This window comes from Serinicoccus shuyuelongi (genome assembly GCF_045032955.1).
In the GTDB taxonomy this organism is placed as follows: Bacteria; Actinomycetota; Actinomycetes; order Actinomycetales; family Dermatophilaceae; genus Ornithinicoccus.
This window is the reverse complement of the sequence record NZ_JBJFZU010000003.1, coordinates 114,781-170,488: the sequence shown is the minus strand read 5'-3', so window position 1 is coordinate 170,488 and position 55,708 is coordinate 114,781. Positions and strand designations below refer to the sequence as shown.

Genomic DNA, 55,708 nt, shown 5'->3' with positions numbered 1-55,708 from the left:
GCCTGCACCGCTGGGGGCCGGTCGGTTGAGCTGGCTGGCCAGGCGTGGGTCCTCGGCATGGAGCGCCTGCTCCATCTGCTCGAGAACACGCTGCTCGTGCTCGGAGAGCGGCACGTTCACCTCCGGGGGGTGCGGTCATGGCTCCGGCGACGCGGCGCCGGTGCCAGAGAGATCAGTGTCCAGGATATGGGGTGAACGTGCAGAGCACTAGCCGGAGTTCCCGCAGGGGTCCCGTCCCAGGTCAGGGCCCGCCCCGCCCCAGCAGGCTGGCCGGGCGGACGGCACGGTGGCCGAAGCGGGCGGTGGCCCGGTCGGCCGCCCGCTCGACCTCCCGCCAGCCGCGCTCCGGCTCGTCCAGGCGCCCCTGCACCAGGGTGCGATCCGCCTCGGTGACACCCTCCACCCGCACCCCCAGCATCCTGATCCGGGCGCGCTGCAGGCCGAGCCCGGCATACAGCGCGCACGCGGTGGCGTGCACGTCGCGGGTGACGTCCGTGGCCACCGCCTGGGTGCGTGACCGGGTGAGGGTGGTGAAGTCGGAGAACCGGACGGTGAGCACCACGGTGCGCCCGAGCACACCCGCGTGCCGCATCCGGCTGGCGGTCCGCTCGGCGAGGTGGAGCAGCTGACGTCGGATCACGTCGGGGTCGTCGACGTCATGGCTGAACGTCTCCGAGGAACCGACGCTGCGTTCCCGGCGGGCGGGGACGACCGGGTCGGTGTCGGCACCCCACGCCAGGTCGTGCAGGCGCACCGCCGACTGCTCGCCGAGCGCCCGCACCAGGGTGGCGCGCGGCACGTGCGCCAGCTGGGCGACGGTGTGCAGGCCGAGCCGGTGCAGCTCGGCCTCGGTGGACCCGCCCACCCCCCAGAGCGCCCCCACCGGAAGCGGGTGCAGGAAGGGCACGACCTCGTCCTGGCCGAGCAGACGCATACCGTCCGGCTTGGCGGCGCGCGAGGCCATCTTGGCCACCGCCTTGGAGGGCGCCCCACCCACCGAGCAGGTGATCCCCTGCTCGTCGACCACGGTGTTGCGGATCCAGCGCCCGATCCGTTCCGGGCTCCCCCACTGCCGGCCGGCGGTGGTGACGTCCAGGAAGGCCTCCTCCATCGAGACCGGCTCCACCCGGGGCGTGACCTCGGCGAAGATGGCCATCACCCCTTCCGAGGCCCTGGCGTAGCGGTCGAAGTCCGGGCGCACCACCACCGCCGGAGGGCACAGCCGCCTGGCCGTGGCCATCGGCATACCGGAGCGCACCCCGTAGGCCCGCGCCTCGTAGCTGGCCGACAGCACCACGCTGCGCCACCCGCCGCCGACCACGACGGGCTGCCCGCGCAGACCCGGCTGCTCGAGCAACGAGACCGCGACGTAGAAGGCGTCCATGTCGACGTGCAGCACGTTCACCACCCGGAGCTCCCCGGGCTGGAGTGCCACAGCTTGCCACCGGGCTGCCGGGTGGCCTCCCCCGCCGGCTTGATGTCGGCGTAGGGCGACTGGGTGAAGCCGGAGGCGTGGACCAGCACCCGTCGTCCGGGCCGGGGGCCCGCGTCCTCGGCCGCGAGCAGGCGCGCGGTCTCCTCCGCCCTCGCCATCTGCTCCCGGACCGCGACCACCCCTCCGTGCTCCCAGGCCTGGGCCAGCGAGCCCAGCTCCCAGGCGCCGGTCGCCCGGATCGACACCCCCCGGGGGCCGGTGCGGCGCAGGACCCCGCGCACCACCAGCAGCCAGGAGTGGAAGACGGTGCCCGCGTACGGGCCCTGGACGTCCTCGAAGAAGGTCGCGTCGGCCGGACCGGTGCCGTCTTCGAGGGTGAGGAAGACGACACGGCGCCCGGAGCGGACCGGTGGGGTCTGGGTGGCCACCTTCGCGCCGGCGATGAGCACCTCGGCCCCTCCCCGGCAGGAGAGCAGGTCGCGGGACCGGGTCACCCCGAGCTCGGCCAGCATCCGGGTGTGCCCGGCGACCACGTGCCGGCTGACGTCCATACCCAGCACCTCCAGCTCCGCCCGGAGCTGCTCGGACTCGTCCATCTCCGGCAGCCCGCTGCCCGACAACGGCGCCGGGTCGTCACCCAGCTCCAGGGTCAGCTGGGTGGCCTGCGCCGGTCCCCCCGCCGGGTGCCGGAACCGCGGCCGGCGTCCCTCGGCCTGGGCCCCGGTGCGGGTGGCGACCTCACCGGCCACCTGCTCGATCTGCGGCGCCGGCCGACGACCGCCCCGGCTCCGACCGCGACCGGTCGCCGCGTGCCGCGTCCACCGGTCCAGGTCCCGGAGGTGCAGCAGCAGGTCACGCCGGGTCAGTTCACCCCGTCGGGCCTGCGCCGCCCCGGAGCGTCCCGCGGTGCCGGCCCGCGGCCCCTGCCGCCCGACCCGGTGCAGGGCGTCCAGACCTCCGGCCAGCACCAGCCGCTCGGCGGTCGGCCGGCTGGGACGCGCCCGGTGCCACAGGTCGGCCAGCGAGTCGTAGGGCTGCCCGGCGACGATCCTGGTGACCTCGTCCTCGGAGATGCCCTTGACCTCGGACAGGGAGAGCCGGATGCCGTAGCCGTCCGCCCGTCGCTCGATCCGGTCCAGCGTCTCGTCGACCCGGTCCGGACGACGGGGCAGCGGGCCCCGGGACGGTCCCCGCGCCCCGCTCGGGGCGCCGTCCGGCTCGACCCGCTCCACCCGGTAGCTCGAGCCCGAGGCGTTGACGTCCAGGCCGAGCACGTGCACGCCCATGCTGCGGGCCTCGTCGAGGATGAGGCGTTTGGGGTACATCCCCGGGTCGTGGGTCAGCACCCCGGCGAGGAAGGCCGCGGTGTGATGGGTCTTCAGCCAGGCCGACTGGTAGGTCGGCAGCGCGAAGGCCGCCGCGTGGGCCTTGCAGAAACCGAAGGAGGCGAAGGCCGCGAGCACCTCCCAGATGCGGTCGACGTCCTCGCCCCGGTAGCCCCGGGCCGCGGCGACGGTCCGCCACCACACCTCGACCTTCTCCTGGCCTGCCGTGCTGCCCATGGCCCGCCGCACCTCGTCGGCCTGGGCCAGGGACACCCCGGTGGTCTCGGCGACGATCTGCAGCACCTGCTCGTGGAAGACGACGACCCCGCAGGTCTGCTCCAGGTAGGGCACCAGGCTGGGATGCAGGTACTCCGGCTCCCCCCAGCCCTGCCGCGCGTGCAGGAACGGCCTGATCATGTCGGACTTCACCGGGCCCGGACGGAAGAGCGAGATGTCGATGATGATGTCGGAGAAGTTCTCCGGGCCGAACTTGCCGACGAGCTCGCGCTGCCCGGGGGACTCGATCTGGAAGCACCCCAGGGTGCGGGTGGACTGGATGAGCGAGTAGGTGTCCGGGTCGTCCAGCGGCACCTGGTGCCGGTCGTCGAGGTCGATGCTCACCCCGTCGACCCGGTGGACCTCGTCCAGCGCGTGCGCCATCGAGGACTGCATCCGGATGCCGAGCACGTCGAGCTTGAGCAGCCCGAGCTCCTCGACGTCGTCCTTGTCGAACTGGCTCATCGGGAACCCCAGCCAGCTCGCCTCGACCGGGGTGCGGTCCAGCAGCCCGGTGTTGGACAGGATCACCCCGCAGGGGTGCATGGCAATGTGCCGGGGCAGCCCGTCCAGGGACTCCACCAGCTCCAGCAGCTGCTGCATCCTGGGCGCGTCCAGCCCCTGGCGGCGCAGCTCGGGCAGGTCACGGATGGCGGCCCGTGCGTCCCGCGCCCGGATGTGCGGGAAGGCCTTGGCGAGGGTGTCGATCTCCCCGGGTGGCAGCCCGAGGGTCGCCGCCACGTCACGGACCGCGTGCCGCACCCGGTAGGTCTCGACCATCGACACGCAGGTCACCCGCTCCGACCCGAAGCGCTCCAGGATCCGCTCGTAGAGCTCGGTGCGGCGGGCCGACTCCACGTCGATGTCGATGTCCGGCAGCTGGGCACGAAGCGGTGAGCAGAAGCGCTCCATCAGCAGACCGTGCTCCATCGGGTCCACCCCGCTGATCCCGAGCAGGTAGTTCACCAGACTGCCGGCGCCCGAGCCCCGGGCCGCCACCCGCACCCCCTGGTCGCGGATGAGGTCGCAGACCTGGGCGACGGTGAGGAAGTAGGTGGGGTACCCCAGACCCGCGATGACGCCCAGCTCCTCCTCGAGCCGGACCTGCAGACCGCGCCGGTATGCCTGGTCGGCGCCGGGGTACCGGGTGCCGATCGCCTGGGTGCACCTCTCGGTGAGCACCTGGTGCGCCTGCCCGACCCCCTCGACCCCGAGGATCTCCGGCTCGGGCAGGTGGACCGAGCCGATCCCGAGGTCGGACCGGGGGTCCTGGTGGCACTCGGCGGCCAGCGCGAGGGTGTCGCGCAGCAGCACCTCGGCCCGGGCCCCCGGCCCGCCGGCCCGCTCGAGCTGGCGGGCCAGCCCGTGCATGGCCGCGGTCCCGGCCAGGTGGCCGGCGCTGCTGACCCGGTCCAGGTGACGCTCGTCGAGCGCCACCATCCTCCGGGCGGCGTCCAGCACGTCGACCACCCGGGCCTGCTCCGGGGTGGCGTGCCGGACCGCGGCGGTGAGCACCGCGGGGACGCCCAGCTCCCTCGCCAGGGCCCACAGCGCGGTGGCGTGCGGCACGCTGCCCGGGGTGCCCCCGGGACCACCGTGGCAGACCACCTCGACCCGCACCGCCCCCGCGGGCAGCACGTCCGTCCACCCCTGCAGCAGCGAGCGGGCCAGCTCGTGCCGCCGGGCCAGCAGGGCCCGGCCGACGTCGGAGCCGGGGCCGAGCAGCACGACGAGCGGGGCCACCCCCTCGACCGAGGCCGCCGCCCGGGCCACCAGCTCCGGGGTGGTGCGTGGCACGGAACGCTCCCCGGCCAGGTGGGTGTGCGTGACCAGGCGGCACAGACGTGCCCAGCCGGTCCCGGGGTCGACCCCGGCCCGCTGCCCACGGGCCAGCACGACCACCCGGGGCTGCTGGTCGTCCACCAGGGCACCGCCCTTGACCGGGGTGCGTGGTCCGCGCCGCCCGGGGTCCGGGGCGGCGGCCAGCGCCAGGTCGACCCCCAGCACCGGGGCGATCCCGGCGTCGGTGCAGGCCCGGGCGAACCGGACGGCGCCGTAGAGGCCGTCCCGGTCGGTCAGCCCCAGTGCCGACTGCCCGTGCCCGGCCGCCAGTGCCACCAGGTCGGCAGGGTGGGAGGCGCCGTAGCGCATCGAGGCGCTGGAGGCGACGTGCAGATGGACGAAGTCGTCGCTCTCAGGCATACCTCACCCGTGTCCCAACGGGGCCAGCTCGGCCGCGAGCGGCACCTCGCAGGGCAGGTGCAGGGCGGCCCGCACCAGCTCGAGGAACCGCTCCCCCGAGCGGACCAGGTCGTCGGCCTCCCGTGCGGTCACGACGTCGGCACCCCGCTCCAGGGCGAGCCGGCGCCGACCGGAGTCGGCGAAGAAGATCGCCCACTCGGTCAGCTCGGGGGCCACCGTGGGCAGCACCTCCCAGACGCTGCGCGGTCGGCTGCGCCGGCTCGGCACGGTGCGTGCCGCGAGCAGCGCGGCACCGGCCCGCAACGCCGCCAGGTGGGCCTGGGTGTAGCGCTCGGCGGCGGTACTGCTGTGGCAGGCCTGCAGCAGCACCGCCTGCGCACGCTCGAGCAGGTCCAGCACGGCGCCCGCCGTGGCCACCTGAGCCGTCATCACGTCCTTCTTCCTGTCGTCGCCCTCGTTCTGCCTGCACCGCGTCCTCGCTCCCGTGCCCCCATCAGTCGGTGACACGGTCCAGCCACCAGCGCTCGCCCTGGGCGAGGTCGTAGACCCCGGTGCCGCCGGTCCGACCGGCGCCGGCCTCCACCCGCCAGACCACCCGTTCCAGGGTCGGCAGCGCCGGCGCCGAACCCTCCGTCGCGCCGCCGGTGCCCTCCTCGTCCTCGGCACCGCGCCACCACGGCACCCGCTGGCTCCACTGGGCGAGCACCGCGCGCACCAGGTGCAGACGTCCGCGCCAGAGGAAGAGCGTGGGGACCTGGTCGTCGCCGGGGGTGGTCGACAGCGCCCCCTCCACCCGGACCCCGTGCTCCCGGGCCGGGCCCAGCCGGACCTCGACCTGCTCGTGGTATCTCCTGCTCATGACGCTCTCCCTGCGGACTCGAGGCGGTGGACCGTTCTTGAGTCGAACAGATGTTCGACGCATAGGACAAAGGTACGACTCCCCACCGACAAGCTCAACCCCCGTGTGGACAACTCCTGCACGCGGACCCCGTCGGGCAGCACCATGGACACCTCGGCCCGGGCCAAGGAGGGGGTGGCCCGGGCCGGGCACCACCCCCGATAGGCTCGAGGCTGGTGGAGCAGGTCCGGCCACGGGCCGCACCGGCCCACCGACCCGGCATCACGCCGGCCCCCGAGCACAGGAGGACCCGTGACGCACGCCCTGGACGGCGTCGACCTGCTCCCCCGGGTGCAGCGCGCGCTGGACGAGCACATCGACGCGCAGCGAGAGGCGCTCGCCGCCCTGGGCGAACCGATGACCCCGCTCGTCGACTCCGTCGCGGAGCTGCTGGCCGGGGGAAAGCGGCTGCGTGCCGCCTTCCTCTACTGGGGGTGGCGCGCGCTCGGGGGTGCCGACGACGACGCCGCCGTCCGGGCCGCGAGCTCGATGGAGGTCTTCCAGGCGGCGGCGCTCCTGCACGACGACGTGATGGACAACAGCGACCTGCGGCGCGGGCACCCCACCGCCCACCGGGCGTTCGCCGCCCGCCACCAGGCGCAGGGCTGGTCCGGCGAGTCCGCCCGCTTCGGTCACGCCGCCGCCATCCTGGCCGGCGACCTGTGCCTGTGCTGGACCGACGAGCTCTTCAGCTCCAGCGGCCTGCCCGAGGCCGGTCTGCGACGGGCCCGCCCGGAGTTCGACCGGATGCGGACCCACCTCATGGGCGGCCAGTTCCTGGACATGCTGGAGGGCGCGCGCGGGTGGCACGACCTCGGCCACGCCGAACGGCTGGAACGCTGCCGCACCGTGATCCGGTTCAAGAGCGCGCGCTACTCCGTCGAGCAGCCGCTGCTCATCGGCGCGCTCGCCGCGGACGCGACGCAGGACACCCTCGCAGGACTGGCCCGCTACGGCGCTGCGCTGGGCGAGGCCTTCCAGCTCCGCGACGACGTGCTGGGCGTCTTCGGCGACCCCGGGCAGACCGGCAAGCCGGCCGGCGACGACCTGCGCGAGGGCAAGCACACCGTCCTGGTCGCGCACGCCCTGGAGTATGCCGACCCCGCGGACGCGCGGTTGCTCGCCGACAGCCTGGGCGACCCCGACCTCGGCGACGACGCCGTCCAGGAGTGCCGGCGGGTGCTGGTCTCGTCCACCGCGCTGGAGCGCACGGAGGCGATGGTCTCCGACGACGCCCAGGAGGCGGTGCGCGCCCTGGACACCATCGGGGACCTCACCGCGGACGGGCGCCGGGCGCTCGCCGAGCTGGTCGAGATCTGCACGGTCCGCGCCACCTGAGGGCGCGGACCGCGCCATCGGGGATCAGAAGGCGTGCTCCTGGGCGCGTCGCCGCACCTCGGTCTTCGACCCCGTGTGCAGGGACGCCAGGGCACTGCCGCCGGCGAAGGTGTCGTCCGGCGCATGCAACCAGTCGATCACCTCGTCGTCGGAGAAACCGCCGTCCGACAGGACGGTGATCGTGCCCTGCAACGAGGGCAGCGGACCGTCCTCGACGAGGAAGCCGCCGGGCACCATGACGGCCCTGTTCTCACCTCGGCGTCGCCCCAGCAGCTGACGTTCCTGCAACCAGCTCCTGACCTCCTGCACGCTCGCCCCGGTCCGTTCCATGACCTCGGGGACTGTCAACCATTCCGGAATTACATTCGTGTCACTTACCACACCCCCTAGTCAATCACATTCAGCGACACGCCCAAAAGGTGGACCAACAGGAATAGAGCAGGTACTGTCCCTTTTGCCTCACGGGCATCGTGTTCACCCTGAATCACGAATACCCCGTCAGCACTTCTGTATATACCTCGTCACTTCAGCCTCGGAGGACCCGACGTGAGCCCCCTCTTCGCCGCCCTGCCCCCCGGCGACCTGCCGACCAACGCCTACGTCGCCCCGACCGGAGTGCACGCCACCGCGCCCATCGCGACCGACCTGGTGATGGCCCCGAAGACCCGGTCCCACACCGTCGTCCCCGGTGAGACCGTCTACGGCATCGCCGACCGCTACGACGTGGCCCCCCAGGACATCGTCCGCGCCAACAAGCTCTCCCAGGGCGGCCGGTGGATCCTGCCGGGCGCGACCCTGCGCATCCCGGGTTCCGGCGCCACCGACACCGGGGCCGAGTCGTCCTCCCGGCCCAGCTCCTCGGAGCGCAGGGGCGCAGGGACCGTCACGGTCCGGGCCGGCGACACCCTCTCCCACCTGGCCGTGCGGCACGGGGTCAGCGTCAACGCGCTCGTGTCGGCGAACTCGCTCACCAACAGCCGGCTCATCTACCCCGACCAGGTGCTGACCCTGCCCGGCAAGGACGGGGCCGGCTCCCGACCGGCGTCCTCGCCCGCGTCGAGCTCGGCGTCCGGCTCCCAGCAGTCCTCCGCCGACCGGTCCTCGAGCTCGGGCTCGACGACCGTCACGGTGCGCAACGGCGACACCCTCTGGGGCCTGGCCACCGACCGCGGGGTGAGCGTGTCCGCGCTGGCCGGCGCCAACGACCTCAGCAGCAGCGCCATGATCTACCCCGGCCAGACGCTGCGCCTGCCCGGCACCGGGTCGGGCGGTTCCGCGGACACCACCTCCTCGGGCCGGGGCTCCGGCGCCTCGACCTCCTCCGGCACGCTCGAGCGTCCCTACGACGAGTCGACCATCGGGGACATCAAGGCCGGCGAGGAGGTGCTCGACACTTTCCTGCACTACCGCTACACCGACGGCATCGCCCGCTCGGCCGCGGCGAACCGCGACTACCTGTCCGGCGTGGACGCGCCCAGCCAGGACCGGGTGAAGGAGATGATCACCGAGACCAGCCGGCGGCACGGGGTCGACCCGTCGCTGATGCTCGCGCTCTCCTACCAGGAGTCCGGGTGGAACCACCGGGCCGTCTCCCCGGCGAACGCGATCGGCGCGATGCAGGTCATCCCCAGCTCGGGGGAATGGGCCTCCTCGCTGGTCGGGCGCGAGCTGAACCTGCTCGACCCGCAGGACAACGTCACCGCCGGGGTCGTCATCATGCGGGCGCTGCAGCGTTCCGCGGACTCCTCGGACGAGGCCATCGGTGGGTACTACCAGGGCCTGGCCAGCGTGCGCCAGCACGGTCTCTTCCCGGACACCGAGCAGTACGTCGGCAACATCAAGCGGCTCATGTCCACCCAGTGAGGCGGCATACCGTCGGGGCGCACCTCCCACTCCCGGGGCGCGCCGCTTCGTAGACTCGGGACGTGAGTGCCCAGACCCCCAGCGTGTACGACCGCGTCATCGACGGTCGTTACCAGGTCGAGGCCGAGCTGGCGCACGGGGGGATGGCGACCGTCTACCGGGCCCGGGACCTGCGGCTGGACCGCCCGGTCGCGCTCAAGGTCATGCGCGCCGACCTGGCCGGTGACGACGCCTTCGTCCGCCGCTTCGTGCAGGAGGCCCGGGCTGCCGCCCGGCTGCAGCACCCGCACGTGGTCAGCGTCTACGACCAGGGCGAGGACGAGGACGTCGTCTTCCTGGCGATGGAGCTGGTCGAGGGGTCCACGCTGCGGGACGTGATCCGGCACCGGTCGCCGATGTCGACCCGGGCGGCGCTGGCGCTGCTGGTGCCGGTCGTGGAGGCGCTGGCCGAGGCTCACCGCCGGGGCCTGGTGCACCGCGACATCAAGCCCGAGAACGTGCTGATCGCCGGCGGTCGCGAGGCCGGGGTGAAGGTCGCCGACTTCGGTCTGGCCCGGGCGATCTCCGCCTCCGGGGCGCAGGCGAGCGCCGAGATGCTGTGGGGGACGGCCGCCTACCTGGCGCCCGAGCAGGTCGAGCACGACGCCGTGGACGCCCGCACCGACGTGTATGCCGTGGGCCTGCTCCTCTTCGAGCTCCTCAGCGGGCGCAAGGCGTTCCCCGGCGGGGACCCGCTGCGGGTCGCGTACGAGCACGTGCACGGCGGTGTCCCCCGGCTCCGGGCCACCGTGCCGACGGTCCCGGTCGCCGTCGACGAGCTGGTGCACCGGGCGGCCGCCACCGAGCCCGCCGACCGCCCGGAGGACGCCGGGACGCTGCTGCGCGAGCTGCGGGTGCTGACCGAGGGGCTCAGCCCTCAGGAGCTGGACGCGATCCCTGAGCCGGTGCACGACGAGGACCGCACCCAGGCCCTCCGGCACAGCGACCACACCCAGCTGGTCGGCGGGGACGAGGGCTCCACCCGGCGGATCCCGGTCGCCGGCGCCACCGGCGACGGGCACTTCGCCCGCACCACCGGCAACCGGGAGCGGGCGACCACCCGGTCCACCCGCTCGGCGCCACCGGGCCGGGCGGCGGGCTCCGCACGGCCCTCCCCGACGACCCCTCCCCCGCGCCGCCGGGGCCGCCGCCGGGGACTGCTCGTCGTGCTGGTGCTGCTCGGGGTGCTCGGTCTCGGCGGCGTCGGCTACGGCGCGTGGTGGTACACCGACGGCCCCGGGGTGCACTCCGCCGTGCCGGTCCTGGTCGACCTCCCCGAGGACGAGGCCCGCGAGCTGCTGGACGCGCGACAGCTCGACCCGGTCGTCAGCTACGACTACTCCGAGGGCGTGACCGAGGGCGTCGTCATCTCCACCGACCAGCCGCCGGGCACCGAACTGCGGCACGGCAGCGACGTCGCCCTGGTGGTCTCCCAGGGCCAGGAACGGTATGCCGTCCCGCCGCTGACCGGGTTGACGCTGGAGTCGGCGCAGGACGCCCTCTCCGCGGTCAACCTCACCCTCGGCGAGCAGGTCCGCGAGCACGACGAGGACGAGCCGGAGGGCCGCATCCTGAGCACCTCCCCCGAGGTCGGCGAGCTGCTGCCCCCGGACGGTGCGGTCGACGTGGTGATCAGCGACGGGCCCGCCCCGGTGCAGGTCCCCGACGTCACCGGAGACACCCAGGAGGAGGCGACCGCACAGATCCAGGAGGCCGGTCTCACGGTGACCGTCGACCCCGAACGCACCTTCGACGACGAGGTGCCGGAAGGCTCGGTGGTCGGCCAGTCGCCCACCTCCGGCTCGCTCGAGCGGGGTAGCACCGTGACCCTGACGATCTCCCAGGGTCCGGAGCTGGTGACCGTCCCTCAGGTGGTCGGGCGGCAGTTCTCCGCGGCCGAGGAGGAGCTGTCCGAGCTCGGTCTGGAGGTCGAGCGGGAGGACGTCCGCGGCGGGTTCTTCGGCACCGTCCGGGAGCAGTCGGTCGAGGACGGTGAGGAGGTACCGGTCGGCACCGTCGTGGTCCTCACCGTGGTCTGAGCCTGCCCCACGGGTGGCCGCGGCATGACCCAGGAAGAACGCTCACCCGTCGTTCTTTCGTGGGCTCGCACCTGCTCACTCCTGGTGCGCCCAGCGCTCCTCCTGGTCCACCCGGCCCCGGGGGTGGTAGCCGTGCGACTCCCACCAGCCCTCCTGCCGCCGGTGGTGGTAGGCCAGCTCTACCACCCACTTGGGCCCCTTGAACCCGTAGAGGTGGGGCAGCACCGCGCGGGCCGGCCACCCGTGCTCGGGGGTGAGCGGCTCGCCGTCGACCCGGTTCGCGAGCAGCGAGTCCGGCCGGACCAGGTCCTCCAGCAGCACCACCGAGGAGTACCCGCGCACGGCCGCCAGCACCACGTGCTCGACGCCCGCCTCCGGCGGCGCCAGCGCGACCACGTCGGCGAACCGGACGCCGCCCCAGAGCAGCCCGGGAATGCTGCGGCGGTCGACGCAGTGCATACCGGCCGACACCTCCACGTCCGGGAGCTCGGCCAGCCGTTCCCAGTCGAGGACGGTGACGCCCCCGTCGCGGGTGGCCCCGGTCACCCGCAGCTCCCAGGAGTCGGCGTCCAGGCGCGGCACCCGGCCGTAGAAGCTGGGCCGCCAGACCTGCGCCAGGCGCTGCCCCGGCGGCAGCTCCTGGTCCCTCCCCTGCGGACCCGTCACGTCGACCGGCCGGTCCCCCGCTGTCCGAGGAGGTCCAGCAGGACCGCAACGGCGTGCTCGGTCATCGCGTCATCGGCGTCCAGGTGCCAGACGAAGCGGGCGTGGCGGGTGTCGGTGGGGTACCCGAGCACCCCACGCCCGGCGGCTGCAGCGACCAGGTCAGGGCCCGACCAGCCGACCGCCGCCGTGTCCAGGACCAGGATGTTCGTCTCGACGGCGGCCGGGTCGACGACCTCCGGGTAGGCCCCCCCGAGGATGCCCGCGACCGTGCTCGTGCGGGCGTGGTCGTCGGCGAGGCGGTCCAGCTGGTGCTCGATCGCCCAGGCTCCGGCCGCGGCCAGGATGCCTACCTGGCGCATCCCTCCCCCCATCCGCTTGCGCAGCACCCGGGCCTGCTCGACCCGCTCCTGGGAGGCGACCAGCACCGAGCCCACCGGCGCCCCCAGCCCCTTGGACAGGCAGACCGAGACGGTGTCCGCGCAGGCGCCGTAGTCCGCCAGCGGCACCCCGGTGGCCACGTGCGCGTTCCAGAGCCGGGCGCCGTCCAGGTGCACCCCCACCCCGACCTGCCGGGTCTGCTCACGGAGCCGGCGCATCGCCGCCAGAGGCTGCACCGTGCCCCCGCCGAAGTTGTGCGTGTTCTCCACCACGACGCATGCCGTGCCCACCTGGTACGGGCCGCCGTCCGCGACCATCACCGCGAGCGCGGTGTCCACGTCGAGCAGGCCCCGGTGGGCGACCCAGCTGCGGGTGGTGATGCCGGAGTAGGCGGCGGCCGCGCCCAGCTCGGCGCGCAGGACGTGCGCCAGGTGGTCGCTGATGACCTCCTGGCCGGGGCCCGCGTGCAGCCGCAGGGCGACCTGGTTGGCCATCGACCCGGTCGGCATGAAGAGCGCCGCCTCGTGGCCGAGCAGCGACGCGACCCGCTGCTCCAGCAGGGCCACCGTCGGGTCCTCGCCGTAGACGTCGTCGCCGACCGGCGCGTCGACCATGGCCTCCCGCATTCCGGCGCTCGGCCGGGTCAGGGTGTCCGAACGCAGGTCGGCGACCAGCGCCGGTCCCGTCGCGGCCTGCGGGTGCACCGTCACCTCAGCGGACACCCCGCTCGAGCATCTCGGCGACGACGAAGGCCAGCTCCAGGCTCTGCTGGTGGTTCAGCCGCGGGTCGCACAGCGTCTCGTAGCGCAGCCCCAGGTCGTCCAGGTCGACGGGCGTGGTGCCGCCCACGCACTCGGTGACGTCGTTGCCGGTGAGCTCCACGTGGATCCCACCCGGGTGCGTACCGGCCTCGGCGTGCGCCTCGAAGAACCCGCGCACCTCGTCCACCACGTCCTCGAACCGGCGGGTCTTGAAGCCGCTGGGCGAGGTGAAGGTGTTGCCGTGCATGGGGTCGCAGACCCAGGCGACGCGGCGCGCCTCGTCCCCGAGCGAGGTGAGCAGCGCCGGGAGCTGGTCCCGGATCGTGGACGCCCCCATCCGGGTGATGAAGGTGAGCCGGCCGGGGGTGCGGTCCGGGTCGATCTTGTCCATCAGCGCCAGCACCGTGTCCCGGTCCGCGGACGGGCCGAGCTTGACCGCGACCGGGTTCTGGATCCGGGACACGAAGTCGATGTGGGCGCCGTCCAGGTCGCGGGTCCGCTCCCCCACCCAGACCAGGTGGCTGGAGGTGTCGTAGAGCAGCCCGGTGCGGTGGTCCCGGCGCACCATCGGGCGCTCGTAGTCCAGGATCAGCGCCTCGTGCGCGGAGTAGAACTCGACCCGGCGCATCTCCTCCGCGTCGGCCACGCCGGACGCCTCCAGGAAGCGGACGGCCCGGTCGATGTCGCGCGCCATCTGCTCGTACCGCGCCTGCGCCGGGCCCCGGAGGAACCCCTTGTTCCAGGCGTGCACGCTGCGCAGGTCGGCGAAGCCGCCGCTGGTGAAGCCGCGGACCAGGTTGAGGGTGGCCGAGCTGGCGTGGTAGCAGCGCAGCAGCCGCTCGGGGTCGTGCCGACGGGACTCGGGGGTGAACTCGAACCCGTTGACCATGTCCCCGCGGTATGCCGGCAGGGTCACCTCGTCCCGGGTCTCGGTGTCCGCGCTCCGCGGCTTGGCGAACTGGCCGGCCATCCGGCCGATCTTGACGACCGGGGTGCCCGCGCCGTAGGTGAGCACCACGGCCATCTGCAGGATCGTCTTGATCCGGTCGCGGATGTTCGGGCCGGTGACGTCGGCCAGGGTCTCGGCGCAGTCCCCGCCCTGCAGCGTGAACGCCTCACCGGCCGCCACCGCAGCCAGCCGGGTCCGCAGCTGGTCGCACTCGCCGGCGAAGACGAGCGGTGGATAGGTCGAGAGGACCGACAGGGTCTGGGCCAGCGACGCCGGGTCGTCCCAGGTCGGCTGCTGGCGTGCGGGCAGGTCGGGCCAGTCGATGTCGTGCCCACCACTGGTGGCCAGGCCGGTCAGGTCGGTACTCACACGCTCCATCGTAGGAGACGCGCCGGGGTGCCGCTGACGCGGCGTCAGTCCCGATCGTCCCCCGGCATACCGGGGCGGGGTGCCGGTCCGGGGTCGGTGACCTCATCCCGGGACCGCTCGCGCGCCTTCTCCCGTGCTTTCTCGGCGGCCTCGGCCAGGCCTTCCTTGGCCCGCTCCCCCGCGTGCTCGAGACCCACCCGGGCCTGCTCGATCCCCGCCCTGGTGCGGGCCGCGAGCCGCTCCTTCACCCCGGCCGCGTACTCGTCGACGTACTCCTGGCCGGAGAGGCGCTGCAGCTCGGCCATCACCTCGTCGGTGATCCGGCGCAGCACGTCGTGGTCCTCGGTCATCCCCGCGTACTGCGGGTAGTACATCGGGCGACCGACCCGGACCCCCACCTGGACGACGTTGGGGATCTTCTGCCCCGTCGGCTGTGCCTTGTCGGTGTCGATCATGGCGCACGGGACGATGGGGACGTCCACCTCGAGGGCCAGCCGGGCCATCCCGGTCTTTCCGCGGTACAGCCGGCCGTCCGGGCTGCGGGTGCCCTCGGGGTAGATGCCGAAGAGTTCACCGGCGCGCAGCACCGCCAGGCCCTGCTCGAGCGCGGCGCTGGAGGCCTTGCCACCGGCCCGGTCGATCGGGATCTGGCCGGTGGAGGTGAAGAACAACCGGGTGAGCCACCCCTTGACGCCGCTGCCGGTGAAGTACTCGATCTTGGCCGGGAAGGTGATCCTCCGGTCGACCATGAGCGGCAGCAGGATGGAGTCGGAGAACGACAGGTGGTTGCTGGCCAGGATCGCGGCACCCTCGGTGGGCACGTGCTGCTTGCCCTCGATCCAGGGCCGGAACACGGCCCTGATCGGCGGGCCGACGAAGAGGTGCTTGAGGATCCAGTAGATCATCGGGAGCTCCTCCTGCGACGGGCGCCGCCATGGCCTGGTGTGCCCGCTGACTCTACCCCTCGCGCGGCACGGGAGCCCCGGACCGCGCGGTGCTCCCGTGCGACACTGGAGAGGTGGACCCGCAGCAGCACGCACGCACCGCCTCGTGCCCGCAGGACGCCCCGTGAGCTCCCCCCGTCCGCCGGGTGAGGGCCCGGACGACGCGGAGGTCGACCGCGCGTTCGCGCAGATCGTCGCGGGGCTGCGCAGCGAGGGGTCGGCCACCGGGGTGAACCCGCCCTGGCCACCCGAGGCCCCCGCGAACCGGCCGGCGCCGCAGGGCCCCCCACCGCAGGGCCCCCCGCCGCAGCACCTGGGTCCGGGCACCCCCGAGGGGATGGCCACCGACCACCGTTCCTACGAGCCCCCGGAGGAGGACGACCACTTCGTCCCGCCGCCGCCGCCCCCGCTCCCGGCGGGCGACCTGCACTTCTGGGGGATCGTGGTGGGTCTGGTGCTCGGCCCGGCCCTGGTCGTGCTGTCCGCCGTGGTCCCGGCCCTGGGCGCCCCGTGGGCCTTCGTCGGGGCGGTGCTCGCCGTGGGCGGCTTCGTCCTGCTGGTGCTGCGCCAGCCGCGCCGGCGCGGCCTCGGCGACGGGGACGACGGGGCCCGGGTCTAGGGGACCCGGGCGGCACCGCTCAGAACTGCAGGTCGACCCAGACCGGCAGGTGGTCGCTGGCGTCGGTCACCGGGACCTTCTCCAGCAGTCGGCGGTCGCCGGGGTTCGCGTCCGTGTGCCCCCGGGCGAAGACGGCGTCGATGTGCCGGTGCGGGTGGTGCGCCGGGAAGGTCGGGTCCTGCCCGGTGACCTCCTGCGCCACCCCGCCGAGGACGGCCCAGGCGGCCCCGTCCGGCCCCTCGTTCAGGTCGCCGCCCACCACCAGGGGCTCGTCCCGGGGGATGTCGGGGTCGTGCGCGATCTCGGTCAGGACGGTCCGGGCGTGCGCCAGCCGCTGCTCCTCCTTGAGGGGCAGGTGGACGGAGGCCACGGTCACCATCGGGCCGGCGGGCACCCGGACCCGCGCCAGCGTGTAGCTGCGCGGGTTCTCCCGGAGCCCGACGGCGAGCCGGCGGTCCCGGGCGTCGGTGGTGCTGACCCGCAGCGAGCTCATCAGGCTGGTGCCGCTGACCGCGCGGGTACGGCCGGACCAGAGCATCCCGCTGTCCCGGGCCAGCGCCGCGATGGCGTAGCTCGATCCCGGGTAGCGCGGCACCTCCTGCAGCAGCAGGACGTCGGGACGGAGGGCACGGACGACGGCGGCCGCTGCCGCGGCGTCGTCCTTCAGGCCGCGCAGGTTGTAGCTCGCGACACGCAACGAAGACATGCCCCCATCTTCCCTCACCGGGGACGGGCCGCCACGCCCGGCCCGACCCCCTGACCACGGCGACGGACCCTGTCGAGCAGGCTGGGGTCCATGTCCGACCTTCTCGCCCCGGCCCTGTCCGCGCACGAGCTGCAGGCGGCCCTACGTGCCCGCACCCTCTCCGCACGGGAGGCCCTCGAGGCGCACCTGGAGCGGATCGAGCAGGTGAACGACCGGGTGAACGCGGTGGTCACGCTGGTCCCCGAGCAGGCGCGCCGGGACGCGGCGGCGGCGGACGAGAGGGCCGTCCGGGCGGCCCGGGAGGGGTGGGACCTCCCGCTGCTGCACGGCATACCGATGACGCACAAGGACACGCACGCCACCCGCGGCATCCGGACGACCTCGGGCTCGCTCCTGTTCGCCGAGCACGTGCCGACCCACGACGACCTGGTGGTGGCCCGGCTGCGGGCGGCCGGGGTGGTCAGCACCGGCAAGAACAACGTGCCGGAGTTCGCGGCCGGCTCGCACACCTTCAACGAGGTCTTCGGGGCCACCCGCAACCCGCACGCCCTGGACCGCTCCGCCGGCGGGTCCTCCGGCGGTGCCGCGGTGGCCCTCGCCACCGGCATCCAGTCCTTGGCCGACGGCTCCGACATGGGGGGCAGCCTGCGCAACCCGGCGGCGTTCAACGGCGTGGTGGGGCTGCGCCCCAGCGCCGGGGTGGTGCCGGCCGCCCCCACCCCCGACCCGGGCGGCTGGCTGTCCGTCCCGGGGGCGATGGCGCGCACCGTCGACGACGTCATCCTGATGATGGCAGCCGTGGCCGGGCCCGACCCCCGGGTGTCGCTGCCCTGCCCGGCCGGCGGGGACGACTTCGCCGCCCTGCTGGCCGAGCCGCCCGCGCAGAGCCTGGCCGGGCTCCGGGTCGCGGTGAGCACCGACCTGGGCCTGGACCTACCGGTCGAGCCGGTGGTCGCCGACGCCGTGCACGGTATGGCGCGCACGCTCGCCGACCTGGGCGCCCGGGTCGAGCACGCCTGCCCCGACCTGAGCGACGCCGACGAGGTCTTCGACGTGACCCGGGCCCTGGACATGGCGCTCCGGCTGCGCGACCTGGTGGCCGAGCACCGCGACGACGGCCTGGTGAAGCCCGAGGTGGTCTGGAACGTCGAGCGGGGGCTGTCGCTGACCGGCGCCCAGGTGCTGGACGCCCGGGCGGCCCGGGCGCGGCTGCGGGACCGGGTGCGCGACGGGTTCAGCCGCATCGACCTCCTGCTGGTCCCCACCACGCAGGTGCTGCCCTTCCCGGCCGACGAGCGCTGGCCCCGGGTCGTCGCCGGGCGCCGGATGGACAGCTACGTGGAGTGGATGCGCTCCTGCAGCGTCATCTCGGCCACCGGGTGCCCGGCCCTGTCCCTGCCGGTGGGCACGCACCAGGGGCTGCCGGTGGGGGTGCAGCTGGTCGCCGCCCCCGGGGCGGACGTCGCGCTGCTGCGGGCCGCCCGGGCGCTGCCGACCGTCTCCGTCGGGGCCCGCTGACGACGGGGCAACGGGGCTCCGGCCCTCGGCACGGCACCTGCGCGGGTACCCCACAGGCTCATGGAAGGGTAGGGGACGCGGACCGCTCAGGGCTGTTCGCCGCGGCGCGACGCGCCAGGTCCGCAGCACCCACCAGCCCGGCGTCCACCCCGAGCCGCGCCGCCAGGACCTGCGGCACCGGACGGTGACCGCGCCCCACGAGGTGACGGGCCAGGGCCGCGCGGGCCGGGTCCAGCAGCAGGTCCCCGGCCTCGCTCACCCCACCGCCCACGACCACGGTGCCCGGGTCCAGCGCGGCGACCACGCCGGCCAGACCGGTCCCCAGCCAGCGTCCGACCTCGACCATCACCTCCCGGCTGGCCGGGTCCCCGGCCCGGGCAGCGCGGGTCAGGTGCACCCCCTCGAGCAGGGCCGCGTCACCGCCGCAGGCTGCGCTCAGCGCGGCGGCGTGCGGACCCCCGGTACGGACGATCTCCTGGCCCTCCCGACGCAGCACCGAGCCGGAGGCGTACTGCTCCCAGCACCCGCGGTTGCCGCACTCGCAGCGCCGCCCTCCGGGGACCATCTGCTGGTGCCCGAACTCCCCCGCCAGACCGTGTCGGCCCCGCTGCAGCTCCCCGTTCGTGAGGATCGCCCCGCCGATGCCGGTGCCGAGGGTGAGCACGACCAGGTGGCTCTCGCCGACGCCGGCCCCGAAGCGGTGCTCGGCCCACGCCGCGGCGTGCGCGTCGTTGTCGACGAGCACGGGCCGCCCCAGCCGCTCCCGCAGACGGTCCTGCAACGGCTCGTCCCGCCAGGACAGGTGCGGCGCGAAGACGACCGTGCCCCGGCCCGCGTCGACGAAGCCCGCCGCGCCGACCCCGATGGCGCACACGTCCTGCCCGGCGGCCAACGGGTGGGCGGCCAGCTCCCGGGCCACGTCGACGATCACGGCCTCCACGTCGGCAGGTCCGGTGCGCCTGCCCGGTGTCCACCGCCCGCTGGTGGCCACGACCGTCCCGCCCGGGTCCACCAGACCCGCCTTGACCCGGGTCCCGCCGACGTCGATGCCGACGGCCAGCGCGCCGGGAGGGCTCACGCGCGCAGCGCGGCCAGGTCGGCCACGCCGATCATCCCGGCGTCGTTGCCCAGCTCCGCCACCACGAGCGGGGTCACCTCCCGGTGCCCCCGCCCGGTGAGGTTCCGGGCGAAGGCGGAGCGGGCCGGGCCCAGCACCAGGTCACCGGCCGCGGACACCCCGCCCCCGACGACGAACAGGTGCGGGTCCAGCACGGCGGCCAACGTGGCCAGCCCCTCGCCGGTCCAGCGGCCCACGTCCTCCAGGAGCTCCCGGGCGGCGGGGTCACCGGCCTGCGCCACCTCGGTGACCATCCGTCCGGTCAGGGCGCCCGGGACCCCTGCGCAGCGGTCGGACAGGGCACCGGCGTGCGGACTCCCCCCGGCGACCAGCTCCCGGGCCTCGCGGACGAGGGCGTTGCCGGAGGCATACACCTCCCAGCAGCCCTTGTTGCCGCAGCCGCACCGGTGCCCGTCCGGCACCATCCGCATGTGCCCGACCTCGGCGCCCATCCCGTGCGCGCCGCGCAGCAGCTCGCCGTCGATGACGATGCCGCCGCCGATGCCGGTCCCCAGGGTGACCAGCAGCATCTGCTCGACGTCGCGGCCGGCGCCGAACCGGAACTCGCCCCAGGCCGCGGCGTTCGCGTCGTTCTCCAGCACCACCGGCAGACCGGTCGCCCGCGTCACCCGCTCCCGCAGCGGCTCGTCCCGCCAGGCCAGGTTGGGGGCGAAGACCACCGTGTCTCCGGCTCGGTCCACCAGACCCGCGCAGGCCACCCCCACCGACCCCACCTCGGCGGCTTCGCCCAGCTGGCGGTCCAGATCGGCCACCACATCCGCCACCGCGGTGACGATGTCGTCCGGGTCCTGCGCCGGGGTCTGCCGGAGCGCACGGTGCAGCACCTCCCCCTCCGCCGAGATCGCGCTGGCCGCGATCTTGGTGCCACCGATGTCCACGCCGACGCTGATGCTCACGGGTCCGAGCCTAGCCCGCGGGTAGGGTGGGCCCGCCCGCGCACAGCCCACGCCACGACCTGGAGGTCACGTGAGAGAGGTGTCCGTCCCCCCGCTCGTCCCGACCGGGACGGTGGGCGGCATCGCGGACTACCCGGCCCGCTGGGCGCGGGTGGAGCCGACGCGGGTGCTGGCGAGCGTGCGCGGGGCCGACGGGTGGCAGGACCTCACCGCGGCGCAGCTGCACCGCCGGGTCGGCGCCCTGGCGAAGGGGCTGGTGGCCGCCGGGATCGAGGTCGGCGACCGGGTCGCGATCATGAGCCGCACCCGGCTGGAGTGGACGCTGGCCGACCTGGCCCTGTGGACCGTCGGCGCGGTACCGGTCCCGGTCTACGAGACCAGCTCGGTGGAGCAGGTGAACTTCATCTGCCGCGACTCCAGGGCCGTCGCCATCATCGTCGAGGATGCACCGATGATGGCCACGGTCGCCCGGGCCAGGGAGGGCGTCGACACCCTGCGCGACGTCTGGCAGATCGAGAACGGGTCGCTGGAGGAGCTGGTCGAGGCCGACGCCGACGTGCCGGACAGCGCTCTGGAGGAGCGGCGAAGCGGTGTCCGGCGCGACGACCTGGCCACGATCATCTACACCTCGGGGACCACCGGACGCCCCAAGGGGTGCGAGCTGACCCACGACAACTTCATGACCCTCGCGGAGAACGCCGCCGAGCGGTTGTCGGTGATCGTCGGCGCACCGGGTGCGGCGAACCTGATCTTCCTCCCGCTGGCCCACGTCTTCGCCCGCTTCATCGAGGTGCTCTGCCTGCACTCCGGGGTGCGGATGGGGCACACCCCGGACCCGGGCACGCTGCTGGACGACCTGGCCACGTTCCGACCGACCTTCCTGCTGGCCGTGCCCCGCGTCTTCGAGAAGATCTACACCGCCGGTGAGCAGCGGGCGGAAGCGGCCGGTCGGGGGCGGGTCTTCCGCTGGGCCGCCGACGTCGCAGGCCGGTACAGCCGGGCGCTCGACACCGGGTCCGTCGGGTTCACCCTGCGGGCCCGTCGGGCCGTCGCGGACCGGCTGGTCTACGCGCGGCTGCGGGCGGCGATGGGTGGCCGGGTGCAGTACGCCATCTCCGGCGGGGCCGCCCTGGGCGAGCGTCTCGGGCACTTCTACCGGGGCGTCGGGGTGGTGGTGCTGGAGGGCTACGGCCTGACCGAGACCACCGCGCCGGCCACGGTCAACACCCCGGACATGATCCGGATCGGCACCGTCGGTCGCCCGTTGCCCGGGGTCTCGGTACGGGTGGACGACGCCGGGGAGGTCTGGGTCAGGGGGGTGGGCGTGCTGCGCGGCTACCACGAGGACCCGGACGCCGACGCCGCGGCGCTGCAGGACGGCTGGTTGCGGACCGGTGACCTGGGGAGCGTGGACGAGGAGGGGTTCCTGCGGCTGACCGGGCGCAGCAAGGAGCTGATCGTCACGGCCGGGGGCAAGAACGTGCTGCCCGGGCCGATGGAGGACCGGCTGCGTGCCCACCGGCTGGTGTCGCACTGCATGGTGGTGGGTGAGGGCCGCCCCTTCGTCGCGGTGCTCATCACCCTGGACGAGGAGATGGTGGCGGCCTGGGCGCGGCAGCAGGGTCTGGGCGAGCTGGAGCCCGCGCAGGTGCGGACCCACCCGGCGCTGCGTGCAGAGCTGCGGGAGGCGGTGGACGCCGCGAACGCCCCGGTGAGCCGCGGCGAGTCGATCCGCAGCTTCCGGGTGCTCGAGGACGACTTCACCGTCGAGAGCGGCTTGCTCACCCCCTCCCTGAAGCTGCGGCGGGCCCACGTGGACGAGCGCTACCGCGAGGAGATCGAGCAGCTCTACGCCACCCGCCGAGGGTGATCGGGAGCCACTAGCCGGTGGCCGACCGTTCCGGGGCGGTCCGCGCCACGGCGCCACGGGCCTGCTGCGGGGTGACCAGGCCGGCGCGCACGAAGGCGCCTACGGCGCTGAGCTCGTCGCTGTCCAGCGGCGCCGGTGCGCCGCGGTCGGCGTGCTCGGCGTGGTCGTCCTCGCGTCCGTGCAGGTAGTGGTCGCTGTCGGTGCCGATGTCGCCGGTCCCGGGCGAGCGATCCCGCACGGCCGGCTCCTGGAGCCAGACCTGCCCGAGGAGCGGCACGAAGCAGTCCCCGCAGTGGCGACCGCGGACCGGACAGGTCTGGCAGTCGATCACGGTCGTGGATCCGCCGGGCGGCGTGGGTGGGGTCGTGGGGTACATGGGTCCACCTCCTTGTCCTGACGAGACGCTAGGGGTGGGCACCGACAGACCCCGCCTGCCCGGCGTGACGGCCTGCCTGCGGTGCTCTGTCGGTGCCCCCGTCTACGTTCGTCGGTATGCAGATGGTTCAGGAGACGTTCGAGGACCTGGGGACCTCCCTGTCCGACGTCACCTTCGTGGTCGTCGACCTGGAGACCACCGGCGGGTCACCCTCCGGGTCGCAGATCACCGAGATCGGCGCGGTGAAGGTGCGCGGCGGCGAGGTGCTCGGGGAGTTCCAGACCCTGGTGCGGCCGAGCACCCCGATCCCGCCGTTCATCAGCGTGCTGACCGGGATCACCAACGCCATGGTCGGCGACGCCCCGCCGATCTCGACCGTGCTGCCGCAGTTCCTGGAGTTCGCGGCCGGCAGCGTGCTCGTCGCCCACAACGCGGGTTTCGACGTCTCCTTCCTCAAGGCGGCCGCGGCGGAGACCGGCCACCGGTGGCCGGTCTTCGGGGTCGTGGACACCGTGCGGCTGGCCCGTCAGCTGGTGCACAAGGACGAGGCCCCGAACCACAAGCTCGGCAGCCTGGCGGCGCTCTTCGGGGCGACGACCACCCCGGACCACCGCGCCCTGCACGACGCGCGGGCGACGGTGGACGTGCTGCACGCCCTGATCGGGCGGGTGGGGAACCTGGGGGTGCACACCCTCGAGGAGCTGCGTTCCTACAGCTCACGGGTGAGCACGGCCCAGCGGCGCAAGCGGTTCCTGGCCGAGGCGATGCCCGCCGCCCCGGGGGTCTACGTCTTCCGCGACGGGCAGGGCCGCCCGCTGTACGTGGGCACCGCCACCGACCTCCGCCGCCGCACGCTCACCTACTTCACCGCCTCGGAGACACGGCGCCGGATGGCCGAGATGGTGGGCCTCGCCGAGTCGCTGACGCCGATCGTCTGCGCCACCACCCTGGAGGCGTCGGTGCGCGAGCTCCGGCTGATCGCCGAGCACAAGCCGCGCTACAACCGGGCGTCCCGGCACCCCGAGAAGGCCCTGTGGGTGAAGCTCACCGACGAGCCCTTCCCCCGGTTGTCCGTGGTGCGCTCGGTGACCCAGGACGGGTCCCACCACGCGGGGCCCTTCTCCTCACGGCGCAGCGCCGAGGCGGCGGTCACCGCCCTGCACGAGGTGGTGCCGCTGCGGCAGTGCACCTCCCGCATCTCGGCCCGCCGCCCGGGGACCACCGCCTGCGTGCTGCTCGACCTGGGCCGCTGCGGTGGGCCGTGCATCGGGGCGCAGAGCACCCAGGACTACGCCGGCATCGCCGAGCGGGCGGCCAGGGCCCTGGTGGGGGGCACCGCAGAGGTGGTCGCCGAGCTGCGCGAGCGCCTGGACACGCTGGCCGAGCAGGAGCGCTTCGAGGAGGCCGGCACCCTGCGCGACCGGATGCTGGCCCTGGTCCGTGCCGCCGCCCGCGCGCAGCGGCTGCGGCCGTTGCTGCGCACCCCGCACCTGGTCGCCGCCCGGCGTCGTGAGCGTGGCGGGTGGGAGCTGGTCTGCGTGCGGTTCGGGCGCCTGGCCGGGTCCACCGTCAGCCCTCCCGGCGCCGACCCGATGCCCTACGTCCAGGCGCTGCGGGACACCGCCGAGGTCGTGGTCCACGACACGTCCGGCACGGCCCTACCCGCCCACCCGCAGGAGACCGAGCTGGTGCTGCGCTGGCTGGAGTCGCCCGGGACCCGCCTGGTCGACCTCGACGGGGAGTGGACCTGCCCGGTCGGCGGCGCCGGCGCCAGCCGTGCAGAGCTGGAGGAGCAGACCAGCCGGTGGTCCGACCGGTAGCCCTTCGGCGTCACCTGCGGTCGGTCAGGAGTCCAGGCCCAGCGAGAAACCGGCCTCGAGGTCCGCGGAGGAGTAGCTGCGGAACGAGATGTGCGTCGTCGTCTCCTGGACGCCCGGCACCTTGTTCAGCCGGTCGGCGATGACGTCGGCGAACTGCTCGTGCCGCGACACCCGCGCCACGGCGATCAGGTCCACGTCCCCGGTGACGGAGTACACCTCACTGATCCCCTCGATCCCGGCGATCTCCCGTGCGGCCTCGGGGATGCGGGCTACGTCGGCCTTGATCAAGACGATGGCGGAGATCACCTCACCACTCTAGCCCGTCCGCTCAGCCCCAGCCGAGACGGTGGAGGCGGTCGTCGTCGATGCCGAAGTGGTGCGCGATCTCGTGGACGACGGTGATGGCGATCTCGTCCAGCAGCTCCTCCCGGTCCTCGCACATCCGCAGCAACGGACCGCGGTAGACGAAGATCCGGTCGGGCAGCTGCATCCCCATCCCCAGGTCGTCACGTTCCGTCAGCGGTATGCCGTCGTAGAGACCGAGCAGGTCCGGCTCCCCCGGCTCGGGCTCGTCCTCGACCAGGAAGACGACGTTGTCCAGATGGTCCATCAGCCCCTCGGGCACCAGGTCCAGCGCCTCCCCCACGGCCTCCTCGAACTCCTCCCTGGACATCTCCAGCTCGGCGCCCTCCCCGGTGGCGTGCCGATGCGGCTGTGCCCCGCCGTCCTCGTCGGGGGCGGGGCACAGCCAGGTCGGGTCCGGGTCAGCGATGACGGGGCGCCTGCACCGCGGATCCGTGCTCGTCGACGAAGTCGTCGTCACCGACGCTGTCGTTCACCGGGATGCCCAGCTGCGGCGTCGCGGAGGACTCCAGGGCCTCGTGCTCACCGTGGTGATGGGCAGCGGCCAGCTCGTGCGGGGTGACCGCTGAGACCGTGTCCTTGTAGAAGAAGTGCGAGACCGCGTTGCGGGCGCTGGTCAACGGGGACCGCTGACGGGCCACGCCGCGCTCGTCGACGTCCGCCCCCTCGGTGAGTCCCAGCGGCACCGGGCTGTCGTAGGCCACCAGGCCCCAGCGCTCGTACTCGTCCAGCGGCTCGTGGGCCTCGAAGAAGTTGCCGTCCGCGGTGCGCACGATACGACCGGTCTCGTTGCCGTGCAGCACCCGCTCGCGGTCGTGCTGCTGCAGCGAGAGGCATAGCTTCTTCGTGACCAGGAAGGCCACCGGCGGGAGCACGAAGAACAGCACCCGGAACAGGATCGTCAGGTCGTTGATCGACAGGCCCAGCTTGATGGCCAGGATGTCGTTGATGCAGGCCAGCGCCAGCACCAGGTAGACCGAGATCGCGGCGACGCCGATGCCGGTGCGGACCGGGGCGTTGCGCGGGCGCTGGAGCACGTGGTGCTCGCGCTTGTCGCCGGTGATCCACGCCTCGAGGAACGGGTAGACACCCATGATGATCCAGACCAGGGGCAGCAGCACCAGGGAGCCGAGGAAGATGTTGAAGCTCCACACCGTGTCGAACACCGTGAACTCCAACCACCCCGGCAGCAGCCGCAACGCACCGTCGGAGAACCACATGTAGAAGTCCGGCTGGCTGCCGGCGGTGACCTGGGTCGGGTCGTAGGGGCCGTAGACCCAGACGCCGTTGATCTGCACCAGCGCCGAGATCAGCGCGGTGATGCCGAAGACGACGAAGAAGAAGCCACCGGCCTTCGCGGCATACACCGGCATCACCGGGAAGCCCACGACGTTGTCGTCGGTCCGCCCCGGACCCGGGTACTGGGTGTGCTTGTGGATGACCACGAGCGCCAGGTGCAGCACGAAGAGGCCGACGATGAGGGCGGGCAGCAGCAGCACGTGCGCGATGTAGAGCCGCGGGATGATCGCCTCGCCGGGGAACTCGCCGCCGAAGATGAAGAACGTCATCCAGGTGCCGATCACCGGCGCCGACATCATGAAGCCGTTCATCGCGCGGATGCCGGTGCCGGAGAGCAGGTCGTCCGGCAGCGAGTAGCCGGCGAAGCCCTCGATGATGGCCAGCAGGGAAAGCACGACGCCGATGACCCAGTTGAGCTCGCGCGGCTTGCGGAACGCGCCGGTGAAGAAGACGCGTGCGGCGTGCAGTGCGATACCGACGATGAAGAAGAGGGCCGACCAGTGGTGCAACTGGCGGATCAGGAGCCCTCCCTTGACCTCGAAGCTGATGTCCAGGGTCGAGGCGTAAGCCTCGGACATGCCGACGCCCTTGAGCGGGACGTAGGAGCCGTCGTAAGTGATGTGACCCAGGCTCGGCACGAACCACAGGGTGAGGAAGGTGCCGGTGACCAGCGCGATGATCATCGAGTACATGGCGATCTCACCGAGCAGGAAGCTCCAGTGGTCGGGGAAGACCTTCTTGAACGCGAACCGCATCCCCTTGGCGGCGCCGACCCGTTCGTCGGCCCAGACCAGTGCACCCGGGAACTTCGCGTCCGGGGACGCCTGGTCGGTCTGGCTCTGCGGGGCCGGATCCTGCACACCGACATTCTCGGTGCGCAGGTGGTCGGCGCCCTGGGGTACCTGGCTCATGACTCGTCATCTCCCAACAGGCCCGGGCGCTCGCGCTCCCAGAAGCTCGGCCCGACAGGCTCGCGGAAGGGGTCCGCGGCCACGATGTAGCCCTCGTCGTCCACGGTGATCGGTAGCTGCGGCAGCGCTCGCTTGGCCGGGCCGAAGATCACCTTGCAGTCGTCGGTCATGTCGAACGTCGACTGGTGGCAGGGACAGAGGAGATGGTGGGTCTGCTGCTCGTACAGCGCCACCGGACATCCCACGTGCGTGCAGACCTTGGAGTAGGCGACGATCCCGTCGTAGCCCCAGTCCCGCTGCTTCTGGCTCTTGATCAACGAGGGGTCGAGCTTGACCAGGATCACCTGGTCCTTGCCCTTGGAGATCATCGCCTCCTCGGCCCCGTGCTCGTCGAAGGCCTCATGACCCACCCAGCCCTCGGGCATGATGTGGAACACCGAGCCCTGGGTGACGTCGGCTGCCCGAACGGGCGCGCCGGACGGGTCGATCATCAACCGCAGGCCGCGCTCCCAGTTCGTCTGGTAGAGCTCCTGCCGCGGGCGCGGTCCGAGACCGGCCACGGTGGGGAGCACCACCGGGAGGGCGAAGAGGCTCAACGCACCGCCCGCTGAGGCCAGCAGCAGGGGTCGTCGGTTCAGCTGCGAGCTGCGCCAGCCGTGCGACAGGTCCTTGGCGACGGCCGCGCGGTCGTCCTCGCCGGAGGCCTGCGGGTGCCGCTGCTCGATGACCTCCTCGTCCGGCATCAGGGTCTTGGCCCAGTGGATCGCTCCCAGGCCGATCCCGAGCAGCGAGATGCCCATGGTGATGCCCAGGGCCAGGTGGAAGAGGTTCATCTCGCCGACGCCGAGCAGGTAACCCCTGGCCTGCGGGTCGACGGCGAAGTAGGCGACCACGAAGGCCACCGAGGCCACGGCCGACAGCCCGAACATGACGACGACCTGCAGCTCGGCGCGCTTCGCGGCCTTGGGGTCGACGTCGGCGCGACGCGGCACGTGCGGCGGGAGCCCGGGGTTGGCGAAGCGGTCGGTGCCGGCGACCTCGCTGCCGGGGCGGACCGCCGGCACGTCGGCCGGGGTGCCGTGTCCGGAGCCGGCGTCGCCGTGCTGACCGTCGTTGGGGGTCGTCATGCTCAGGCCGCCTTCCGTCCGAGCCACACCGCGGCCGCGATGAAGGCGAGGATACCGAGGGTCCAGGCGAAGAGCGCGTCACCGGCCGGGCCGAGGCTGCCGAGCGTGTGACCGCCCTCGTCGTTGGCGCCGTCCTCGATGGACTTGAGGAACGCGATCACGTCGCGCTTCTCCTCGGGGGTGATGTTCTGGTCGTTGAAGACGGGCATCGACTGCGGCCCGGTCACCATCGCCTCGTAGATGTGCTGAGCCTCCACGTTCATCAGGGTGGGCGCGTACTTCCCGCGGGTGAGCGCACCCCCCGTACCGGAGGAGTTGTGGCACATCGCGCAGTTGGTGCGGTACACCGCGCCGCCGTTGGCCACGTCCCCCTGGCTGTAGTCCAGCCACTGCTCCTCGGGCACGTCCGGTCCGGGCGCGAGCGAGTCGATGTACGCCGCCATCTGGGCGATCTCCTCCTCGCTGAAGTGCACCTGCGAGATGTTGCGGGCCGCCTGCACGTCCGGGCCGGGCAGCGGCATCCGACCGGTGGCCACCTGGAAGTCCACGGCGGCGGCACCGACGCCGTGCAGCGACGGTCCAGCTTCCCCGTTGCCCTCGGCGTTGGTGCCGTGACAACTGGCGCAGTTGCCCAGGAAGAGCTGGCGACCTGCCTCGATGTCGTCGGTGGACATGGTGGTGCTGGACGTCCCGGGCGGGGCGCTGGGCTGCAGCGCGGCGTAGGCGGTGCCGGTGAAGCACAGCCCCAGGACCAGGAGCACCAGCAGTGCCATCGGGCTGCGGCGGCGGGCGGCGAGGGAACTCACTCGGCGGTCCTTCCGGGGTCGGGTGCTCCGAGGAGCGTCGGCTGCGACAGGGCGGCTGCGCGGGGACATGGACGTCACTGCAGCAGGTAGATGACGGCGAACAGGGCGATCCAGACGACGTCGACGAAGTGCCAGTAGTAGGAGGTGACGACGGCGCCGGTGGCCTGGGCGTGGGTGTAGCGCTTCGCGGTGAAGCTGCGCCCGATGATGAGCAGGAAGGCGATCAGACCGCCGGCTACGTGCAGACCGTGGAACCCGGTGGTGATGAAGAACACCGAGCCGTACGGGTCCGCGGTCGGGGTGACGCCCTCGCTGGTGAGCGTGGCGTACTCCCAGACCTGACCGGCGATGAAGGTGGCGCCGAAGAGGTAGGTCAGCGTGTACCACTCGCGCATACCCCAGCCGGTGTCCCCCAACGGGTTGCCGATGTGGAACAGGCTGCCGGTCCGGTGCGGGATGCCGCGCTCGGCCTTCCAGACGCCGAACTGGCACCACAGGGAGGAGATGACCAGGATCATCGTGTTGATCGAGGCGAAGACCACGTCGAGGTACTCGGTGCGCTCAGCCCACATCTCCGGGGAGACCGAGCGGATGGTGAAGTACATGGCGAACAGACCAGCGAAGAACATGATCTCGCTGCCCAGCCACACCATGGTGCCGACGGCGACCATGTTCGGGCGGGTGGCCGGGCCGTGCGCGGTCGCGTGGAACCGCTCCGTGTCGGTCATCGTTGCTGCAGGTGTCGTCGCCACCCTCCCATGATAGGCCCCCGTCGGAGGGGGCCGCGCTACCCCCCTGCCGCGTGCCGTGACCGCGGTCGTGCGCCCCTGGGGCGGCTCGGTACCATCGTCGTCATGACCTCTCCCGCGGCCCCCTCGCAGCCTGGAGGAACCGGCACCAGCACCTCCTCCCCCACGTCGATCTCGGTCCTGCTGTACAGCAACGACCGCAGTGTGCGAGACCTCGTGCGGGTGGCGGTCGGCGACCATCCGGCCGAGGACGTCGTCGTCGAGCGGTGGCAGGAGTGCGCCACCGCCGACATGACGCTGATGGAGGCGCACGCCGGGGGCTACGACCTGCTCATCCTGGACGGGGAGTCCCAGCCCTACGGCGGGATGGGGGTGTGCCGTCAGCTCAAGAACGAGCTCTTCCGGTGCCCGCCTGTGCTGGTCCTGACCGGGCGTCCCGGTGACGGCTGGTTGGCGACCTGGTCGCAGGCGGATGCCGTCCTGTCCCGCCCGCTGGACGAGGCGCGGCTGACGGCCGCCGTCACGGACCTGGCGCGACGGTGACCCCGGTGGCCGACCCCGCCTCCGACGCGGGTGCCGCCACCACCCGCCCCACCTGGCCGGACCTGCTCACCGCGCTCGTCGCCGGTGAGGACCTGAGCGAGGCCACCGCCGCCTGGGTGATGGACCAGGTGATGTCCGGCTCGGCGACCGACGCGCAGCTGGCCGGCTTCCTGACCGCGCTGCGCGCCAAGGGCGAGACCGCCCAGGAGATGGCCGGGCTCTCGCGGATGATGCTCGAGCACGCCCACCGGTTCACCGTGGGTGGCCCGACCATCGACATCGTCGGGACCGGCGGCGACCGGGCGATGACCGTCAACATCTCCTCGATGTCCGCGATCGTGATGGCGGCCGCCGGTGCCCGGGTCGTCAAGCACGGCAACCGCGCCGCGTCCAGCCGGTCCGGCTCGGCGGACATGCTCGAGGCCCTGGGGATCCGTCTCGACCTCTCCCCCGACGAGGTGGAGCGGGTGGTGCACGCCTGCGGCATCACCTTCTGCTTCGCGCTCACGTTCCACCCCTCGATGCGGTATGCCGGCAGCGTCCGCCGCGAGCTGGGCATCGGCACCGCCTTCAACTTCCTCGGCCCGTTGACCAACCCCGCCCAGCCCCGCTACACCGCGGTGGGCTGCGCGGACCTGCGGATGGCGCCGCTGCTGGCGGAGGTCTTCGCCGGGCGCGGCACCCAGGCGGTCGTCTTCCGTGGTGAGGACGGCCTGGACGAGGTCACCCCCGCCACCACCACCCGCGTCTGGTGGGCGGCGCAGGGCCGGGTGCAGCACTGGACGCTCGACCCGGAGCGGCTCGGTCTGCCCCTGCATCCGGTGGACGCCCTCCGGGGCGGCGACGCCGAGCACAACGCCGCCGTCACCCGCTCCCTGCTCGCCGGTGCGACCGGCGCCGTCCGGGATGCGGTGCTGCTCAACGCGGGCACCGCGCTGGCCCTGCTGGAGGCCGGCGAGACCGGTCGCCACCCCACCTCGGAGGAGGAGCTGCACGACGCGGTGCGCGACGGCCTCGCGCGGGCCGCGGGCGCGATCGACAGCGGCGCCGCCGCCGGCACCGTGGACCGGTGGGTGGACGCCACCCGCTGAGCGCCACCGGGTAGCGTCGTCGCCATGCGAGCGATCATGGTGGAACAGACCGGCGGCCCCGAGGCCCTGACGACGGCCGAGCGCCCGACCCCCGAGCCGGGACCGGGCCAGGTACGCGTCGACGTGGCCGCCTCGGGCGTCAACTTCATCGACATCTACCACCGGTCCGGTGCCTACCCGATGCAGACCCCCTTCCTGGTGGGCAGCGAGGGTGCGGGCACCGTCTCGTCGCTGGGCGAGGACGTCACCGGGCTCCAGGTCGGGGACCGGGTCGCCTGGGCGATGGTGCCGGGCGCCGGGTATGCCGAGCAGGTGGTCGCGCCCGCCGACCGGCTGGTGCCGGTCCCGGACGACATCGACCTCGAGGTGGCGGCCGCCGTCATGCTGCAGGGGATGACCGCGCACTACCTGGCGAACTCCACCTTCCCCGCCGAGTCGGGGCAGACGGCCCTGGTCACCGCCGCCGCCGGTGGGGTGGGCCTGCTGCTGTGCCAGCTCCTGCACCGCAAGGGCGTGCGGGTCATCGGCACCGTCGGCAGCGAGGAGAAGGTGGAGCTGGCCCGGGGCGCCGGCGCAGACGAGGTGGTGCGCTACCGCGAGACGTCCTTGGTGGACGAGGTGCTCCGGCTGACGGACGGGGCCGGGGTGGACGTGGTCTACGACGGCGTCGGCAAGGACACCTTCGAGGCGGGGATCTCCCTGCTCCGCCCGCGCGGGACGATGGTGCTCTTCGGGGCCGCCAGCGGGCCGGTCCCGCCGGTGGACCCGCAGTCGCTCAACCAGGGGGGTTCCCTGTTCCTGACCCGCCCCTCGCTGGCCCACTACGTGGCGGACCGTCAGGAGCTGCTCGCCCGCGCGGACGAGCTGCTGCATCTCATCGCCAAGGGCGAGCTGGACGTGCGGATCGGTGGCCGCTACCCGCTGGCCGAGGCCGCTCGGGCGCACACGGACCTGGAGGCCGGGGGCACCACCGGCAAGCTCGTCCTGGTGCCCTGACGCCGGAACGACATCGCGAGAGGCCCGGGGAAGATCTCCCCGGGCCTCTCTGCGTGTCCGACGTCGTCGGCCCGTGCGTACGTCCAGCGGTCGGCCGGCTCAGACCGCCTTCTCGCCGCGGAAGAACTCGTAGGTCCAGCCCAGGATGGCGACCATCAGGAAGGGCGCCGCACAGATCAGCAGCCACCAGCCGACGGCCAGCCCGAGGGCGGTGACCGAGATCGACAGTCCCAACCAGAGCGGCCACCAGGAGTAGGGCGCGAAGTGCCCGTAGTCCCCGGCCGCGTCGGCGATCTCACCCTGCAGGTCGTCCTCGGGACGGCTGTCGGTCTTGCGGCCGGTCATGTACAGGTAGAACGTGATGAAGGCGGTGAAGAACATCGTCAGCAGCAGGCCGATGATGCCGACCCACTCACCCAGGTCGGTGAAGTAGGCGTAGACCACCGTCATCACCGCGAAGAACGGGATGAGGGACCCGAAGACCTTGACCTCGGTACGCATCAGCGCTCCTCCCCCGTGCGGCCACCCGTGTCGGTCCCGGTCCGCCCGTCAGGGTCGGTGTCCGGTCCACCCAGCAGCTGTTCGGCGACGCCCTTGTCCGGCTCGGCCGACTCCAGGGTCCCGATCTCGGGGTGGTGCAGGTCGAAGGCCGGGCGCTCGGAGCGGATCCGCGGCAGCTGGGTGAAGTTGTGCCGCGGCGGCGGGCACGAGGTGGCCCACTCCAGCGAGGTACCCCAGCCCCACGGGTCGTCCACGGTGACCTTCGGGGTGGAGAAGCTCTTCCACACGTTGTAGAAGAACGGCAGCATCGAGGCGGCCAGCAGGAACGAGGAGATGGTGGACAGCTGATTCATCCAGGTGAACCCGTCCTCGGGCATGTAGTCGGCATACCGGCGGGGCATGCCCTCGACACCCAGCCAGTGCTGGATGAGGAAGGTGCCGTGGAAGCCCAGGAAAAGCATCCAGAAGTGCAACTTGCCCCAGGCCTCGTTGAGCATGTGCCCGGTCAACTTGGGCCACCAGTAGTAGTACCCGGCGAACATCGCGAAGACCACCGTGCCGAAGACCACGTAGTGGAAGTGCGCCACCACGAAGTAGCTGTCGGTGATGTGGAAGTCCAGCGCCGGGCTGGACAGGATGATGCCGGTCAGCCCGCCGAAGAGGAAGGTGATCATGAAGCCCACCGCCCACAGCATGGGGGTGTCCATCTTCACCGATCCGCGCCACATGGTGCCGATCCAGTTGAAGAACTTCACCCCGGTCGGCACGGCGATGAGCATGGTCATGATGGCGAAGAACTCCAGCAGCACCGCGCCGGTGGCGTACATGTGGTGCGCCCACACGGCGACGGAGAGGGCGGCGATCGCCATCGTCGCCATGACCAGGGTCTTGTACCCGAACAGCGGCTTGCGCGAGAAGACCGGAATGACCTCGGAGATGATGCCGAAGAAGGGCAACGCGATGATGTAGACCTCTGGGTGCCCGAAGAACCAGAACAGGTGTTGCCACAGCATGGCCCCCCCGTGCGCGGGGTCGTAGATGTGCCAGCCGAAGATCCGGTCGACCGCCATCCCGAAGAGCGCGGCCGCCAGCACCGGGAAGACCACCAGCACCAGGATCGAGGTCACCAGGACGGTCCAGGTGAAGATCGGCATCCGGAACATCGTCATCCCGGGGGCGCGCATGCAGATGATCGTGGTGATGAAGTTCACCGCACCGAAGATCGTCGCGAAACCGCTGACCGCGAGGCCGACGACCCACAGGTCGCCGCCGAGGCCGGGGCTGTGCGTCGGACCGGCCAGCGGCTGGTAGGCGAACCAGCCGAAGCTGGCGGCACCGCTGGGCGTGAGGAACCCGCCGACGGCGATCAGGCTGCCGAAGAGGAACATCCAGAAGGCCAGCATGTTGAGCCGCGGGAAGGCGACGTCCGGGGCCCCGATCTGCAGCGGCAGCAACGCGTTCGCGAAGCCGGCGAAGAGGGGGGTCGCGAACATCAGCAGCATCACCGTGCCGTGCATGGTGAACATCTGGTTGAAGACCTCGGGGTTGTCCACGACCTGCAGGCCGGGGACGAAGAGCTCGGCGCGGATGACCAGCGCCATCAGGCCGCCGAGGATGAACCACCCCATGGTGGTCACGAAGTAGAGGTTGCCGATGACCTTGTGGTCGGTCGTGGTGAGCACCCGCACCGCGTTGCGCACGAAGGAGCTGCGCTCGTGGACCGGGCTCCGCTGGGCGACGGCGGGTCCGGTGCCCGGACGCTCGGTGGTGATCGCCATCAGTTCCTCATCTCCTCGGGCAGCTTCTCCACCTGGTCCGGCTGCAGCGGGTAGAGGTCGAGCTCGGTGCCGAGCTGCCCGGTGTTGCCGGCGGCCTCCAGGTCGGCGATGAAGGCGTCGTACTCCTCCTGGGAGACGACCTCGACCTGGAACAGCATCTCGGAGTGGTAGGCGCCGCAGAGCTCGGCGCACTTGCCCTGGAAGGTGCCCTCCTCGGTGGTCGTCACCTGCAGGATGTTCACCCGCCCGGGGACCATGTCCAGCTTCTGCAGGAAGTTGACCACCCAGAACGAGTGGATGACGTCGCGGGAGGTCAGCACGAACTCGACCCGGCTGTCGACCGGGAGAACCATCGTGGGCAGCGTCTCGGGCAGACCCTCCTCGCCCAGGTTGAGGTCCTGCGCCTGCTGACCGGAGACGTAGACGTCCTCGTTGACGTAGTTGAAGTCCCAGCTCCACTTCTTGCCGGCGACGTTCACCACGACGTCCGGCTCCTGCTCGGTGTCCAGCATCGCGTTCTGCAGGTTCACGGTCTGGCCGAAGAGCGCGGCCACCATGAAGATCGGGACGACGGTGTAGAGGATCTCGAAGGGCACGTGGTAGCGGAACTGGGTGGGGACCTCGTCGTCGCTGCGCCGCCGGTAGGCGAAGACCGCCCACAGGATGAGGGCCCAGACCAGGACGCCGACGGCCAGTGCGGCGATCCAGGTGGAGTTCCAGAAGCTGATCACGTCGGGGCCAACCTCGGTGGCCGGCTCCGGCATGAAACCCCTGCTCACCGCTTCCCCGCACCCCGACAGCAGCATCGCGGCGGACGCGGCAGCGATGACGACGGGCACCCGCCGACGGGTCCGGGGCCGAGCCTCCTCAAGCCGTCGCACTGATCCACCTCACACTTCTGGGGCTACCGAGCTTCACGAGGTCACACACTACCGCCACCGTAGACGGATCCCGTCATGTGGGTACCCCTCACGAGGGGGTGCCTCGCCACCGGGCGGGGAGGTCGGCCATGACCACCTCGGACAGCCGCCTCTGGTACTCCTCCCGCCCGATCTCGCGCACCCCGAGCGATGCCAGGTGCGGGGTCTGCCACTGCACGTCCAGCAGCCAGGGGGCCCCGTCCTCGGAGAGCACCTCCACCAGGGCGACGAGGGCCACCTTGGAGGCGTCGGTGGCGCGGTGGAACATCGACTCGCCGGCGAACAGCCGCCCCAGTGCCAGGCCGTAGAGGCCGCCGACCAGCAACCCCCGGTGCCACACCTCGACCGAGTGCGCCCAGCCCAGGGTGTGCAGCCTGCCGTAGGCGGCGGCGATCTGCGGGGTGATCCAGCCGCCCTCCCGGGCGGGGTCGGCGCAACCGTCCAGCACGGCGGCGAAGGCGCGGTCGACGCTCACCTCGTACCGGCGGGCCGCCCGGCGCAGCGAGCGGCTCACGTGCAGGTCCCCCGGCAGCAGCACGCCCCGCGGGTCGGGCGCCCACCAGCCGAGGGTGTCCGAGCCCTGCTCGCCGCCCAGCCCCATCGGGAAGAGCCCGGCCCGGTACGCCGAGAGCACCGTCCCCGGTTCCAGGTCCGCCCCGACCCCGACCAGGTCCTCGCCCGGTGCCGCACCGGCACCGTCGAGGTCCCAGCGTGAGGCGGCCGGCTCGATCGGCATGGACTCGTTCCTCTCCCCCGGGGACCGGACGTGGCAGGGGCGGGACACCGTGATGTCCCGCCCCTGCCACGTCACCCGCGGTGCGCCTGTTCAGCCGAAGCTGTCACCGCAGGCGCAGGAGCTGCCCGCGTTCGGGTTGTCGATGGTGAAGCCCTGCTTCTCGATGGTGTCGGCGAAGTCGATAGAGGCACCGTCCAGGTAGGGCGAGCTCATCCGGTCGACGACGACCTCGACACCCTCGAACTCGGCGACCAGGTCGCCGTCGAGGGTGCGCTCGTCGAAGTACAGCTGGTAGATGAGGCCGGAGCATCCGCCGGGCTGCACGCCGATGCGCAGCCGCAGGTCGTCCCGACCCTCCTGGTCCAGCAGGCTCTTCACCTTGGAGGCGGCCACGTCGGTCAGGATGACGCCGTGGCTGCGCGTGGTCTGCGTCTCGGTCATGCGCTCGGGTCCTCTCGTGAGGGAAGGTCGTGCTGGGGGGAACGTCGGCCCCTCGGCCGGTTGTTCCCGTACTTCCAGGGTACGTCACCGCGGGGCGTGCGGCGGGGGCGGCGGGGGTGGTGTCCAGGTCCGGGCGACCCGTGCCGCCAGGTCCGCCAGGTCCTCCGTCCCCCGGGGGGCGTAGGAGCCGCTGACCCCCAGCGACATCCCCTCCCGGCGCCCCACGGACACCTCCCGGCCCAGCACCACGGTGGGGGCCGCGACGTCCAGGGCGGCCCGCGCGGTGTCGGCCACCACCCCCTCGTGGACGCTGGTGTAGTCGTACACGTCGGTGACCAGCACCAGCAGCGCCCCCGGCAGCCGGTCCCGGATCCCCAGCTCGTCGAGCAGGAAGCGCGCACCGGTGTCCGTGCGGGCGCCCAGCAGCTGGACGGCATACCCGACCCCACCACCGGCACCGGCCCCGGCCACCCGCTCCGGGCGGCGGGGCAACCCGGTGAGCAGGTCCCGCTGCGGGGGCAGCAGCGCGTTCACCCGGTCGGTGAGCTCACCGAGGCGGGACTCCAGACGTTGGGTCACCTGCGGGTCGACGCCGTGCTCGGCGAGGGTGGCGCTGGCGCCGTGGAAGCCGAGCAGCGAGGCCTCCGTGGTGCTCGCCACCACCAGCTGGGTGTCCGCCCAGTCCCTGCGCACGGCCGGCAGGTCGGCCAGGTCGTCCCCGGCGCCGAGGGCCCGGAGCAGGCCGGCCCCGCCGTCGTGGCAGGCCAGCGGCCCGACGCCGACGACGACCCGCTGCGCGCCGAGCTCCCGTGCCAGCAGCAGGGCGCGGCCGACCCCGGCGCTGGACAGCTCCCCCGGGTCCGCCAGCAGGCCGGGGTCCGCGAGGTGCCGTCCGGCGATCTGCGCCGTGTCCAGGTATGCCGTCGCGCCGCTGGTCCCGTCCCGCCGGACCAGGGTGATCACCGCGGGCACCGGCCGACCGGTGGGACCGGGCACCACCACCGGGTGGGTGGCGGTGTCCGTCCCGCACCGCTCGGCGACCAGCTCACCGAAGCCGGCCCCGCCGTCGTGCCCGGCGTGCGCCTCCACCCGGACGTGCGGTGCCGTCCGGGCCCACCCCCGGGCCACGTCCTCAGCGGCACCGGGCGGCAACCGGTCACCCGAACGGTCGGTGACGACCACCACCCGTGGCGGGCCAGGCATACCCGCCGACCTCAGCCGTAGACCATCTGCATCGCCTCGCGCACCTGCGCGAGGGTCTGCTCGGCGACCTCGTTGGCGCGGGCGTCACCGGTGGCCAGCACCTGGCGCAGGTGGCCGGGGTCGGCCGCCAGCTCGGCGCGGCGGGCGCGGACCGGGGCCAGGTGCTCGTTGACCGCCTCGGTCACCAGTGCCTTGAGCGCCCCCGACCCGCCGTCACCGATCTCGTCCGCGACGGCGTGCGGGTCCCGCCCGGTGGTGAGCGCGGCGAGCAGCACCAGGTTGGAGACCTCAGGCCGGGCCACCGGGTCGTAGCCGATGTGCCGGTCGGCGTCGGTCACCGCCTTCTTGATCGCCTTCGCGGTCTCGTCCGCGCTCATCCGCAGCTCGATGACGTTGCCCCGGGACTTGCTCATCTTCTGCCCGTCGGTGCCCAGCAGGTTCGGCACCTCCGACAGCAGCGCGTCCGGCGGCGGGAAGACCGGCCGGCTCGCGTCCCCGGCGCGGCCGTACCGCTCGTCGAACCGGCGGGCCACCACCCGGGTCTGCTCCAGGTGCGGCAGCTGGTCCTTGCCCACCGGCACCACGTTGGCCTTGCAGAACAGGATGTCCGCCGCCTGGTGCACCGGGTAGGTGAGCATCAGGCCGGTCATCGGGCGGCCCCCGGTGGCGTCCTGCTCGGCCTTCACGGTCGGGTTGCGCCGCAGCTCGCTGTCCGTGACCAGGGACAGGAAAGGCAGCATCAGCTGGTTCAGCGCCGGGACCTGCGAGTGCGCGAAGATCGTCGTCCTGGCCGGGTCGATGCCGACGGCGAGATAGTCGGTGAGCAGCGAGAAGACCCGCTCCTGCAGCGAGCCGACCGAGTCGCGGTCGGTGATCACCTGGTAGTCGGCGATCAGCACCCAGGTGTCCAGGCCCTTGTCCTGCAGCGCCACCCGGTTGCGCAGGCTGCCGAAGTAGTGGCCCAGGTGCAGGTGGCCGGTGGGCCGGTCACCGGTCAGCATCCGGTAGCGCTCCGGGGCGACCTCGAGGTCGGCGGAGATCTGCTCGCTGCGCAGCACGGTGCGCTGCAGCGACGCGTCGGAGGTGGAGTCGGCGAGGGCCTCGCCGATGAGGTCGTCGGGCTCGTGCGGCTGGTCGGTCACGGTCGACGATGCTATCGGTGCCACGGCGGGCGGTTCACCGCCCGCCCGGCTCAGCCCAGCGACTCGCGCCCGTGCGGTGCGGACCAGCCGCTGGTGTCCGGGCCCTTGGGCACCACCCCGGTGGGGTTGATGTCCCGGTGGGTGGCGTAGTAGTGCGCCTTGACGTGCTCCAGGTCGGTGGTGGACCCGAAGTCCCAGGTCTGCCACAGGTCACGGGCGTAGGCCCACAGCACCGGCATCTCGGTGAGCTTCTGACGGTTGCACTTGAAGTGACCGTGGTAGGCGGCGTCGAAGCGGACCAGGGTCGGCCACAGCCGCACGTCGGCCAGGGTCAGCTGGTCGCCGACCAGGTAGCGCCGGCCGGAGAGCCGCTGCTCCAGCTGGTCCAGCCGGGAGAAGAGCTGGTCGTAGGCCTGTTCGTAGGCCTCCTGGGACCCCGCGAAGCCGCACCGGTAGACGCCGTTGTTGACGTCCCGGTAGACCTCGGCGGAGACCTCCTCGATCTCGTCCCGCAGGTGCTCGGGCCACAGGTCGGGGGCGCCCTCGCGGTGGTGCTCGGACCACTCGGTGACCAGGTCCTTGACCATCTGGTCGAAGTCGTTGGTCACCACCCGGCCGGTGGTGGTGTCGACGAAGGCCGGCACCGTCACCCCGGACTCGGGGTAGCCCTCGGGACGGGCGTCGTAGGCGTCCTTGAGCTTGGGTATGCCCAGCACCGGGTCCACGCCGCCGGGGTCCAGGTCGAAGGTCCAGGAGTCGGCGTCGTGCACCGGACCGCAGACGGCCATCGGGATGGCCTCCTCCAGGCCCAGCAGGTGCCGGGTGAGGATCATCCGGTGCGCCCACGGGCAGGCGCGGGAGACCACCAGCCGGTAGCGCCCGGGCTCCACCGGGAACCCGTCGCGCCCGTCCCGGGTGATGCGCTCCGGGATGTAGCGGGTCTTGCGCTCGAAGCCGCCGCCGGTGTTGACGTAGCTGCCCTGGTTCGTGCCCTCGTCGTCGTTACCCATGCTCCCCATCCTCGCCCATCGTCCCGAGCCGTTCCAGCAGGAGTGCCTCGGCCAGGCATACCCGCTCGAACTCGCCCAGGTGCAGGCTCTCGTTGGCGGCGTGCGCCCGGGTGTCCGGGTCCTCCACGCCGGTGACCAGGATGGCGGCCTCGGGGAAGCGCTGCGCGAAGGCCGCCACGAACGGGATCGAGCCGCCCACGCCGATGTCCACCGGGGCGACGCCGTCCCAGGCGTCGGTGAAGGCCTGCCGCGCCGCGTCGTAGACGGGGCCTTGGGCGTCGGCGGCGAAGCCGGCGCCGTCGTCGACCAGGGTGACCTCCACGCCGCAGCCCCACGGCGCGTGCCGCTGCAGGTGGGCACGCAGCTCCTGGTAGGCGGTGCGCGGGTCCTCCGCGGGGTGGATCCGCATCGAGACCTTGGCCCGGCCGACCGGGGTGAGCAGGTTGGCCGCGACGTCCACCGCCGGGGCGTCGATGCCGATCACGGTCACCGACGGCTGGGTCCACATCCGGGACAGCAGGGAGCCGGTCCCGATCGGGCGGACCCCCGGGGGCAGGCCGGCGTCCGCGCGCAGGTCCTCCTCGGTGAAGTCCAGCTCGGCCGCCTCGGAACGCATCAGGTTCGGGACCGCGACGTCGCCGACCTCGTCGTGCAGGGTGGCCAGCAGCCGGCACAGGGCGGTCAGCCCGTCCGGCACCGCACCGCCGTAGAGGCCGCTGTGGAGCCCGTGCTCCAGCGCCCGCACCTCGACCACCACCCGCACCATGCCGCGCAGCGTGGTGGTCAGCGCGGGGACCCCGACCTTCCAGTTGTGCGAGTCGGCGAGCACGATCGCGTCGCAGGCCAGCAGGTCCCCGTGCCGGTCCAGGATGGTGGGCAACGAGTCCGAGCCGACCTCCTCCTCGCCCTCCACGAAGACGGTGACCCCCACCGGTGGCCGGCCGCCGTGCGCGCGCAGCGCCGCGACGTGCGCCAGCACCCCGGCCTTGTCGTCGGCCACCCCGCGGGCGTAGAGCCGCTCTCCCACCTGGGTGGGCTCGAAGACGGGGGTGTCCCAGTCCGCGTCGTCGCCGGGCGGCTGGACGTCGTGGTGCGCGTACAGCAGCACGGTCGGCGCCCCGGGCGGCGCCGGCAGCCGGCCGATCACGGCCGGACGCCCGCCCTCGCGGACGACCACCACCGCCAGCCCTTCGGCCCGCAGCAGGTCGGCGGTGGCGGCAGCGCTGTCGTCCACGTGCCGCTGGTCGAAGGAGTCCAGGGACACGGACGGTATGCGGGTCAGCGCCTCCAGGTCGGAGCGCACCCCCGGCATCAGGTCACGCATCCGTGCGGTGAGCTCGGCGGTGCGCCCCGCGGCGCCGGACTGGTCGTTCGTCGTCGGATCCACGAGAGCCGAGCCTAACCACCGGTGGCCCGGGGCACGATGCGTACACTGAGCACGTGGTTTTTGGGAGAAGGTCCAAGGAGCTGACCGAGGCGCACACGGAAGCCGTGACGAGCCCGGTCGCCCCCGGTGACCCCTCGCGGCCGGTCGGCAAGGGCCGCCCGACCCCCCGCCGGCGCGACTCCGAGGCGGCGAACCGCCGCCCGCTCGTGGTCGACCGCAAGTCGATGACCGCCGACCAGAAGGCCAAGCAGCGCGCCGAGCGCGCCAAGGCCCGGGAGGCGATGCTCCGGGGAGAGGAGCGCTACCTCCCGGCCCGGGACCGCGGTCCCGAGCGGCGGTTCCTGCGCGACTCGGTGGACTCGCGGTGGAACGTGGGCGAGATCCTGCTCCCCGCGATGATCGGCGTGCTGGCGATCTCGCTGCTGCCGTTCGCCTGGTCCCGGATGGGCACCTTCGCGGTGGCCTACGGCCTCATGCTCTTCGGCGTCGTCGACTGCTGGCTGCTGTGGCGCCGGACCAAGAAGAGGTATGCGCAGGAGTTCGGCCAGGACCCGGGCAAGGGCTCCGCCTGGTACGTCGTGCTGCGGGCCTTCCAGATGCGCGGCAGCCGCATCCCTCGCCCAGCGGTGGGGCGTGGCGACACGCCGGTCCGCCGCTGACCGACCGCAGCCCGACCGACCGAGGAGCTCGTTCAGCCATGACGTCCACCCTGGTGCTGGGCAACGCGCCCGGTGACGTGTCGCGGCACGCCGACACCCTGCTCCGCCCGCACCACGGGGTGACCCGGGTGGGCGGCAGCACCGACGACCTGACCCGGGCCCTGATGGCAGCGCGGGGGCCGGTGCTGGTGGAGGACGTCCCCGGCTGGCTGGCCGGGCAGCTCGGCACGCGCCTCCCGCTGGACCCCCCGGCTGCGCAGCGGCAGGTGGACGACCAGCTGGACGAGCTGGTGGTCGCCCTGCAGGCCCTCCCCTTCGACGTGGTGGTGCTGAGCCGGGAGACGGCGCCCGCCGGCGCCCACACCGAGCCCGCTCAGGCGCTGCTGCACGACCTCCTCGAGCGGGTGAACCGACGCCTCTCCGCGGCCTGTCGACGGGTGCACCTGGTGGCCGCGGGCCGGGTGCTGGACATCTCCGGCGCCCCGCTCGTCGGCCACTGATCAGCCGCCGCCTGCTCAGCCGGCGGCGCCCCCGGTGACGAACGGCGGCCTGCTCATCTCGACCTCGACCCGACGTCCCCGGACGTCGACCACCAGCGGCGTGCCCTCGGCGATCGTGCGGTCCAGCAGCGCGAGCGCCACCCCGCGCCTGAGGGTGGGCCCGAAGGTGCCCGAGGTGACCACCCCGACCTCGGTCCCGTCCTGGTCGAGCACGGTGCACCCGGCCCGGGGGATCCCCCGACCGGTGACCAGCAGGCCCCGCGAGAGCCGGCACTCCTTGGCCTCGCGCTGACGGGTGAGTGCCTCCTTGCCCCAGAAGGCGGGCTTGTCCCAGCCGACGGCCCAGGCGGTCCGGCCCATCACCGGGGTGATCTCGCGGGACAGCTCGTTGCCGTGCAGGGCATACCCCATTTCGGTGCGCAGCGTGTCCCGGGCACCGAGCCCGCACGGGATGCCGGCGTACGGCTCCATCGCCGCCACCAGCGCGTCCCACAGCGCGCCGGCGTCCGCGGCCGCACAGACCAGCTCGTAGCCGCGCTCACCGGTGTAGCCGGTGCGGCACACGGTGACCGGGACGCCCTCCCAGGTGGTGTCCACGAAGCTCATGTACCCGTGCCCGGTCGGCAGCCCGAGGGCGGTCATCACCTCGTCGACCGCGGGTCCCTGCAGCGCCAGGATGGCGTGCTCCCGGTGCTCGTCCGACACCTCCACCCCGGCGGGCGCCTCCAGTTGCAGCCGGCGGACCACCTCGGCCGTGTTGGCGGCGTTGGGGATGAGGAAGACGTCGTCCTCGCTGCGCAGGTAGGCGATCAGGTCGTCCACCACGCCGCCGTCCTCGTCGCAGCACAGCGTGTACTGGGCCTTACCCGGCTCGATCCGGTCCAGGTCGTTGGCCAGGCAGGTGTTGAGGAAGTCCTTGGCGCCGGGGCCGCGCACCGACGCGTTGCCCAGGTGCGAGACGTCGAAGAGACCGACGCGCTCGCGGACCGCGGTGTGCTCGGCCACCACCCCACCGCCGGGGTACTCGATCGGCATCGACCAGCCACTGAAGTCGGCCATCTTGGCACCGAGCACGACGTGCCGGTCGTGCAGCGGGGACGTCATCGTCGTGGAGTCGCTCATGGTCGGTCAGCCTAGTGCTCGGGGTGTGGCCTAGTCTCGGGCGGCAGGACCCGATCCCCGACGACAAGGACGTGACATGGCGCCCCGCACCACCACCAGCTTCACCAGCTCCGCACCCGCCGACCTCCCGGGCGACGCCCTGGTCATCGGGGCCACGAAGAAGGCCGGCAGCCTGAGCCTGCTCGAGGGGCACGGGCTGAGCGAGAGCACGGCCGCCGCGCTGCTGGAGACCCTGGCCGCCCTCGGCGCCGAGGGCGGCGCAGACGAGATCACCCGGGTGGCAGGAGTGGAGGGCGTCGCCGCGTCCGTCGTCGTGGTGGTCGGCGTCGCGAGCAGCGGCCCGGCCCCGCGCAGCGAGCAGCTGCGGCGGGCCGCCGGCATCGCCGCCCGTGCGCTGGCCGGTCGTTCCTCGGCCGTCCTCGCGCTCGGCCAGCAGGACCGCGCGCAGGCGCAGGCGGTGGCCGAGGGCGCCGTGCTCGGCGCCTACAGCTTCGACCAGCAGCACGGCGTCGGCAAAGCCGAGTCGGCGAAGGCGCCGCTGGCCTCGGTCACCGTGGTCGGCGTCGACGAGAAGGAGGCCGGGGCGGCCGGCGGCGAGGTCGACGCGCTCGCGTCGGCGGTCTGCTACGCCCGGGACCTGGTCAACACCCCGCCCAACCTGCTCTACCCGGAGACCTTCGCCGACTCGGTGCTGGAGCGGGCGGCCGGCACCGGCGTCGAGGTCGAGGTCTGGGAGCCCGAGCGGCTGGTCGCCGAGGGCTGCGGCGGCATCGTCGGCGTCGGGCAGGGATCCGGGCGCGGCCCGCGGCTGGTGACCCTGCGCTACACGCCCGAGGGCGCGAACACCCACCTGGCCCTGGTCGGCAAGGGCATCACCTTCGACTCCGGCGGCCTGTGCCTCAAGCCGGGCGCCTCGATGGTCACCATGAAGATGGACATGGGCGGCGCCGCCGCCTGCGCCGCGGCGACCCTGGCCATCGCCGAGCTGGGCCTGCCGGTCCAGGTGACGGCATACCTGTGCCTGGCGGAGAACATGACCGGCGACCTCGCGCAGCGACCCGGCGACGTGGTCACCATGCGCGGCGGTCGCACCGTCGAGATCATCAACACCGACGCCGAGGGCCGGCTGGTGATGGCCGACGGCCTGGCGCTGGCCTCCGAGCAGCAGCCGGACGCCATCGTCGACGTGGCCACCCTGACCGGTGCCTGCATCGTCGCCCTCGGCGAGCGGACGATGGGCGTGATGGGCAACGACGACGGGCTGCGGGACACCCTGGTCCGGCTGGGCACCGAGGCCGGCGACACCGCCTGGGCGCTGCCCATGCCCGAGGAGCTGCGGCCCACCCTGGACACCCCGGTGGCGGACCTCAAGCACACCGGCGAGCGCTCGGCCGGCGCGATGGTGGCGGCGACCTTCCTGCAGGAGTTCGTCGGCACCCGCGGGTCCGACACGGGCGATGACGAGGGCGAGTCCGCGCAGATCCCGTGGGCCCACCTGGACATCGCCGGGCCGGCCTTCAACGAGAAGTCCCCCTGGGGCTACCACCCCAAGGGCGGCACCGGCGCCGGCGTGCGCTCGCTGGTGGCGCTGGCCCGCTCCTACGCCGGCTGAGACCCAGGACGGCACGAGGGGCACCGTCCGCCGTGGCGGATGGTGCCCCTCGCGTCCGTGCGACGGTCCGACGTCAGCCGCTCTTGCGGCGGAACATCTGCTGCGACCCCGAGGTCTTGGCGTCACGCGCGTGCGCGACCTTGCCGTGCTCGGAATGGTCGGAGACGTCCGTCCCTCCGTGGGCCTGCTTCTTCTCCAGGGCCTCGCGGAACTTGGCCTTGACGTCGTCCGTGACCGGAGAGTCGTTCATCGGCCACCTCCTCACCTCGTCGGGACATGACCGGGTCAGCCTCGCACGCCGGGCCACCGGCTGCCACCGGTTTCCTCGGAGGTGGCAGGATGACGCCCATGCCGATGACGACGTACGACATCGTGATCCTCGGTGGCGGCAGCGGCGGGTACGCCTGCGCGCTGCGTGCGGCGCAGCTGGGGCTGCGCGTCGCCCTGGTGGAGAAGGACAAGCTCGGTGGGACCTGCCTGCACCGCGGCTGCATCCCCACCAAGGCCCTGCTGCACAGCGCCGAGGTCGCCGACTCCGCCCGCGGCTCCGCGACCTACGGGGTCCGCAGCACCTTCGAGGGGATCGACCTGGAGGCCGTGCACCGCTACAAGGACGGAGTCGTCGGGCGGTTGCACAAGGGCCTGCAGGGGCTGGTCCGGGCGGCTGAGGGCATCACCTACGTCGAGGGCGAGGGCGTCCTCGACGGCCCGGGGACCGTCCGGGTCGGCGACCAGGAGCTCGCCGGCGACCACGTGGTGCTGGCCACCGGGTCCTTCGCCCGCACCCTGCCCGGGATCGAGATCGGCGGCCGCATCATGACCAGCGACCAGGCCCAGAACCTGAGCGAGGTCCCGGACCGGGCGATCGTGCTGGGCGGTGGGGTCATCGGCGTCGAGTTCGCCTCGGTGCTGCGCAGCTTCGGCGCGGAGGTCACCGTGGTGGAGGCGCTGGACCGGCTGGTCCCGGGTGAGGAGCCCACCATCAGCAGCCACCTGCAGCGAGCCTTCCGCAAGCGGGGGATCACCTCGCGCACCGGTGTCTCGGTGTCCGGCGTCACCCAGGACGAGGCGGGCGTCCAGGTCGAGCTGGACGGTGGCGAGCAGCTGTCCGCCGAGCTGCTGCTGGTCGCGGTGGGACGCGGCCCGCGCAGCGAGGGGCTGGGGTATGCCGAGGCGGGCGTCACCCTGGACCGCGGGTTCGTGCAGGTCGACGAGCGGCTGCGCACCGGCGTCGGGACCGTCCGCGCCGTCGGCGACCTGGTCGCGGGGGTCCAGCTGGCCCACCGCGGGTTCGCCCACGGGATCTTTGTGGCCGAGGACATCGCGGGGCTCGACCCGGAACCGGTCCGTGACCACCTGGTCCCGAAGGTGACCTACTGCGAGCCGGAGATCGCCTCGGTGGGGCTCACCGAGGCGAAGGCCCGCGAGCAGCACGGCGAGGCCACCGCCTACGAGTACAACCTGGGCGGCAACGGCAAGTCGCAGATCCTCGGCACCGCCGGCCTGGTACGACTGGTCCGTGCCGGCACGGACGGGCCGGTGGTCGGCGTGCACATGATCGGCTCGCGGATGGGCGAGCAGGTCGGCGAGGCGCAGCTCATCGTCGGCTGGGAGGCCCTGCCCGAGGAGGTGGCGGCCTTCGTGCACGCCCACCCGACCCAGAACGAGGCGCTCGGCGAGGCCCACCTGGCGCTCGCGGGCAAGCCGCTGCACGCCCACTCCTGACCCGGTGCCACCACGCCCGCCGCGGCGGCACCAACACCCGTAGACTGCAAGCCCCGGACGAGGAGAGAGTCACAGACATGTCGGAACGTGTATCGATGCCCGCCCTCGGTGAGTCCGTCACCGAAGGCACCGTCACCCGCTGGCTGAAGAGCGTCGGCGACTCCGTGGAGGTCGACGAGCCGTTGCTCGAGGTGTCGACCGACAAGGTCGATACCGAGATCCCCTCCCCCGTGGCCGGTGTGCTGCAGGAGATCCTCGCCGAGGAGGACGAGACCGTCGAGGTCGGCGCCGACCTGTGCGTCGTCGGTGACGGTGAGGCCGGTTCCGGGTCCGACGAGGGCGGCGACTCCGCCGACGCGTCGCAGGAGTCGGAGCAGCCGCAGGCCGAAGAGCCCGAGCAGGACGAGGAGCCCCAGCAGGACGAGGAGCCCCAGCAGGACCAGGAGCCCGAGCAGGCGGCGCCGCAGCAGGAGTCGAGCTCGCAGGACGAGCCCTCCGGCGGCGGCTCCTCCGACGGTGGCTCCTCCGAGGGCGAGACCGTCACGATGCCGGCACTCGGCGAGTCCGTGACCGAGGGCACGGTCACCCGCTGGCTCAAGTCCGAGGGCGACACCGTCGAGGTCGACGAGCCGCTGCTCGAGGTCTCCACCGACAAGGTCGACACCGAGATCCCGTCCCCGGTCGCCGGGGTGCTGACGAAGATCATCGCCGCGGAGGACGACACCGTCGAGGTCGGCGGCGAGCTCGCGGTCATCGGTGGCAGCGCGTCCGGCTCCGGCGGCTCCTCCGAGGACACGGCCGAGAAGGACGAGAAGAAGGACGAGCAGCCGCAGCAGGACGAGGCGCAGTCCAAGGACTCCGACTCCGAGCATTCCGAGGAGTCCGGCGACCTCGCCGAGGAGGCCCGCACCCAGGAGAAGGCCGCCAAGGACTCCGCCGAGAAGTCCGGGGGCTCCGGCGGCGACGACGCCGACGACTCCGGTGTCGCGGTCGGGGTGGGCACCACCACCTCCGAGAACGGCACCACCTCGCACAAGGACGCCGACGGCGACGGCACGGCCGACACCCAGCAGCAGGCCGACGCTCCGCGCGCCGCCAACCAGGACGTCTCGGCCTACGTCACCCCGCTGGTGCGCAAGCTCGCGTCCCAGCACGGGGTCGACCTCGGCTCCCTGCAGGGCACCGGTGTCGGTGGCCGCATCCGTAAGCAGGACGTGCTGGACGCCGCCGCCAAGGCCAAGGAGGAGCCCCCCGCTCCGGCCGCCGAGGAGAAGGCGCCCGCCGCCGAGGAGAAGGCTCCGGCCGCCTCCGCGCCGAGCAGCAGCGCGGCGCCGTCCGGGGACAGCAAGCGGGGCAGCACGGAGAAGATGTCGCGCCTGCGCAAGGTGATCGCCGCACGGATGGTGGAGTCGCTGCAGACCAGCGCCCAGCTGACCACGGTGATCGAGGTCGACGTCACCCGGATCTCTCGGATGCGTCGCCGGGTCAAGGACGAGTTCCTGCAGCGCGAGGGCACCAAGCTCTCGTTCATGCCGTTCTTCGCGATGGCGGCGATCGAGGCGCTCAAGGAGCACCCGATCGTCAACGCCAGCGTCGAGGACGACTCGATCGTCTACCACGCCGCCGAGCACCTCGGGGTCGCGGTCGACACCCCGCGCGGGCTGCTGGTCCCGGTCATCAAGGACGCCGGTGACCTGAACATCGCGGGGCTGGCGCGCAAGATCGCGGACCTGGCGGCACGGACCCGGGACAACAAGGTGACCCCGGACGAGCTGTCGGGCGGCACCTTCACGCTGACCAACACCGGGTCGCGGGGTGCGCTCTTCGACACCCCGATCATCAACCAGCCCAACGTCGGCATCCTGGGCACCGGCGCGGTCGTCAAGCGCCCGGTGGTCATCACCGACGAGGACGGGATGGAGACGATCGCGATCCGCGACATGGTCTACCTCGCGATCAGCTACGACCACCGCGTGGTCGACGGCGCGGACGCCGCCCGCTTCCTCTCGACGATGAAGGAGCGCCTCGAGGAGGCGCACTTCGAGGTCTGAGGACCGGGCCGGGATGAGCGACACCGACGGCACGTCCGGATCCTCCAGGGTCGCCATCACCGGCGCGTCCGGGTTGATCGGCTCCGCGTTGTCGGAGGCGCTGCGCGGGCGCGGTGACCAGGTGCTGCACCTGGTGCGCCGCGCCCCGCGGCCCGCGGCGGAGCTCCCCGTCGGGGTCGCCGAGCTGCAGTGGTCCCCCGGCGAGGACCTGGCCCCCGGTGCGCTCGCGGACGTGACCGGTGTCGTGCACCTGGCCGGTGCCGGGATCGGCGACCAGCGCTGGTCGGCGTCCCGCAAGCGGCTGCTGGTCTCCTCCCGGCTGGACGGCACCAGCACCGTCGCCAGGGCCCTCGCGGAGCAGGCGAGGACCGGACAGGTTCCACGCCTGGTGTCCGGCTCGGCGGTGGGCTACTACGGGGACCGCGGGGACGAGGTCCTCACCGAGGCCAGCGCCCCGGGCGAGGGCTTCCTGGCCCGGCTCACCGGCAGCTGGGAGGGCGCCACCCGCCCCGCCGAGGAGGCCGGGGTCCCGGTGGCGCTCGCGCGCACGGGCATCGTGCTGTCGGCCCGGGGTGGGGCCCTGGGCCGACTGCTGCCGCTGGTGCGTCTGGGCCTGGGGGGCCCGCTCGCGGGCGGACGTGCCTACTGGCCCTGGATCACCCTGCACGACCAGGTGCGGGCGCTGCTGTTCCTCCTGGACCGGCCCGAGGTCACCGGTCCCGTCAACCTGGCCGGCCCGCACCCGGCCACCCAGGCTGCCGTCACCACGGCGCTCGCCCGTGAGCTCGGGCGACCGTCCTTCCTGCCCGCCCCGGGCCTGGCCTTGCGGGTCGTGCTGGGCGAGATGGCGCAGGAGATCCTCGCCTCCGCCAAGGTGCTGCCCACCGTGCTCACCGACGCCGGGTTCACCTTCACCCACCCGGACCTGGTCTCCGCCGCCGCCTGGGTCGTCGAGGACAGCCGCGGCGAGACCGGTCGGGACGGTCTCAGCGGGCGGCCGGCTCCCAGGAGCTGAGCAGCCAGCCGGTCTCGGTCGGCACCACCTCCAGCCGCACCCGGTCCTGCCGCTCCGGCTCGCGCAGCACCACCTCCTCCCCCCGGTATGCCCGGACGGCCCCGCGTGAGAGCAGCGCCTCCACGACGAGCAGGTCGTCCTCCTCGGCCAGCACCTCCATCGCGTCGACCCGGAAGGTGACCTCCGGGTAGGACACCCCCGCGTCCCGCACCTGCTCCAGCGCCCCCTGCTCCCGGGCCTGCGCCTCGGACCCCGGGACGACCACGGCGTCCAGCAGCGACGGGTCGGCGGCCTCCCAGGCGTCCGCCCGGCGGTCGAGCAGCGACTGCAGCGCACTCGCCGGCGGCACCGTGGCTGCGGGCTCGGGCGTGGTGGGCGGTGCCGTCGTGGGCAGTGCCGTCGTGGGCGGTGCTGTCGCGGTGGGCTCGGACGGCTCCGTGCCGGTGGCGGTGGTGGCGGCGCCGACCGGCCGGTCCACCAGGGTGGTCGGACCGCCGGTCCTCGGCCACAGCGCCAGGAGCACCATCGCCAGCAGCGCCGCGGCCGTCACCCCCAGCACCCCCAGGGTCAGGGCCGGGCGCGGGCCCGCCACCGCCGGGTCGGCCCGGTGCAGCCCGGCGCGGCCCGGCGGGTGGCCGGTGCGGCCCGGCGGGTGGCCGGTGCGGCCGGGAGGTCGCCCACGCCCGCGGCGCCACCGACGGCCCCGGGTGGGCGGCTCGAGGTCCGACGCGTCCTCGAGCGCCACCTGCCGCAGCCGGCGGGTGACCCCGTGCGCGGCGTCTGCGTCCGGCGCCACCTCCACCGGCTCCGGGGCGGCGACCTCCATCACGGCGCCGGCCACCTCCTGGGCGTCCGGCCGGTCCTCCGGCTCCGGGGACAGGCACCGGTTCACCAGCTCGACGACGACCGGGGACAGCTCCGGCGCCACCTCGGCGAGCGGGCGCCGGTCGTAGCCCGGCCCCGGGGGTGAGCCCACCAGGCACAGCCAGGCCAGGGCACCCAGCTGGTAGACGTCGGAGGCGGAGGCGGCCGGGAACCCCTCGAGCACCTCGGGGGCGACCATGCCGTCCATCCCGCCGGTGCCCAGTCCGCGCAGCCCCGGTTCACCGACCACCCGGGCGGTGCCGAGGTCCGCGAGCAACGGCATACCGTCGCGGCGGAAGAGCAGGTTGCCGGTGGACAGGTCGCCGTGCACCACGCCCTCGCGGTGCAGGTCGGCCAGCGTGGTGGCCACCGGGTGCAGGACGGTGACCAGCTCGCCTGGCGAGAGCAGCCGCCGTCGGGCGAGCACCTGGGCGAGGGAGCCGCCCCCGGCCAGCCTGGTCACCAGCACCACCGCCTCCGGGCGCCCGTCCGCGCCGAGCAGCGGCAGCACGTCGTAGAGGTGCAGCACGTGCGGGTGCCGCACCCTGGCCAGCAGCCCGGCCTCGGCGAGCGCGGACGCGACCTGCCCGGGTCCCGGCCGGACCACCTTCAGCGCCACCTCCAGGTCGTCGACCGTGCGCCGGGCACGCCACACCTGCGCGCTGCCGCCCGCACCGAGCGGACCGAGGACCTCGTACCCGGGCAGCGTCGGAGGGTGCATACCCCGAGCGTGCCCGAGCGGGAGGCGACCGCGCAGAGGTTGTCCACAGGGTGCTCGGCCGGGCGGACTACGATGGCGGTATGCGTTTCGAGCACCTCGGGTTCGCCCCCGCCGCGGTCGACTACCTGGCGGCCTGGGCGCACCAGCGGGAGGTCCACGCCCAGGTCGTCGCCGGCGAGCTGCCGGACACGGTGCTGCTGCTGGAGCACGAGGCGGTCTACACCGCCGGCAAACGCACCGAGCCGCACGAGCGCCCGTTGGACGGCACCCCGGTGGTGGACGTCGACCGTGGCGGCAAGATCACCTGGCACGGCCCGGGCCAGCTGGTCGGCTACCCGATCGTGCACCTGCCCTCCCCCGTGGACGTCGTCGCGCACGTGCGCCGCCTGGAGGACGTGATGATCGGGGTATGCCGTGAGCTGGGGGTCGCGACCACCCGCGTCGAGGGACGCTCGGGGGTGTGGCTGCCGGGGGACGCGACCGCGCCGGAGCGCAAGATCGGGGCTATCGGGCTGCGCGTCAGCAAGGACGTGACGATGCACGGCTTCGCGCTGAACTGCGACTGCGACCTGGGCTGGGCCGACGCCATCGTGCCGTGCGGCATCGCGGACGCCGGCGTCACCTCGCTGTCCCGCGAGCTGGGCCGCGACGTGGGCGTCGCGGAGGTGCTGCCGATCGTGACGGCTCACCTCGAGCGGGTCCTGGACCCGGTCACCGCCTCCCGCTGAGGACACGCGGTCCCCGCCTCCCCACGCACGGGTCCCGGCACGGTTGACTGATCCCCGCAGGGGCCGGACCGTGATCCGGCGGAGGAGGAGCAGCATGGGCGCACCGGTCGTCGACGAGACGCTGGCGGTCAGCACGCGGGGGCTGCGCAAGACCTACCGGACGCTGCGGGGGACCCGGGTCGCCGTCCACGGGTTGGACCTGGACGTGCCGTCCGGCGGCGTGCACGGTTTCCTCGGCCCCAACGGGTCGGGCAAGACCACCACCATCCGGATGCTGCTCGGGCTGACCCGGGCCGACGCGGGCACGATGCACCTCTTCGGCACCCCGGTGCCGAGGTCGCTGCCGCGGGTGATCGACCGGGTCGGGGCCATCGTGGAGTCACCGACCTTCTTCCCCAGCTTCACCGGCCACCGCAACCTCGCCCTGCTCGCGGAGGCCATCGGCACCCCGCCGGCCCGGGTCGACGAGGTGCTGGACGAGGTGGGTCTGGGAGCCCGGGGACGGGACACCTTCCGCTCCTACTCGCTCGGGATGAAGCAGCGGCTGGCGATCGCCGCCACCCTGCTGAAGTCCCCCGACCTGCTGATCTTCGACGAACCCACGAACGGGCTCGACCCGGCCGGCATCCACGAGATCAGGAGCACCATGCGCCGGCTCGCCGACGAGGGCCGGACCGTGCTGGTGAGCAGCCACATCCTCTCCGAGGTCGAGCAGATCGCGGACACCGTCTCGATCATCGGTCGGGGCCGGGTGCTCGCACAGGGCTCGGTGGCCGGCCTGATCGGGGCAGGTGGGGAGAGCGTCGAGGTCGGGGTGAAGCACCCCGGGGCGGCGGCGCGCGCGCTCCGGGACGAGGGCTTCACCGTGGACTGGCTGGCCCTGCCCCGTGGCACGGATGCCGCCGACGGCCTGCGCGAGTACCACGACGCCGAAGAGGCAGGCCTGCTCACGGTCACCGGCGCCGAACCGGGTGAGATCACCCGGGTGCTCGCCGGGAAGGGGCTGTGGGTGGAACGCCTGGTCCCCAGCCGCCGCGGCCTGGAGCAGATCTTCCTCGAGCTGACCGAGGCGGAGGGGCTGCCCACGCCCGCCCGGGCCCCGGGCCGGGGTGCGGCATGACCCGGCTGCTGCGGGTCGAGCTGCGCCGCCTGTTCACCCGGCGCGCCCCCTGGCTGGCCCTGGTGGCGGCGGCGCTGGTGGCGCTGGCCGCGCTCTGGGGCGTGCACCAGCAGGCGAACCAGATCGACCGTGCGCGCTCCGGCGCCGACACCGCCCTGCAGCAGGAGCTGGAGCGGTGGGAGCAGGAGGGCGAGCAGTGGGTCGCCGACTGCGAACGAGAGCAGGACTCCGAGCGGCGGCGCACCGGGGACGGCACCATCGACTTCGGCTGCGACCAGATGGGGCCGCCGACGGCCGAGGACTTCTACGGGTCGATGCCCTCGCTCGTCGACCAGTACGACGAGCTGCTGAGGTATCTGGTCTACCCTTTCCTGCTGCTCCCCCTGGCCCTCGGGTCGACGCACGTGGCCGCCGAGTTCAGCCACCGCACGATGGGGACCTGGCTCACGTTCGTGCCGCGACGGGGGCCGGTCTACGCCTCCAAGCTGGGCTCGGCGGCCCTCGCCGCCGTGCCGGTGGTGGGCCTGGGCCTGGTGCTGGTGCTGGTCGGGGTGCCTGCCCTCTTCCGGTGGCACGGCATCGACGACGGGGTCAGCGGTGCCCAGTGGGGCGACCTGCTGTGGAAGGCCGTCCGGATGACGCTCCTCGGTGCCGCCGCCGGTGCCTTCGGGGCCGCGGCCGGCTTCCTGCTGCGGCACAGCGGTGCGGTGATCGGCCTGATGCTCGGCTACCTGACCGTCGTCGAGGGACTCGTGGGTGCCATGCTGCCCTCGCTGAGCCGCTACCTGCTGGGCAAAAACATCGACGCCGTGGTGGACGACGGCACCGAGTGGCGGACCTACGTCGACTGCACCGCCACCGGGCCGTGCCGCGAGGTGGTGCACACCCTGGACCTCGGCCAGGGGGCGCTGCTGCTCGCCCTGGTCCTTACCCTGATGGTGGCGCTGGCGCTGTGGCGCTTCCACCGCTCCGACGTCGAGTAAGCGCCCGGCCAGGGAGCCAGGGTCGGGGCTGTCGGTGGGCGGGCATACGCTGGGTGGGTGGACGCGTTGTCACCACTGACAACGAACCGAGGATGAGGGAGCACCAGTGACCATCGCACCCGAGGGACGCCGCCTGCTGCGCGTGGAGGCACGCAACGCCGAGACGCCGATCGAGCGCAAGCCGTCGTGGATCCGGACCACCGCGAAGATGGGCCCGGAGTACCGCGAGCTGCAGTCCATGGTGAAGGGCGGCGGTCTGCACACCGTCTGCCAGGAAGCCGGCTGCCCCAACATCTTCGAGTGCTGGGAGGACCGCGAGGCGACCTTCCTCATCGGCGGGGACATCTGCACCCGGCGCTGCGACTTCTGCGACATCTCCACCGGGCGGCCCAACCCGCTGGACATGGAGGAGCCGCGCAAGGTGGCCGAGTCGATCCGCACCATGGAGCTGCGCTACGCCACCATCACCGGTGTCGCCCGCGACGACCAGAAGGACGGCGCGGCCTGGCTGTACGCCGAGGTCATCCGCAAGGTGCACGAGCTGAACCCGACCACCGGCGTGGAGATCCTCCCGCCCGACTTCGGCGCGGTCCCCGAGCTCGTGCAGCAGGTCTTCGACGCCCGCCCCGAGGTCTTCGCGCACAACCTGGAGACGGTGCCGCGCATCTTCAAGAAGATCCGCCCCGCCTTCACCTACGACAAGTCCCTGCGGGTGCTGTCGATGGCCCGGGACAACGAGCTGGTGACCAAGTCCAACCTCATCCTCGGCATGGGTGAGACCGATGAGGAGATCGAGCAGGCCATCCGCGACCTGCACGAGGCCGGGTGCGACATCCTCACCATCACGCAGTACCTGCGCCCTTCCAAGCTGCACCACCCGATCGACCGCTGGGTGAAGCCGCAGGAGTTCGTGCACTGGTCGGAGAAGGCCGAGGAGATCGGCTTCAAGGGCGTCATGGCCGGTCCCCTGGTCCGCAGCTCCTACCGCGCGGGCAAGCTCTACGCCCAGGCCATGCGCCGCTGGGGCCGCGCGGTGCCCGAGCACCTCTCGCACCTGGAGCAGCAGGCCGTGGCGGACATCCCGGCACGGCAGGAGGCCGCCTCGCTGGTGGCCGCGGAGCAGGGACAGGACAGCCTCCGCGCCCACGTATCCTGATCCCTATGTCGTCTTCCGCCACGG

The 55,708-nt window shown here is 72.9% G+C and carries 53 protein-coding genes (2 of these 53 running past the window's edge); 21 read left to right on the top strand and 32 right to left on the bottom strand.

What is annotated here, in order from left to right; genetic code table 11:
• From ACI3EY_RS05250 to ACI3EY_RS05230, 5 genes are all read right to left on the bottom strand, one after another.
• Window positions 1-120, bottom strand: partial view of a DUF3040 domain-containing protein gene (locus ACI3EY_RS05250; RefSeq protein WP_405037830.1) — the beginning only. It extends 306 nt beyond the left edge of the window; 120 of the gene's 426 nt are visible here — the first part of the coding sequence; it begins with the start codon at window positions 118-120; its stop codon lies off the left edge, out of view.
• 121 nt (window positions 121-241) lie between these two features.
• Entirely contained in the window at window positions 242-1,435 is a 1,194-nt protein-coding gene (gene dinB / locus ACI3EY_RS05245; RefSeq protein WP_405037829.1) for a DNA polymerase IV, read from the bottom strand.
• A complete protein-coding gene (locus ACI3EY_RS05240) occupies window positions 1,402-5,238 on the bottom strand; it encodes a DNA polymerase III subunit alpha (RefSeq protein ID WP_405039646.1) in 3,837 nt (1,278 codons plus the stop codon). The genes dinB and ACI3EY_RS05240 overlap by 34 nt, the downstream gene beginning before the upstream one ends.
• A gap of 3 nt (window positions 5,239-5,241) precedes the next feature.
• Window positions 5,242-5,667: an SAV_6107 family HEPN domain-containing protein gene (locus ACI3EY_RS05235; RefSeq protein WP_405039645.1), complete on the bottom strand. Its 426-nt coding sequence runs from the start codon at window positions 5,665-5,667 to the stop codon at window positions 5,242-5,244.
• Window positions 5,668-5,731: 64 nt separating this feature from the next.
• Window positions 5,732-6,097: a DUF6504 family protein gene (locus tag ACI3EY_RS05230; protein ID WP_405037826.1), complete on the bottom strand. Its 366-nt coding sequence runs from the start codon at window positions 6,095-6,097 to the stop codon at window positions 5,732-5,734.
• Between the two features lie 291 nt (window positions 6,098-6,388).
• Here ACI3EY_RS05230 and ACI3EY_RS05225 point away from each other — a divergent pair, with 291 nt between their 5' ends.
• Window positions 6,389-7,474: a polyprenyl synthetase family protein gene (locus ACI3EY_RS05225; RefSeq protein WP_405039644.1), complete on the top strand. Its 1,086-nt coding sequence runs from the start codon at window positions 6,389-6,391 to the stop codon at window positions 7,472-7,474.
• 24 nt (window positions 7,475-7,498) lie between these two features.
• Here the strand turns inward: ACI3EY_RS05225 and ACI3EY_RS05220 are convergent, their stop codons facing one another.
• Window positions 7,499-7,855, bottom strand: a complete 357-nt coding sequence (locus ACI3EY_RS05220; RefSeq protein WP_405037824.1) for an Rv2175c family DNA-binding protein — start codon at window positions 7,853-7,855, stop codon at window positions 7,499-7,501.
• 165 nt (window positions 7,856-8,020) lie between these two features.
• Here ACI3EY_RS05220 and ACI3EY_RS05215 point away from each other — a divergent pair, with 165 nt between their 5' ends.
• The gene (locus ACI3EY_RS05215) at window positions 8,021-9,337 is read left to right on the top strand and encodes a LysM peptidoglycan-binding domain-containing protein (protein ID WP_405039643.1); all 1,317 of its coding nucleotides are present in this window, start codon (window positions 8,021-8,023) and stop codon (window positions 9,335-9,337) included.
• Window positions 9,338-9,399: 62 nt separating this feature from the next.
• Entirely contained in the window at window positions 9,400-11,415 is a 2,016-nt protein-coding gene (pknB, locus tag ACI3EY_RS05210) for a Stk1 family PASTA domain-containing Ser/Thr kinase (RefSeq protein WP_405037822.1), read from the top strand.
• 75 nt (window positions 11,416-11,490) lie between these two features.
• On the opposite strand, the gene ACI3EY_RS05205 is transcribed toward pknB, so the two are convergent.
• The 4 genes from ACI3EY_RS05205 to ACI3EY_RS05190 are packed head-to-tail and all read right to left on the bottom strand — an operon-like array spanning window position 11,491 to window position 15,443.
• Entirely contained in the window at window positions 11,491-12,081 is a 591-nt protein-coding gene (locus tag ACI3EY_RS05205) for a molybdopterin-dependent oxidoreductase (protein WP_405037821.1), read from the bottom strand.
• On the bottom strand, window positions 12,078-13,181 hold the full coding sequence (locus tag ACI3EY_RS05200) for a threonine aldolase family protein (protein WP_405039642.1): 1,104 nt from the start codon (window positions 13,179-13,181) through the stop codon (window positions 12,078-12,080). The genes ACI3EY_RS05205 and ACI3EY_RS05200 overlap by 4 nt, the downstream gene beginning before the upstream one ends.
• A complete protein-coding gene (locus ACI3EY_RS05195) occupies window positions 13,171-14,547 on the bottom strand; it encodes a class II 3-deoxy-7-phosphoheptulonate synthase (RefSeq protein WP_405037819.1) in 1,377 nt (458 codons plus the stop codon). The genes ACI3EY_RS05200 and ACI3EY_RS05195 overlap by 11 nt, the downstream gene beginning before the upstream one ends.
• A gap of 35 nt (window positions 14,548-14,582) precedes the next feature.
• Window positions 14,583-15,443, bottom strand: a complete 861-nt coding sequence (locus ACI3EY_RS05190) for a 1-acyl-sn-glycerol-3-phosphate acyltransferase (protein ID WP_405037818.1) — start codon at window positions 15,441-15,443, stop codon at window positions 14,583-14,585.
• 163 nt (window positions 15,444-15,606) lie between these two features.
• On the opposite strand from ACI3EY_RS05190, the gene ACI3EY_RS05185 reads away from it, so the two are divergent.
• Entirely contained in the window at window positions 15,607-16,101 is a 495-nt protein-coding gene (locus ACI3EY_RS05185) for a hypothetical protein (protein ID WP_405039641.1), read from the top strand.
• 19 nt (window positions 16,102-16,120) lie between these two features.
• Here ACI3EY_RS05185 and ACI3EY_RS05180 read toward each other — a convergent pair whose 3' ends face one another.
• On the bottom strand, window positions 16,121-16,807 hold the full coding sequence (locus tag ACI3EY_RS05180) for an endonuclease/exonuclease/phosphatase family protein (RefSeq protein WP_405039640.1): 687 nt from the start codon (window positions 16,805-16,807) through the stop codon (window positions 16,121-16,123).
• A gap of 90 nt (window positions 16,808-16,897) precedes the next feature.
• Between ACI3EY_RS05180 and ACI3EY_RS05175 the strand changes: the two genes are divergently transcribed.
• Complete coding sequence (locus ACI3EY_RS05175) at window positions 16,898-18,325, top strand: amidase family protein (RefSeq protein WP_405039639.1); 1,428 nt, start codon at window positions 16,898-16,900, stop codon at window positions 18,323-18,325.
• Between the two features lie 58 nt (window positions 18,326-18,383).
• Here the strand turns inward: ACI3EY_RS05175 and ACI3EY_RS05170 are convergent, their stop codons facing one another.
• Window positions 18,384-19,403 (bottom strand): ROK family glucokinase, encoded by a 1,020-nt coding sequence (locus ACI3EY_RS05170; protein ID WP_405037814.1) that lies wholly within the window; start codon window positions 19,401-19,403, stop codon window positions 18,384-18,386.
• The gene (locus ACI3EY_RS05165) at window positions 19,400-20,359 is read right to left on the bottom strand and encodes an ROK family glucokinase (protein WP_405039638.1); all 960 of its coding nucleotides are present in this window, start codon (window positions 20,357-20,359) and stop codon (window positions 19,400-19,402) included. Before ACI3EY_RS05165 ends, ACI3EY_RS05170 begins: the two co-directional genes overlap by 4 nt.
• Before the next feature lie 70 nt (window positions 20,360-20,429).
• On the opposite strand from ACI3EY_RS05165, the gene ACI3EY_RS05160 reads away from it, so the two are divergent.
• Complete coding sequence (locus tag ACI3EY_RS05160; protein WP_405039637.1) at window positions 20,430-22,229, top strand: AMP-dependent synthetase/ligase; 1,800 nt, start codon at window positions 20,430-20,432, stop codon at window positions 22,227-22,229.
• Between the two features lie 10 nt (window positions 22,230-22,239).
• Here the strand turns inward: ACI3EY_RS05160 and ACI3EY_RS05155 are convergent, their stop codons facing one another.
• On the bottom strand, window positions 22,240-22,605 hold the full coding sequence (locus ACI3EY_RS05155) for a hypothetical protein (protein ID WP_405037811.1): 366 nt from the start codon (window positions 22,603-22,605) through the stop codon (window positions 22,240-22,242).
• A gap of 116 nt (window positions 22,606-22,721) precedes the next feature.
• Between ACI3EY_RS05155 and ACI3EY_RS05150 the strand changes: the two genes are divergently transcribed.
• Entirely contained in the window at window positions 22,722-24,425 is a 1,704-nt protein-coding gene (locus tag ACI3EY_RS05150; RefSeq protein WP_405039636.1) for a DEDD exonuclease domain-containing protein, read from the top strand.
• Window positions 24,426-24,449: 24 nt separating this feature from the next.
• On the opposite strand, the gene ACI3EY_RS05145 is transcribed toward ACI3EY_RS05150, so the two are convergent.
• From ACI3EY_RS05145 to ctaE, 6 genes are all read right to left on the bottom strand, one after another.
• Window positions 24,450-24,731, bottom strand: coding sequence for an Lrp/AsnC family transcriptional regulator (locus tag ACI3EY_RS05145; protein ID WP_405037809.1), 282 nt, complete (start codon window positions 24,729-24,731; stop codon window positions 24,450-24,452).
• A gap of 22 nt (window positions 24,732-24,753) precedes the next feature.
• Window positions 24,754-25,098 carry a metallopeptidase family protein gene (locus tag ACI3EY_RS05140; RefSeq protein ID WP_405037808.1) on the bottom strand — a complete coding sequence of 115 codons (345 nt, stop codon included), beginning with the start codon at window positions 25,096-25,098 and terminating at the stop codon, window positions 24,754-24,756.
• Between the two features lie 91 nt (window positions 25,099-25,189).
• Window positions 25,190-26,998: a cytochrome bc1 complex cytochrome b subunit gene (qcrB, locus tag ACI3EY_RS05135; RefSeq protein ID WP_405037807.1), complete on the bottom strand. Its 1,809-nt coding sequence runs from the start codon at window positions 26,996-26,998 to the stop codon at window positions 25,190-25,192.
• Window positions 26,995-28,125 carry a cytochrome bc1 complex Rieske iron-sulfur subunit gene (gene qcrA / locus ACI3EY_RS05130; protein ID WP_405037806.1) on the bottom strand — a complete coding sequence of 377 codons (1,131 nt, stop codon included), beginning with the start codon at window positions 28,123-28,125 and terminating at the stop codon, window positions 26,995-26,997. The genes qcrB and qcrA overlap by 4 nt, the downstream gene beginning before the upstream one ends.
• 2 nt (window positions 28,126-28,127) lie before the next feature.
• The gene (gene qcrC / locus ACI3EY_RS05125; RefSeq protein ID WP_405037805.1) at window positions 28,128-28,931 is read right to left on the bottom strand and encodes a cytochrome bc1 complex diheme cytochrome c subunit; all 804 of its coding nucleotides are present in this window, start codon (window positions 28,929-28,931) and stop codon (window positions 28,128-28,130) included.
• Between the two features lie 74 nt (window positions 28,932-29,005).
• Entirely contained in the window at window positions 29,006-29,659 is a 654-nt protein-coding gene (gene ctaE / locus ACI3EY_RS05120; protein WP_405037928.1) for an aa3-type cytochrome oxidase subunit III, read from the bottom strand.
• Between the two features lie 126 nt (window positions 29,660-29,785).
• On the opposite strand from ctaE, the gene ACI3EY_RS05115 reads away from it, so the two are divergent.
• The 3 genes from ACI3EY_RS05115 to ACI3EY_RS05105 are packed head-to-tail and all read left to right on the top strand — an operon-like array spanning window position 29,786 to window position 32,310.
• Entirely contained in the window at window positions 29,786-30,223 is a 438-nt protein-coding gene (locus ACI3EY_RS05115) for a PleD family two-component system response regulator (RefSeq protein WP_405039635.1), read from the top strand.
• Entirely contained in the window at window positions 30,220-31,314 is a 1,095-nt protein-coding gene (trpD, locus tag ACI3EY_RS05110) for an anthranilate phosphoribosyltransferase (protein WP_405037803.1), read from the top strand. The genes ACI3EY_RS05115 and trpD overlap by 4 nt, the downstream gene beginning before the upstream one ends.
• A 24-nt stretch (window positions 31,315-31,338) precedes the next feature.
• Window positions 31,339-32,310, top strand: coding sequence for a quinone oxidoreductase family protein (locus tag ACI3EY_RS05105; protein ID WP_405037802.1), 972 nt, complete (start codon window positions 31,339-31,341; stop codon window positions 32,308-32,310).
• 99 nt (window positions 32,311-32,409) lie between these two features.
• Here the strand turns inward: ACI3EY_RS05105 and ACI3EY_RS05100 are convergent, their stop codons facing one another.
• From ACI3EY_RS05100 to ACI3EY_RS05060, 9 genes are all read right to left on the bottom strand, one after another.
• Window positions 32,410-32,811, bottom strand: coding sequence for a cytochrome c oxidase subunit 4 (locus ACI3EY_RS05100; protein WP_405037801.1), 402 nt, complete (start codon window positions 32,809-32,811; stop codon window positions 32,410-32,412).
• Entirely contained in the window at window positions 32,811-34,589 is a 1,779-nt protein-coding gene (gene ctaD, locus ACI3EY_RS05095) for an aa3-type cytochrome oxidase subunit I (protein ID WP_405037800.1), read from the bottom strand. Before ctaD ends, ACI3EY_RS05100 begins: the two co-directional genes overlap by 1 nt.
• Window positions 34,589-35,470: an aa3-type cytochrome oxidase subunit II gene (gene ctaC / locus ACI3EY_RS05090; RefSeq protein WP_405039634.1), complete on the bottom strand. Its 882-nt coding sequence runs from the start codon at window positions 35,468-35,470 to the stop codon at window positions 34,589-34,591. Before ctaC ends, ctaD begins: the two co-directional genes overlap by 1 nt.
• Before the next feature lie 88 nt (window positions 35,471-35,558).
• Complete coding sequence (aat, locus tag ACI3EY_RS05085; RefSeq protein WP_405037799.1) at window positions 35,559-36,245, bottom strand: leucyl/phenylalanyl-tRNA--protein transferase; 687 nt, start codon at window positions 36,243-36,245, stop codon at window positions 35,559-35,561.
• A gap of 90 nt (window positions 36,246-36,335) precedes the next feature.
• On the bottom strand, window positions 36,336-36,686 hold the full coding sequence (erpA, locus tag ACI3EY_RS05080) for an iron-sulfur cluster insertion protein ErpA (protein WP_405037798.1): 351 nt from the start codon (window positions 36,684-36,686) through the stop codon (window positions 36,336-36,338).
• An 84-nt stretch (window positions 36,687-36,770) separates the two neighbouring features.
• On the bottom strand, window positions 36,771-37,889 hold the full coding sequence (locus ACI3EY_RS05075) for a glycerate kinase (protein ID WP_405039633.1): 1,119 nt from the start codon (window positions 37,887-37,889) through the stop codon (window positions 36,771-36,773).
• An 11-nt stretch (window positions 37,890-37,900) separates the two neighbouring features.
• On the bottom strand, window positions 37,901-38,998 hold the full coding sequence (gene trpS, locus ACI3EY_RS05070) for a tryptophan--tRNA ligase (RefSeq protein WP_434056916.1): 1,098 nt from the start codon (window positions 38,996-38,998) through the stop codon (window positions 37,901-37,903).
• Window positions 38,999-39,081: 83 nt separating this feature from the next.
• Entirely contained in the window at window positions 39,082-40,041 is a 960-nt protein-coding gene (locus ACI3EY_RS05065; RefSeq protein ID WP_405039632.1) for a glutathione S-transferase family protein, read from the bottom strand.
• On the bottom strand, window positions 40,034-41,428 hold the full coding sequence (locus ACI3EY_RS05060; protein WP_405039631.1) for a dipeptidase: 1,395 nt from the start codon (window positions 41,426-41,428) through the stop codon (window positions 40,034-40,036). Before ACI3EY_RS05060 ends, ACI3EY_RS05065 begins: the two co-directional genes overlap by 8 nt.
• A gap of 53 nt (window positions 41,429-41,481) precedes the next feature.
• Between ACI3EY_RS05060 and ACI3EY_RS05055 the strand changes: the two genes are divergently transcribed.
• Window positions 41,482-42,087 carry a DUF3043 domain-containing protein gene (locus ACI3EY_RS05055; protein ID WP_405039630.1) on the top strand — a complete coding sequence of 202 codons (606 nt, stop codon included), beginning with the start codon at window positions 41,482-41,484 and terminating at the stop codon, window positions 42,085-42,087.
• Between the two features lie 38 nt (window positions 42,088-42,125).
• On the top strand, window positions 42,126-42,587 hold the full coding sequence (locus ACI3EY_RS05050) for a bifunctional adenosylcobinamide kinase/adenosylcobinamide-phosphate guanylyltransferase (RefSeq protein WP_405039629.1): 462 nt from the start codon (window positions 42,126-42,128) through the stop codon (window positions 42,585-42,587).
• A 15-nt stretch (window positions 42,588-42,602) separates the two neighbouring features.
• Here ACI3EY_RS05050 and gcvT read toward each other — a convergent pair whose 3' ends face one another.
• Window positions 42,603-43,709, bottom strand: a complete 1,107-nt coding sequence (gene gcvT / locus ACI3EY_RS05045; RefSeq protein WP_405039628.1) for a glycine cleavage system aminomethyltransferase GcvT — start codon at window positions 43,707-43,709, stop codon at window positions 42,603-42,605.
• Between the two features lie 76 nt (window positions 43,710-43,785).
• Between gcvT and ACI3EY_RS05040 the strand changes: the two genes are divergently transcribed.
• Window positions 43,786-45,321, top strand: a complete 1,536-nt coding sequence (locus tag ACI3EY_RS05040) for a leucyl aminopeptidase (RefSeq protein WP_405037790.1) — start codon at window positions 43,786-43,788, stop codon at window positions 45,319-45,321.
• 73 nt (window positions 45,322-45,394) lie between these two features.
• Here ACI3EY_RS05040 and ACI3EY_RS05035 read toward each other — a convergent pair whose 3' ends face one another.
• Complete coding sequence (locus tag ACI3EY_RS05035) at window positions 45,395-45,571, bottom strand: DUF5302 domain-containing protein (protein WP_405037789.1); 177 nt, start codon at window positions 45,569-45,571, stop codon at window positions 45,395-45,397.
• Window positions 45,572-45,660: 89 nt separating this feature from the next.
• On the opposite strand from ACI3EY_RS05035, the gene lpdA reads away from it, so the two are divergent.
• From lpdA to ACI3EY_RS05020, 3 genes are all read left to right on the top strand, one after another.
• The gene (gene lpdA, locus ACI3EY_RS05030) at window positions 45,661-47,046 is read left to right on the top strand and encodes a dihydrolipoyl dehydrogenase (protein WP_405039627.1); all 1,386 of its coding nucleotides are present in this window, start codon (window positions 45,661-45,663) and stop codon (window positions 47,044-47,046) included.
• 77 nt (window positions 47,047-47,123) lie between these two features.
• On the top strand, window positions 47,124-49,097 hold the full coding sequence (gene sucB, locus ACI3EY_RS05025; protein ID WP_405039626.1) for a 2-oxoglutarate dehydrogenase, E2 component, dihydrolipoamide succinyltransferase: 1,974 nt from the start codon (window positions 47,124-47,126) through the stop codon (window positions 49,095-49,097).
• 13 nt (window positions 49,098-49,110) lie between these two features.
• Window positions 49,111-50,112, top strand: a complete 1,002-nt coding sequence (locus ACI3EY_RS05020) for a TIGR01777 family oxidoreductase (RefSeq protein ID WP_405039625.1) — start codon at window positions 49,111-49,113, stop codon at window positions 50,110-50,112.
• Here the strand turns inward: ACI3EY_RS05020 and ACI3EY_RS05015 are convergent.
• Entirely contained in the window at window positions 50,084-51,697 is a 1,614-nt protein-coding gene (locus ACI3EY_RS05015) for a serine/threonine-protein kinase (protein ID WP_405039624.1), read from the bottom strand. The genes ACI3EY_RS05020 and ACI3EY_RS05015 overlap by 29 nt on opposite strands.
• Before the next feature lie 80 nt (window positions 51,698-51,777).
• Here ACI3EY_RS05015 and lipB point away from each other — a divergent pair, with 80 nt between their 5' ends.
• From lipB to ACI3EY_RS04990, 5 genes are all read left to right on the top strand, one after another.
• Window positions 51,778-52,425 carry a lipoyl(octanoyl) transferase LipB gene (gene lipB, locus ACI3EY_RS05010; RefSeq protein WP_405039623.1) on the top strand — a complete coding sequence of 216 codons (648 nt, stop codon included), beginning with the start codon at window positions 51,778-51,780 and terminating at the stop codon, window positions 52,423-52,425.
• Window positions 52,426-52,519: 94 nt separating this feature from the next.
• Window positions 52,520-53,545, top strand: coding sequence for an ABC transporter ATP-binding protein (locus ACI3EY_RS05005; protein ID WP_405037783.1), 1,026 nt, complete (start codon window positions 52,520-52,522; stop codon window positions 53,543-53,545).
• Window positions 53,542-54,528: an ABC transporter permease subunit gene (locus ACI3EY_RS05000; protein ID WP_405039622.1), complete on the top strand. Its 987-nt coding sequence runs from the start codon at window positions 53,542-53,544 to the stop codon at window positions 54,526-54,528. Before ACI3EY_RS05005 ends, ACI3EY_RS05000 begins: the two co-directional genes overlap by 4 nt.
• A gap of 106 nt (window positions 54,529-54,634) precedes the next feature.
• Complete coding sequence (lipA, locus tag ACI3EY_RS04995; RefSeq protein WP_405039621.1) at window positions 54,635-55,684, top strand: lipoyl synthase; 1,050 nt, start codon at window positions 54,635-54,637, stop codon at window positions 55,682-55,684.
• A gap of 5 nt (window positions 55,685-55,689) precedes the next feature.
• Window positions 55,690-55,708, top strand: partial view of a DUF4191 domain-containing protein gene (locus tag ACI3EY_RS04990; protein ID WP_405039620.1) — the start only. Its footprint extends 773 nt past the window's final position; 19 of the gene's 792 nt are visible here — the first part of the coding sequence; the start codon lies at window positions 55,690-55,692; the stop codon falls past the right edge of the window.

What these genes read in the sequence shown, in the direction of transcription:
- ACI3EY_RS05240 (WP_405039646.1), bottom strand. Translation starts at nt 5,238, where the DNA reads ATGCCTGAGAGCGACGACTTCGTCCATCTGCACGTCGCCTCCAGCGCC.
- ACI3EY_RS05235 (WP_405039645.1), bottom strand. Translation starts at nt 5,667, where the DNA reads ATGACGGCTCAGGTGGCCACGGCGGGCGCCGTGCTGGACCTGCTCGAG.
- ACI3EY_RS05230 (WP_405037826.1), bottom strand. Translation starts at nt 6,097, where the DNA reads ATGAGCAGGAGATACCACGAGCAGGTCGAGGTCCGGCTGGGCCCGGCC.
- ACI3EY_RS05195 (WP_405037819.1), bottom strand. Translation starts at nt 14,547, where the DNA reads ATGGAGCGTGTGAGTACCGACCTGACCGGCCTGGCCACCAGTGGTGGG.
- ACI3EY_RS05190 (WP_405037818.1), bottom strand. Translation starts at nt 15,443, where the DNA reads ATGATCTACTGGATCCTCAAGCACCTCTTCGTCGGCCCGCCGATCAGG.
- ACI3EY_RS05180 (WP_405039640.1), bottom strand. Translation starts at nt 16,807, where the DNA reads ATGTCTTCGTTGCGTGTCGCGAGCTACAACCTGCGCGGCCTGAAGGAC.
- ACI3EY_RS05175 (WP_405039639.1), top strand. Translation starts at nt 16,898, where the DNA reads ATGTCCGACCTTCTCGCCCCGGCCCTGTCCGCGCACGAGCTGCAGGCG.
- ACI3EY_RS05155 (WP_405037811.1), bottom strand. Translation starts at nt 22,605, where the DNA reads ATGTACCCCACGACCCCACCCACGCCGCCCGGCGGATCCACGACCGTG.
- ACI3EY_RS05150 (WP_405039636.1), top strand. Translation starts at nt 22,722, where the DNA reads ATGCAGATGGTTCAGGAGACGTTCGAGGACCTGGGGACCTCCCTGTCC.
- ACI3EY_RS05140 (WP_405037808.1), bottom strand. Translation starts at nt 25,098, where the DNA reads ATGTCCAGGGAGGAGTTCGAGGAGGCCGTGGGGGAGGCGCTGGACCTG.
- qcrB (WP_405037807.1), bottom strand. Translation starts at nt 26,998, where the DNA reads ATGAGCCAGGTACCCCAGGGCGCCGACCACCTGCGCACCGAGAATGTC.
- qcrA (WP_405037806.1), bottom strand. Translation starts at nt 28,125, where the DNA reads ATGACGACCCCCAACGACGGTCAGCACGGCGACGCCGGCTCCGGACAC.
- ctaE (WP_405037928.1), bottom strand. Translation starts at nt 29,659, where the DNA reads ATGACCGACACGGAGCGGTTCCACGCGACCGCGCACGGCCCGGCCACC.
- ACI3EY_RS05115 (WP_405039635.1), top strand. Translation starts at nt 29,786, where the DNA reads ATGACCTCTCCCGCGGCCCCCTCGCAGCCTGGAGGAACCGGCACCAGC.
- ACI3EY_RS05105 (WP_405037802.1), top strand. Translation starts at nt 31,339, where the DNA reads ATGCGAGCGATCATGGTGGAACAGACCGGCGGCCCCGAGGCCCTGACG.
- ACI3EY_RS05100 (WP_405037801.1), bottom strand. Translation starts at nt 32,811, where the DNA reads ATGCGTACCGAGGTCAAGGTCTTCGGGTCCCTCATCCCGTTCTTCGCG.
- ctaD (WP_405037800.1), bottom strand. Translation starts at nt 34,589, where the DNA reads ATGGCGATCACCACCGAGCGTCCGGGCACCGGACCCGCCGTCGCCCAG.
- aat (WP_405037799.1), bottom strand. Translation starts at nt 36,245, where the DNA reads ATGCCGATCGAGCCGGCCGCCTCACGCTGGGACCTCGACGGTGCCGGT.
- erpA (WP_405037798.1), bottom strand. Translation starts at nt 36,686, where the DNA reads ATGACCGAGACGCAGACCACGCGCAGCCACGGCGTCATCCTGACCGAC.
- ACI3EY_RS05075 (WP_405039633.1), bottom strand. Translation starts at nt 37,889, where the DNA reads ATGCCTGGCCCGCCACGGGTGGTGGTCGTCACCGACCGTTCGGGTGAC.
- ACI3EY_RS05065 (WP_405039632.1), bottom strand. Translation starts at nt 40,041, where the DNA reads ATGGGTAACGACGACGAGGGCACGAACCAGGGCAGCTACGTCAACACC.
- ACI3EY_RS05050 (WP_405039629.1), top strand. Translation starts at nt 42,126, where the DNA reads ATGACGTCCACCCTGGTGCTGGGCAACGCGCCCGGTGACGTGTCGCGG.
- gcvT (WP_405039628.1), bottom strand. Translation starts at nt 43,709, where the DNA reads ATGAGCGACTCCACGACGATGACGTCCCCGCTGCACGACCGGCACGTC.
- ACI3EY_RS05040 (WP_405037790.1), top strand. Translation starts at nt 43,786, where the DNA reads ATGGCGCCCCGCACCACCACCAGCTTCACCAGCTCCGCACCCGCCGAC.
- ACI3EY_RS05035 (WP_405037789.1), bottom strand. Translation starts at nt 45,571, where the DNA reads ATGAACGACTCTCCGGTCACGGACGACGTCAAGGCCAAGTTCCGCGAG.
- lpdA (WP_405039627.1), top strand. Translation starts at nt 45,661, where the DNA reads ATGACGCCCATGCCGATGACGACGTACGACATCGTGATCCTCGGTGGC.
- sucB (WP_405039626.1), top strand. Translation starts at nt 47,124, where the DNA reads ATGTCGGAACGTGTATCGATGCCCGCCCTCGGTGAGTCCGTCACCGAA.
- ACI3EY_RS05020 (WP_405039625.1), top strand. Translation starts at nt 49,111, where the DNA reads ATGAGCGACACCGACGGCACGTCCGGATCCTCCAGGGTCGCCATCACC.
- ACI3EY_RS05015 (WP_405039624.1), bottom strand. Translation starts at nt 51,697, where the DNA reads ATGCACCCTCCGACGCTGCCCGGGTACGAGGTCCTCGGTCCGCTCGGT.
- lipB (WP_405039623.1), top strand. Translation starts at nt 51,778, where the DNA reads ATGCGTTTCGAGCACCTCGGGTTCGCCCCCGCCGCGGTCGACTACCTG.
- ACI3EY_RS05005 (WP_405037783.1), top strand. Translation starts at nt 52,520, where the DNA reads ATGGGCGCACCGGTCGTCGACGAGACGCTGGCGGTCAGCACGCGGGGG.
- ACI3EY_RS05000 (WP_405039622.1), top strand. Translation starts at nt 53,542, where the DNA reads ATGACCCGGCTGCTGCGGGTCGAGCTGCGCCGCCTGTTCACCCGGCGC.